Origin of the sequence: Emticicia aquatica, from assembly GCF_923079645.1 — a bacterium.
GTDB classification, from domain to species: Bacteria; Bacteroidota; Bacteroidia; order Cytophagales; family Spirosomataceae; genus Emticicia; species Emticicia aquatica.
Window position 1 is genome coordinate 1,779,042 of sequence record NZ_CAKLPY010000001.1, and the last position, 57,671, is coordinate 1,836,712.

53 protein-coding genes, 1 pseudogene and 1 riboswitch (1 of these 55 only partly in view) are annotated in these 57,671 nt (G+C 34.2%); of the genes and pseudogenes, 32 read left to right on the forward strand and 22 right to left on the reverse strand.

Going from position 1 to position 57,671, the window contains the following annotated elements; all coding sequences use genetic code 11:
* Positions 1-2,407, forward strand: the 3' portion of a protein-coding gene (locus MJQ71_RS07675; protein WP_238805985.1) for an alpha-amylase family glycosyl hydrolase. Its footprint begins 338 nt before the window's first position; the window shows 2,407 of its 2,745 coding nt (coding positions 339-2,745); its start codon lies beyond the left edge, outside the window; the stop codon is at positions 2,405-2,407.
* A 44-nt stretch (positions 2,408-2,451) separates the two neighbouring features.
* Positions 2,452-2,694 (forward strand): T9SS type A sorting domain-containing protein, encoded by a 243-nt coding sequence (locus tag MJQ71_RS07680; RefSeq protein ID WP_238805986.1) that lies wholly within the window; start codon positions 2,452-2,454, stop codon positions 2,692-2,694.
* 8 nt (positions 2,695-2,702) lie between these two features.
* On the opposite strand, the gene rho is transcribed toward MJQ71_RS07680, so the two are convergent.
* From rho to MJQ71_RS07710, 6 genes are all read right to left on the reverse strand, one after another.
* Positions 2,703-4,436: a transcription termination factor Rho gene (gene rho, locus MJQ71_RS07685; protein ID WP_238805987.1), complete on the reverse strand. Its 1,734-nt coding sequence runs from the start codon at positions 4,434-4,436 to the stop codon at positions 2,703-2,705.
* A gap of 313 nt (positions 4,437-4,749) precedes the next feature.
* The gene (locus MJQ71_RS07690) at positions 4,750-5,880 is read right to left on the reverse strand and encodes a mechanosensitive ion channel family protein (protein ID WP_238805988.1); all 1,131 of its coding nucleotides are present in this window, start codon (positions 5,878-5,880) and stop codon (positions 4,750-4,752) included.
* Complete coding sequence (locus tag MJQ71_RS07695) at positions 5,873-6,871, reverse strand: YheT family hydrolase (RefSeq protein ID WP_238805989.1); 999 nt, start codon at positions 6,869-6,871, stop codon at positions 5,873-5,875. Before MJQ71_RS07695 ends, MJQ71_RS07690 begins: the two co-directional genes overlap by 8 nt.
* Positions 6,872-7,435 (reverse strand): phosphoribosylglycinamide formyltransferase, encoded by a 564-nt coding sequence (gene purN / locus MJQ71_RS07700; RefSeq protein ID WP_238805990.1) that lies wholly within the window; start codon positions 7,433-7,435, stop codon positions 6,872-6,874. It abuts the gene before it with no gap.
* Positions 7,436-7,641: 206 nt separating this feature from the next.
* Positions 7,642-8,196, reverse strand: coding sequence for a helix-hairpin-helix domain-containing protein (locus tag MJQ71_RS07705; RefSeq protein WP_238805991.1), 555 nt, complete (start codon positions 8,194-8,196; stop codon positions 7,642-7,644).
* Positions 8,197-8,247: 51 nt separating this feature from the next.
* The gene (locus MJQ71_RS07710) at positions 8,248-8,787 is read right to left on the reverse strand and encodes an OmpA family protein (protein ID WP_238805992.1); all 540 of its coding nucleotides are present in this window, start codon (positions 8,785-8,787) and stop codon (positions 8,248-8,250) included.
* Between the two features lie 231 nt (positions 8,788-9,018).
* Here MJQ71_RS07710 and MJQ71_RS07715 point away from each other — a divergent pair, with 231 nt between their 5' ends.
* From MJQ71_RS07715 to MJQ71_RS07735, 5 genes are all read left to right on the forward strand, one after another.
* Positions 9,019-9,948 (forward strand): homoserine kinase, encoded by a 930-nt coding sequence (locus MJQ71_RS07715; protein WP_238805993.1) that lies wholly within the window; start codon positions 9,019-9,021, stop codon positions 9,946-9,948.
* An 84-nt stretch (positions 9,949-10,032) separates the two neighbouring features.
* Positions 10,033-10,785 carry an SDR family NAD(P)-dependent oxidoreductase gene (locus tag MJQ71_RS07720; RefSeq protein ID WP_238805994.1) on the forward strand — a complete coding sequence of 251 codons (753 nt, stop codon included), beginning with the start codon at positions 10,033-10,035 and terminating at the stop codon, positions 10,783-10,785.
* Between the two features lie 7 nt (positions 10,786-10,792).
* Positions 10,793-11,836, forward strand: a complete 1,044-nt coding sequence (locus MJQ71_RS07725) for a CHC2 zinc finger domain-containing protein (protein WP_238805995.1) — start codon at positions 10,793-10,795, stop codon at positions 11,834-11,836.
* Between the two features lie 129 nt (positions 11,837-11,965).
* Positions 11,966-12,083: riboswitch (SAM riboswitch) on the forward strand.
* A 42-nt stretch (positions 12,084-12,125) separates the two neighbouring features.
* Entirely contained in the window at positions 12,126-12,653 is a 528-nt protein-coding gene (locus MJQ71_RS07730) for a DUF1905 domain-containing protein (protein WP_238805996.1), read from the forward strand.
* A gap of 21 nt (positions 12,654-12,674) precedes the next feature.
* On the forward strand, positions 12,675-13,688 hold the full coding sequence (locus tag MJQ71_RS07735; RefSeq protein ID WP_238805997.1) for a homoserine O-acetyltransferase family protein: 1,014 nt from the start codon (positions 12,675-12,677) through the stop codon (positions 13,686-13,688).
* 32 nt (positions 13,689-13,720) lie between these two features.
* Here the strand turns inward: MJQ71_RS07735 and folP are convergent, their stop codons facing one another.
* Positions 13,721-14,584 (reverse strand): dihydropteroate synthase, encoded by an 864-nt coding sequence (gene folP / locus MJQ71_RS07740; RefSeq protein ID WP_238805998.1) that lies wholly within the window; start codon positions 14,582-14,584, stop codon positions 13,721-13,723.
* 89 nt (positions 14,585-14,673) lie between these two features.
* Here folP and MJQ71_RS07745 point away from each other — a divergent pair, with 89 nt between their 5' ends.
* The 3 genes from MJQ71_RS07745 (at position 14,674) to MJQ71_RS07755 (ending at position 17,017) form a co-directional block, all read left to right on the forward strand.
* A complete protein-coding gene (locus MJQ71_RS07745; RefSeq protein ID WP_238805999.1) occupies positions 14,674-15,225 on the forward strand; it encodes a DUF1599 domain-containing protein in 552 nt (183 codons plus the stop codon).
* A gap of 109 nt (positions 15,226-15,334) precedes the next feature.
* Positions 15,335-16,429, forward strand: a complete 1,095-nt coding sequence (locus MJQ71_RS07750; protein ID WP_238806000.1) for a BT_3928 family protein — start codon at positions 15,335-15,337, stop codon at positions 16,427-16,429.
* Between the two features lie 69 nt (positions 16,430-16,498).
* Positions 16,499-17,017 carry a shikimate kinase gene (locus tag MJQ71_RS07755; protein ID WP_238806001.1) on the forward strand — a complete coding sequence of 173 codons (519 nt, stop codon included), beginning with the start codon at positions 16,499-16,501 and terminating at the stop codon, positions 17,015-17,017.
* A gap of 75 nt (positions 17,018-17,092) precedes the next feature.
* On the opposite strand, the gene rlmB is transcribed toward MJQ71_RS07755, so the two are convergent.
* The 4 genes from rlmB to MJQ71_RS07775 form a co-directional block, all read right to left on the reverse strand.
* Positions 17,093-17,950: a 23S rRNA (guanosine(2251)-2'-O)-methyltransferase RlmB gene (gene rlmB, locus MJQ71_RS07760; protein ID WP_238806002.1), complete on the reverse strand. Its 858-nt coding sequence runs from the start codon at positions 17,948-17,950 to the stop codon at positions 17,093-17,095.
* Positions 17,923-19,203, reverse strand: a complete 1,281-nt coding sequence (locus MJQ71_RS07765; protein WP_238806003.1) for a GWxTD domain-containing protein — start codon at positions 19,201-19,203, stop codon at positions 17,923-17,925. Before MJQ71_RS07765 ends, rlmB begins: the two co-directional genes overlap by 28 nt.
* 94 nt (positions 19,204-19,297) lie before the next feature.
* The gene (locus tag MJQ71_RS07770) at positions 19,298-19,498 is read right to left on the reverse strand and encodes a helix-turn-helix transcriptional regulator (protein ID WP_253074098.1); all 201 of its coding nucleotides are present in this window, start codon (positions 19,496-19,498) and stop codon (positions 19,298-19,300) included.
* A 21-nt stretch (positions 19,499-19,519) separates the two neighbouring features.
* Positions 19,520-19,999, reverse strand: coding sequence for a hypothetical protein (locus tag MJQ71_RS07775; protein ID WP_238806004.1), 480 nt, complete (start codon positions 19,997-19,999; stop codon positions 19,520-19,522).
* A gap of 193 nt (positions 20,000-20,192) precedes the next feature.
* Here MJQ71_RS07775 and MJQ71_RS07780 point away from each other — a divergent pair, with 193 nt between their 5' ends.
* Positions 20,193-20,567, forward strand: coding sequence for a group III truncated hemoglobin (locus tag MJQ71_RS07780; RefSeq protein ID WP_238806005.1), 375 nt, complete (start codon positions 20,193-20,195; stop codon positions 20,565-20,567).
* On the opposite strand, the gene MJQ71_RS07785 is transcribed toward MJQ71_RS07780, so the two are convergent.
* Positions 20,564-21,367 (reverse strand): alpha/beta fold hydrolase, encoded by an 804-nt coding sequence (locus MJQ71_RS07785; protein ID WP_238806006.1) that lies wholly within the window; start codon positions 21,365-21,367, stop codon positions 20,564-20,566. The genes MJQ71_RS07780 and MJQ71_RS07785 overlap by 4 nt on opposite strands.
* A gap of 26 nt (positions 21,368-21,393) precedes the next feature.
* On the reverse strand, positions 21,394-22,836 hold the full coding sequence (gene dacB / locus MJQ71_RS07790; RefSeq protein WP_238806007.1) for a D-alanyl-D-alanine carboxypeptidase/D-alanyl-D-alanine endopeptidase: 1,443 nt from the start codon (positions 22,834-22,836) through the stop codon (positions 21,394-21,396).
* A 248-nt stretch (positions 22,837-23,084) separates the two neighbouring features.
* Between dacB and MJQ71_RS07795 the strand changes: the two genes are divergently transcribed.
* Together MJQ71_RS07795 and MJQ71_RS07800 are read left to right on the forward strand one after the other, a co-directional pair.
* On the forward strand, positions 23,085-24,506 hold the full coding sequence (locus MJQ71_RS07795; protein ID WP_238806008.1) for an MBL fold metallo-hydrolase RNA specificity domain-containing protein: 1,422 nt from the start codon (positions 23,085-23,087) through the stop codon (positions 24,504-24,506).
* 129 nt (positions 24,507-24,635) lie between these two features.
* Positions 24,636-25,592 (forward strand): acetyl-CoA carboxylase carboxyltransferase subunit alpha, encoded by a 957-nt coding sequence (locus MJQ71_RS07800; RefSeq protein ID WP_238806009.1) that lies wholly within the window; start codon positions 24,636-24,638, stop codon positions 25,590-25,592.
* A 74-nt stretch (positions 25,593-25,666) separates the two neighbouring features.
* On the opposite strand, the gene MJQ71_RS07805 is transcribed toward MJQ71_RS07800, so the two are convergent.
* Complete coding sequence (locus tag MJQ71_RS07805) at positions 25,667-26,086, reverse strand: FKBP-type peptidyl-prolyl cis-trans isomerase (RefSeq protein WP_238806010.1); 420 nt, start codon at positions 26,084-26,086, stop codon at positions 25,667-25,669.
* 59 nt (positions 26,087-26,145) lie between these two features.
* On the reverse strand, positions 26,146-27,621 hold the full coding sequence (proS, locus tag MJQ71_RS07810) for a proline--tRNA ligase (protein ID WP_238806011.1): 1,476 nt from the start codon (positions 27,619-27,621) through the stop codon (positions 26,146-26,148).
* A gap of 410 nt (positions 27,622-28,031) precedes the next feature.
* Here proS and MJQ71_RS07815 point away from each other — a divergent pair, with 410 nt between their 5' ends.
* Positions 28,032-29,306, forward strand: a complete 1,275-nt coding sequence (locus MJQ71_RS07815) for a hypothetical protein (protein ID WP_238806012.1) — start codon at positions 28,032-28,034, stop codon at positions 29,304-29,306.
* Between the two features lie 231 nt (positions 29,307-29,537).
* Positions 29,538-31,061 (forward strand): OmpP1/FadL family transporter, encoded by a 1,524-nt coding sequence (locus tag MJQ71_RS07820; protein WP_238806013.1) that lies wholly within the window; start codon positions 29,538-29,540, stop codon positions 31,059-31,061.
* 6 nt (positions 31,062-31,067) lie between these two features.
* Here MJQ71_RS07820 and MJQ71_RS07825 read toward each other — a convergent pair whose 3' ends face one another.
* Positions 31,068-31,376, reverse strand: a complete 309-nt coding sequence (locus MJQ71_RS07825; RefSeq protein WP_238806014.1) for a helix-turn-helix domain-containing protein — start codon at positions 31,374-31,376, stop codon at positions 31,068-31,070.
* A gap of 109 nt (positions 31,377-31,485) precedes the next feature.
* Positions 31,486-32,916 (reverse strand): leucine-rich repeat domain-containing protein, encoded by a 1,431-nt coding sequence (locus MJQ71_RS07830; RefSeq protein ID WP_238806015.1) that lies wholly within the window; start codon positions 32,914-32,916, stop codon positions 31,486-31,488.
* Positions 32,917-33,075: 159 nt separating this feature from the next.
* Here MJQ71_RS07830 and MJQ71_RS07835 point away from each other — a divergent pair, with 159 nt between their 5' ends.
* The 12 genes from MJQ71_RS07835 to rny all read left to right on the forward strand — a co-directional run bounded on the left by MJQ71_RS07835 (position 33,076) and on the right by rny (position 46,323).
* Positions 33,076-33,834 carry an enoyl-CoA hydratase/isomerase family protein gene (locus MJQ71_RS07835; RefSeq protein WP_238806016.1) on the forward strand — a complete coding sequence of 253 codons (759 nt, stop codon included), beginning with the start codon at positions 33,076-33,078 and terminating at the stop codon, positions 33,832-33,834.
* A gap of 129 nt (positions 33,835-33,963) precedes the next feature.
* Complete coding sequence (locus MJQ71_RS07840) at positions 33,964-34,863, forward strand: alpha/beta fold hydrolase (RefSeq protein WP_238806017.1); 900 nt, start codon at positions 33,964-33,966, stop codon at positions 34,861-34,863.
* A gap of 66 nt (positions 34,864-34,929) precedes the next feature.
* Positions 34,930-36,441, forward strand: coding sequence for a 4-hydroxyphenylacetate 3-hydroxylase family protein (locus tag MJQ71_RS07845; RefSeq protein WP_238806018.1), 1,512 nt, complete (start codon positions 34,930-34,932; stop codon positions 36,439-36,441).
* A 68-nt stretch (positions 36,442-36,509) separates the two neighbouring features.
* Positions 36,510-39,161 carry an alanine--tRNA ligase gene (gene alaS / locus MJQ71_RS07850; protein ID WP_238806019.1) on the forward strand — a complete coding sequence of 884 codons (2,652 nt, stop codon included), beginning with the start codon at positions 36,510-36,512 and terminating at the stop codon, positions 39,159-39,161.
* Between the two features lie 57 nt (positions 39,162-39,218).
* Positions 39,219-39,938 (forward strand): nitroreductase family protein, encoded by a 720-nt coding sequence (locus tag MJQ71_RS07855; protein ID WP_238806020.1) that lies wholly within the window; start codon positions 39,219-39,221, stop codon positions 39,936-39,938.
* A 106-nt stretch (positions 39,939-40,044) separates the two neighbouring features.
* Positions 40,045-40,665, forward strand: a complete 621-nt coding sequence (locus MJQ71_RS07860; protein ID WP_238806021.1) for an HAD family hydrolase — start codon at positions 40,045-40,047, stop codon at positions 40,663-40,665.
* A gap of 31 nt (positions 40,666-40,696) precedes the next feature.
* A complete protein-coding gene (locus tag MJQ71_RS07865) occupies positions 40,697-41,851 on the forward strand; it encodes a site-2 protease family protein (RefSeq protein WP_238806022.1) in 1,155 nt (384 codons plus the stop codon).
* 43 nt (positions 41,852-41,894) lie between these two features.
* Positions 41,895-42,461, forward strand: a complete 567-nt coding sequence (locus tag MJQ71_RS07870) for a 1-acyl-sn-glycerol-3-phosphate acyltransferase (RefSeq protein ID WP_238806023.1) — start codon at positions 41,895-41,897, stop codon at positions 42,459-42,461.
* A 51-nt stretch (positions 42,462-42,512) separates the two neighbouring features.
* Positions 42,513-43,688, forward strand: coding sequence for a trans-sulfuration enzyme family protein (locus MJQ71_RS07875; RefSeq protein WP_238806024.1), 1,176 nt, complete (start codon positions 42,513-42,515; stop codon positions 43,686-43,688).
* Between the two features lie 99 nt (positions 43,689-43,787).
* Positions 43,788-44,126 (forward strand): hypothetical protein, encoded by a 339-nt coding sequence (locus tag MJQ71_RS07880; RefSeq protein WP_238806025.1) that lies wholly within the window; start codon positions 43,788-43,790, stop codon positions 44,124-44,126.
* A gap of 127 nt (positions 44,127-44,253) precedes the next feature.
* Positions 44,254-44,550, forward strand: a complete 297-nt coding sequence (locus MJQ71_RS07885; RefSeq protein ID WP_238806026.1) for a cell division protein ZapA — start codon at positions 44,254-44,256, stop codon at positions 44,548-44,550.
* Positions 44,551-44,736: 186 nt separating this feature from the next.
* Positions 44,737-46,323, forward strand: a complete 1,587-nt coding sequence (gene rny, locus MJQ71_RS07890; RefSeq protein WP_238806027.1) for a ribonuclease Y — start codon at positions 44,737-44,739, stop codon at positions 46,321-46,323.
* A gap of 82 nt (positions 46,324-46,405) precedes the next feature.
* Here rny and MJQ71_RS07895 read toward each other — a convergent pair whose 3' ends face one another.
* The 5 genes from MJQ71_RS07895 to MJQ71_RS07915 all read right to left on the reverse strand — a co-directional run bounded on the left by MJQ71_RS07895 (position 46,406) and on the right by MJQ71_RS07915 (position 52,790).
* The gene (locus MJQ71_RS07895) at positions 46,406-46,864 is read right to left on the reverse strand and encodes a hypothetical protein (protein ID WP_238806028.1); all 459 of its coding nucleotides are present in this window, start codon (positions 46,862-46,864) and stop codon (positions 46,406-46,408) included.
* A 92-nt stretch (positions 46,865-46,956) separates the two neighbouring features.
* Positions 46,957-50,079, reverse strand: coding sequence for a translation initiation factor IF-2 (gene infB / locus MJQ71_RS07900; protein ID WP_310587523.1), 3,123 nt, complete (start codon positions 50,077-50,079; stop codon positions 46,957-46,959).
* A gap of 219 nt (positions 50,080-50,298) precedes the next feature.
* Entirely contained in the window at positions 50,299-51,543 is a 1,245-nt protein-coding gene (gene nusA, locus MJQ71_RS07905) for a transcription termination factor NusA (protein ID WP_238806030.1), read from the reverse strand.
* Between the two features lie 108 nt (positions 51,544-51,651).
* Positions 51,652-52,119 (reverse strand): ribosome maturation factor RimP, encoded by a 468-nt coding sequence (rimP, locus tag MJQ71_RS07910; RefSeq protein ID WP_238806031.1) that lies wholly within the window; start codon positions 52,117-52,119, stop codon positions 51,652-51,654.
* A gap of 215 nt (positions 52,120-52,334) precedes the next feature.
* The gene (locus MJQ71_RS07915; RefSeq protein ID WP_238806032.1) at positions 52,335-52,790 is read right to left on the reverse strand and encodes a hypothetical protein; all 456 of its coding nucleotides are present in this window, start codon (positions 52,788-52,790) and stop codon (positions 52,335-52,337) included.
* A 142-nt stretch (positions 52,791-52,932) separates the two neighbouring features.
* Between MJQ71_RS07915 and MJQ71_RS20995 the strand changes: the two are divergent.
* The 5 genes and pseudogenes from MJQ71_RS20995 to MJQ71_RS07935 all read left to right on the forward strand — a co-directional run.
* Positions 52,933-53,181: pseudogene (locus MJQ71_RS20995) on the forward strand (endonuclease/exonuclease/phosphatase family protein); the annotation flags it as partial.
* A gap of 63 nt (positions 53,182-53,244) precedes the next feature.
* Positions 53,245-54,048, forward strand: a complete 804-nt coding sequence (locus MJQ71_RS07920; protein WP_238806033.1) for an endonuclease/exonuclease/phosphatase family protein — start codon at positions 53,245-53,247, stop codon at positions 54,046-54,048.
* A gap of 66 nt (positions 54,049-54,114) precedes the next feature.
* Positions 54,115-55,218: a DNA-processing protein DprA gene (gene dprA / locus MJQ71_RS07925; RefSeq protein WP_238806034.1), complete on the forward strand. Its 1,104-nt coding sequence runs from the start codon at positions 54,115-54,117 to the stop codon at positions 55,216-55,218.
* Between the two features lie 168 nt (positions 55,219-55,386).
* The gene (locus tag MJQ71_RS07930) at positions 55,387-56,157 is read left to right on the forward strand and encodes an alpha/beta fold hydrolase (RefSeq protein ID WP_238806035.1); all 771 of its coding nucleotides are present in this window, start codon (positions 55,387-55,389) and stop codon (positions 56,155-56,157) included.
* 49 nt (positions 56,158-56,206) lie between these two features.
* Positions 56,207-57,628 (forward strand): amidohydrolase, encoded by a 1,422-nt coding sequence (locus MJQ71_RS07935; RefSeq protein ID WP_238806036.1) that lies wholly within the window; start codon positions 56,207-56,209, stop codon positions 57,626-57,628.
* The last annotated feature ends 43 nt before the right edge of the window (positions 57,629-57,671 follow it).

Sequence of the window (57,671 nt, forward strand, 5' to 3'; positions counted from 1 at the left end):
AAGTGATAAATTAATAAAAAAGCTTGGGTTATTACTTAAAAGTGGAGATGGAAAAGCCCAAACTGAAGATTTTATTTTGAATTTGTACGATGATAAGTTGTATTATAAACTCATAGAACCAGACGCAAATAAAGTTTTTGAGGAAAATGAAACTATCAATGTAAAAGTTAAAACCTCAAAAACAGTTGATAAAATCATTTTCAATAATGGACAAACAAAAGAATTTAATAATGTAGATTCTGCATCGGTAAGCACAACAGTCAGCAAAATGTTACTTACAATTATTAGCGGAAAAGACGTTATTTCAGATCAATTACAATTTATATTTAAACCAAAAATTTCAGTTTTGAATCTGCCTCCCAACATCAAAGACGGCATCAATTATATCAATGATAATACCGTTACACTTTCTTTTTTTATACCTCAGAAAAGTTTTGTTTACTTAATTGGTGATTTTAATAAATGGCAAATTGACTCAAAATATTTAATGAATCAAACACCAGATGGCAATCGCTATTGGCTCACTATCAATAACTTAGAAAAAGGAAAAGAATATGCATTTCAATATTTGATTGATGGAAAAATAGCCGTTGGTGACCCATTTTGTGAGAAAATTCTTGACCCAAAATTTGATAGCTCGATTTCTTCTAGTACTTATCCGAATTTAAAAAGCTATCCTTCAGAAAATTCTTTTGGCGGTACGGTATCTATTTTTCAAACTGGTCAAACCAATTATAATTGGAAAGTCACAAATTTTAAACGTCCAGCAAAAGAAAAATTGGTTATTTATGAATTATTAGTACGTGATTTTACTGCTTCCCGAAAGTACAGTGATGTGGCCGATTCAATGGCTTACTTCCAGAAACTTGGTATCAATTCAATCGAACTAATGCCGATTAATGAATTTACGGCCAACGAATCTTGGGGATATAATCCGACTTATTATACCGCTCCTGACAAAGCTTATGGTACAAAGGATGATTTAAAATATTTGATTGACAAATGCCATGAAAACGGTATTTCGGTGATTTTTGATGTGGTTTTCAATCATGCAGATTTTGAATTTCCTTATGTGAAAAGTTATTGGAATGGTTTTCAGCCTTCGGCAGATAGTCCATTTTTTAATCAAAATGCCACACATCCATTTTCGGTTTTTTATGATTTTAACCACGAAAGTACTACAACTCAAACTTATTTTGACAAAGTTTTAGAGTTTTGGCTAACGGAATATAAAATTGATGGTTATCGTTTTGATTTATCAAAAGGGTTTACACAAATAAAATCCGACCCAAATGTTGGTTTATGGGGGCAATACGACGCCAGTAGAATTAAAATTTTAAAACGTTTTTACGATAAAATTCGGGCTTATGACAAAGATTGTTATTTGATTTTGGAACATTTTGCTGATAATAGCGAAGAAGTTGAATTGGCAAATTATGGTTTTATGCTTTGGGGAAATGTCAATGGAAACATTAGAAATATCATTAAAGGCACAAATAATAGCTTAAATGGCTTGAATTACCAAAGTCGAGGTTGGCAAGAAGCAAACATGGTGAGTTACATGGAAAGCCATGATGAGGAAAGAATTGTTTATGATGCTCTAACAAATGGCAAAAATGAAGTTAAAAACCTAAATACCATTCTTGAGCGGTCAAAAGCTGCTGCAGCTTTATTTTTTGCTTATCCAGGACCAAAAATGTTGTGGCAATTTGGTGAATTTGGCTACGATATTAGTATTGATTTTAATGGTAGAACTGGAAATAAACCACAAAAATGGGAATATTTAAAAGACGAAAATCGACTAAAATTATTTAAAGTTTATTCAGAATTAATCAAGCTTAAAACGACACAAGCGGCTTTTAACACAAAAGATTTTAAAGAATCATCAAGCGGTTTGATTAAACAAGTGGCAATGAATCATAGTTCTATGAATGTTCGTATTATTGCTAATTTTGGTTTAAACGCTGAAATTGGCAATATCAACTTTGAATCGACAGGGAAATGGTTTGATTATTTTACTGGTCAAGAGATTATTGTCAGTGAAAACAATCCAGTAATTAGTTTGGCAGCGGGAGAATTTCATATCTATACTAATGTAAAATTGCCAGCTCCAGAAGAAAACCTTGTTCCATGGAAAGGATTTGCAACGATTACAGCCAACGAGATTTTGACCGATAATAAGAGTTTTCAAATTTATCCAAATCCAACTTCAGATAAAATTACGGTGAAACTTAACGGTGAAAAAACAAATATTGCTATCGAAGATTTGTGGAGACAAACAATGTTTTCAACACAAACGAAAGAGCAAGAGTTAACCATTGATTTAACCCATTTCCAAACAGGAATGTATTTTATTCAAATTATTCAAAAAGGTATTACGAGAACAACCAAAATAATTAAGAATTAAATAGGGATGAATTGTTTTTGTCTCAAAAGTAAAATTTAACAAGAATGACCAAAGACGAATTAGTTATTTATTATAACGAACCCGATGAGAAAGTTTATGTAAAAGTTCCACCAGGAATCGAAACTCAATATCAGCTTTCTAATTTATCTGGAAAAATCCTTCAAGAAGGAATACATGAAAAAGCCCTGCATGATTTTGATTTAGCAGGGCTTCCAGAAGGCATATATTTTGTCATCGTCAATCAAGATGATGTTATTCGTTCTAAGAAGATTATTAAGAACTCTTAATAGTCTTCTTATCTATTCATTGTCAACAAAAACTCTTCATTATTACGAGTTCCTTTCATTTTATCCAACAAAAACTCCATAGTTTCCATTGGATTCATATCAGCCATGTACTTACGCAATAACCAAACTTTTTGAAGCGTATCTTTATCCATCAATAAATCTTCTCGACGAGTTCCAGAAGCCAAAATATCAATGGCAGGATATACTCGTTTATTAGATAATTTACGGTCAAGTTGAAGCTCCATGTTACCTGTTCCTTTAAATTCCTCAAAAATAACTTCATCCATTTTTGAACCTGTATCAATCAATGCTGTAGCAATAATAGTCAATGAACCACCATTTTCCACATTACGAGCTGCACCAAAGAAACGTTTTGGTTTGTGCAGGGCATTGGCATCAACACCACCTGAAAGAATTTTACCTGAAGAAGGAATGACCGTATTATAAGCACGAGCCAAACGTGTAATCGAGTCAAGTAAAATTACAACGTCATGTCCACATTCTACTAAACGCTTTGCTTTTTCTAAAACAACACCAGAAACTTTTACATGACGGTCGGCTGTTTCATCAAAAGTAGAAGCAATAACCTCTGCACGCACACTACGCTGCATATCCGTTACTTCTTCTGGACGCTCATCAATTAACAAAATAATCAAATAAACTTCAGGATGATTACGAGTAATTGCATTGGCAATTTCTTTCAGCAAAACCGTTTTACCTGTTTTTGGTTGTGCCACAATCATTCCACGTTGACCTTTTCCGATTGGTGCAAATAAATCAAGTACTCGAGTAGAATAAATATCCGAACGGCTACTTAATTTGATTTGTTCTTCTGGAAAAAGAGGAGTTAAATATTCAAATGGAATACGGTCCCGAATTTCTTCAGTTGTTTTTCCATTGACAGAAAGTACTCTTAATAATGCAAAATATTTTTCACCTTCTTTCGGTGGTCGGATAGCTCCTTTAACTGTATCGCCTGTTTTTAGTCCAAAAAGTTTAATTTGAGAAGGAGAAACATAAATATCATCTGGACTAGCCAAATAATTATAATCTGCCGAACGCAAGAAACCGTATCCACCTTCTTGCATAATTTCGAGTACGCCTTCATTTTCAATAATACCATCAAATTCTTTGATTAAATTATTGAACTGCTTTTTAATATCTTTTGTGTAAGTATCAACGTAGCGTTTATCTTCTTTTGGCTCAGGAATTTCAGGAATGATTTCGTCAGTCAACCTTGCAAATTCGCTCATTTCAGCATCAATAGCTGCCAAATCAAAATCCGCTGGTTCTTCCAAATTCAAAACTGGTTCTTCATCACTTACATTCATATCTGTGAATGTTTCCTGACCTGAGTTTTGAGTTGGTTCTGATGACTGTTTATTTTCGTTTTTGGGGTGAACTTCATTTTTATGAGAACCTTTTTCTGAAGTTTGCACAGGCACAACTGTTGTAGTCGTTTCAATTACTTTATTTTCAACCGGTTTTTCATCAGTTTTGGGCAATCTTTTACGTCCCTTCAATGTTTTATCGTCATTGAAAAGTGGCTTTTGTGGAATAATTGGTTCAGCTATTGCCACTTCTTTTGGTTTATTGAATAGGGAATCATTGGGTTGATGCTCCAAAATCTTTTCAATTAACTCAGTTTTGGACGCAGTTCTGACATCTTTAATGCCTAACTCGATACAAATTTTCCTTAACTCCGAAAGAAGTTTAAGATTCAGTTCTTCTGATGTGTACATACGAGAGAATTAACAAAACGTTACTATGATAAGCGGTTAGATATTACTAGATGTATTACGGAAAAGACACTTCCAAGAATTCATAGAATTTATTCAAATACTCGGGGATTACTCGAAAAAAACTGGAAATTTTGTTGGATACAATTGGCTGATTCAAAGATGCTTGATTCTGAGAACAAGTGAGCCGATTGAAGTGTTTCGATGGATTTGAATGCAATAATATGACCTTTTATTTGTAAAAACAAATTTTTCAAGATTATTTCTATTAATTTTTATTAATCTTTATGAGATAAAATTGCGTTAAACGATAATATCAATAATCGCTATCAATATTTTTATCATCAGTAATTCCAAAAAGTGTTGTTGTCGGTGTTGCCAATTCAACAGAATTTTCTTTTAAAATATTACCAATTAGATAATTCATTTCCTCACGAATTGATTTACTTTCCCAATAATCGGGTGTTGAGGCAAAGAAAACAACTATTAAATTTACTGAATAATCTCCAATTTCGTCAAATTTAACGTGACCTTCGTGTTCGGTAGTAAGTGCATGATTATCAAGTAATTGTTGAATATCTTGAATAACTTTTTTTATTTTTTCGATTGGCGTTTCAAGTTTTAATCGAATAAAAAACTTATGCCTACGGTCTTTTCGCTCAGAAAGATTGTTTAACGTTTGTGAAACTAACATTTGATTGGGAACAATAATTAAACTCCCATCAACATGGCGAATACGAGTACTTCGAAAGCCTACTTTCTCCACTTTTCCAACCATCTTATCTAATTCAATATCATCGCCAACGATAAATGGTTGCTCTGTAAATAGCGTAAACGAAGCAAAAAGGTTTTCTAAAGTTGCCCGAGCCGCCAATGCCAATGCAACTCCACCAATTCCTAATCCTGTAATCAAACTTATTACATCTTGTCGAAAAACAAAGCCTAAAATCAAGAAAAAAGAGCAAAAAACAATCAGAGCAATAATAATATCTCGAAAAAAAGGCACTAAATGTTCGTCAGTTTTTGTCTCATTTTCTTCAGCTCTTTTCAGGAAAACCAAAGCAAAAAATTTCACTAAGCGAATAATAATCCATGTAATTGCAACAACAAATAACGTATCGAGCAATTTATCTGCAAATTCACTTACTCTCATTTTTCCGAAAGGGATAATTCTCCATTTCCGTGGAAAAGTGATTTCATCGACAGCAGAGTAAATAATAAGTAAAGTAATGATAAATTCAACTGGGCGTCTTAATAAATCAACAAAATTAGCTGCGGGCACATTTTGTGTTTCCTGCTTGATTAGTCGATAAGCTATTCTACTAACTAAAACAGAAAACATTCTTTTAAAAAACCAACCGATCAACAAAATTCCAAGAAACCAAAGCCAGTTTTCAAGTGAATTATTTAAAAATGTAGTTCTTAAAATTTTCTCAAATTTATTCATCTATCTTTATTGATTTTCGCTCATTTATAAATTCTATTACACGGCGTTCAACCCAAGTTTCATCAGAATTTGGCAACATAAAACCAACATGACCACCAAATTTAAGTAATTGCAAGTACACGTTTGGATTATTTTCTGCTTCTCCCAAATTTAGACATTCGGGCGATAAAAACGGGTCATTAATCGCCTGAATGATTAAAGTAGGAACAGTTATCGTATTTAAGAAAGGTTTTGCAGCCGCTTTTTGGTAAAAATCATGGGCATTTTGAAATCCAAACATTCGAGCGGTATAACGGTTATCAAACTGCTCAAAGTTTTTGATTTGTTTATATCCTTCATAACTAACTAAATTATTATTCGGGTGTTGAGCAGATTTTTCCTTAATTTTTTTTCCTAATTTATTGATAAATCGTTTCATGTAAAACCTTCGGCCTGGTTTGTATAATTCATAAACCGACGTATGTAAATCAAGAGGAACAGAAACCGCAACGCCAAATTTAACTTGGCTTGGTAAACTTTCAGGATGCTGCCCCAACAAGCGAACTGTCATACTCCCGCCCATACTAAAACCAACCAAAACGACTTCGTCGTACTGTTTTTTTTCGATGGCATAATTTACCACAAAGCGAATATCATCTACATCGCCATGATGATAAAATCTCGGCAATCGGTTCATTTCTCCACTACAACTTCTGCAATTCCAGCCCAAGCCGTCATATCCGTTGTCGTTGAACTTTTTTACCATGCCCGTAACATAGTGACGAGTTGAATCTCCTTCTAAACCATGCGTAACAATTAGTAATTTTTTGCTTCGCGTATGTCCAACAAACGACCAATCCAAATCTAAGAAATCACCATCTTGTAGTTCAACTCTTTCACGTTTGTAATTAACAGGTATTTTACGAAAAAGACTTGGATAAATTGTCTGAATATGGGCATTAAACTGCCATTTTGGTGGCAAATAATCTGAGTTTTTAGGCAAAACTGGCATTTATTGAATAACTTTTTGAATAACTTCTGGAAAATATTTATGTTCAAGGGCTTGTACTTTAAAAGCCACATCTTCAGGCGAATCGCTTGGAATAACATCACATTTTGCTTGAAAAATAACTTTTCCTTCATCATAATGTTCGTTTACATAATGAATCGTAATTCCCGATTCTTTTTCACCAGCCGCTACAACTGCTTCATGCACAAAATGCCCCCACATGCCTTTCCCTCCATATTTTGGCAATAAAGCAGGATGAATATTAATGATTTTATTTGGAAATGCTTTTACCAAGTTTTCTGGTATCAACCACAAAAAACCAGCCAAAATAATCAAATCTATTTGTTGTTTTTGTAGCAATTCAACAATTTTATCAGTTTTTGTAAATGTCTTTTTATCAAACAAAATAGTTGGAACTCCAAGCCTTCTTCCACGTTCAATCACTCCCGCTGTTGGATTGTTTGAAAGAAAAAACTCAATACTAACCGATTTATTCTCGGCAAAAAATGTAGTTAACCTTTCGGCATTACTTCCCGAACCAGAAGCAAAAATTGCAATTCGTGTCATTTATTAGGAATTCGGATATAAAATCATAAAAACTAATTTCATTTTCAATGATTCTAAATCCTATGATTAATTTGATGCGAATCACGTCATTTTTTTTCAAAAACCAAATTACGGACAATAAAAAAGTCTCTGAAATAAATCCAGAGACTTTTAAACGATGAAACTCTAATTCAGTACGATTTAATGATTTTTTTTGAAAATTTACATTAGGCTTTCCCTTTGTATAATTCATCTTGCCATTTTTTTAATTCATCCCATTTTCCATCACGAGCCAACGCCGCTTGGTCAGCCCAAGTTGCTGGATTATGAATCTGGAAACGTGGCCCTGCCGCATCAAGAATCTCTTTCATTCGAGCGGCAGTTGTGTTCGATAATTCTGCAAAAGTATAAATACCTGCTTTATTAAATAATTCTTCGATTTTAGGACCAATTCCTTCAACAATTTTCAAATCATCTTTTTTAGTAGGAGCCGCCGCAACTCCCAATCCGCTAGCCGCGATTCCACCAGCAACTACACCTGTTGCTACATTTGGTGAGTTTTCGACATTTGTTGCAACCGAAACTTTAGTTTTTCGGCAAGATTCTAGCTCGCCTTCCAAAAAGTTGATTCTATCTTGTAGTTCAAAATTATGCTCTTTTAAATTTTCAATCTGACGATTTAACCCCCACCAAAGCAATAAAGAAAGTAGCAACAATGGAAGAAACCAAAAAAGAAATATATCCCAAGGGAAGTTCGTAAATAAGCATTTTAAATTTTCCATGATACTTTATTTTTTAATGTTTTTAGACTTCTTAAAGTTAAATTTTTGCAACTATTTCAAACGAATTGTACTTCGACGATTCTTTGATTTGCCTTCTGGCGTATCGTTTGGAGCAAGGGGTTCATTTTCTCCTTTTCCTTCCGTTACAATTTGGGAAGCCTTGAAGCCTTCTTTCACTAAAAAAGATTGCGTTTGTTTCGCACGATTTTCAGAAAGTCGTTGGTTTAATTCTTCCGAACCATCACTATCGGTATGGCCTGTAATCAAGAGTTGTTTATCAGGGTATTTTTCAAAATATTTCTTTGCAATCGTTAAAAAAGAATCGACTTCGGCTGTTTTATCAATACCCGATTGGTTCACTGCAAAATAAACATCAAGTGGTTTAAAGACAATTTGTTCTTCGGGCGTAATTTTTTTTATGGTATCGGCCAATGTCGCTTCAGGAGTTGAGACTACCGTTGAGTTAGTTGAATCGGCGAGTGTTACTACTGCCAACTCTTCAGTGCAAAAAGGCTTGCGTTTACAATTCCAGAACCAACTGTATGCCAATGACCAAAGTAGAATCAGAAGGAATAATAATAATCTGTTCATTGTTTGACTTGTTTGAGGTTTGGGAAAATGAAAGTTTATAGCTTTCGATGCGAAAAGTAATAAAAAGTAACTAAAAAACAATTATTTTTTTAGTTTTCTATCATTAAATTACACAAAATTGAACAAACGATTTATAAAAAATATTATTTCAATGATTGCTTTTAATAAGTGTTCTAAAAAGCCTAAATTTGGGTTTATATTACCAAAGAAAACATACCCCTATTATTGTTAATGGAATCAATCAAAGTTTTTGCCCCCGCTACTGTAGCCAATGTTGCCTGTGGATTTGATATTTTCGGTTTTGCAGTTGATGCTCCAGGCGATGAAGTAATTGTTCGTAAACGCAATGACAATCAAATAATAATTACAAATATTACTGGCGAAGAAGGTAAATTAACCTACGACGTTTCAAAAAATGCAGTAACAGTTCCGATTATAAAATACCTTCAAAAACTCGGTGTAACTCAAGGTTTTGAAATAGAATTACATAAAAAAATGCCACTTGGAAGTGGTCTAGGAAGCAGTTCGGCTAGTTCAGTTGCTGGTGTTTTTGCAGCCAATGAATTATTGGGTAAACCATTAATTGCCAAAGAATTACTACCATTTTCGATGGAAGGCGAACGCATAGCATGTGGCTCGGCTCATGCAGATAATGTGGCTCCTGCTCTTTTAGGTGGTTTTGTGGTTGTAAGAAGTTATCAACCCTTAGATGTATTCAAAGTTACTACTCCTGACGAACTATACGTAACAATCGTTCACCCCGATATAGAAGTAAATACCAAAGATGCTCGCCATATTTTACGCAATGAGGTTTCTATGAAAAATACAATTGCTCAAATGGGCAATGTCGCAGGCATGATTGCTGGCTTAATGCAAGCCGATTATAACCTTATTGCCAGTTCAATGGTTGATTTTATTATCGAGCCTGTACGTGCAATTTTGATTCCCGAATTTTGGGAAGTAAAAAATGCAGCTTTAGAAGCTGGGGCTTTGGGTTGCAGTATTTCGGGAGCTGGCCCATCTATTTTTGCGTTTAGTAAAGGAAAAGAAACCGCTGAAAAAGTTGCCATCGCTATGAAAAATAGCTTTGAAAAAGTCGGCATTCACGGTGATGCTTACGTTTCAGGAATTAATCAACAAGGTCCAAAAGTTATCGGATAATAAATTGAAAAGTTCGAATGCAAATTTTATAGAAAATAATCGTAAGAATTTTTCATTAATACAATCACATTTTACAGCAAAGAAATGAGCAGAATCGCCCTTATTACAGGAGCAACATCAGGCATTGGAAAAGCAACAGCGGAAGCTTTTGCAAATAACGGAATTGATTTAATTTTGTGTGGTCGTCGTCAAGAAATTCTGAACGAATTAGAAGCTTATTTTTCATCAAAAGTAAAAGTAACAACATTGACTTTTGATGTTAGAAATAAAGCCAATGTTTTGGTAGCAATTGGCACTTTGACTGAAGAATGGAAAAATATTGATATTTTGGTCAATAATGCAGGTAATGCTCATGGTTTATCGCCAATTCAAGATGGTGAACTAGACGATTGGGATGCCATGATTGATGGAAACGTGAAAGGATTATTATACGTATCAAAAGCTGTAATGCCAATAATGGTAGAACGAAAAACTGGTCATATCATCAATTTAAGTTCGGTTGCTGGCAAACAAACTTATGCCAATGGTGCTGTATATTGTGCTTCAAAGTCGGCCGTAGAAGCAATCAGTGAAGGCATGAGGTATGACCTAACACAACACGGAATTAAAATCACTAATATAGCTCCTGGTGCAGTTGAAACCGACTTCTCAATGGTTCGTTTTAAAGGCGATGCCGAACGAGCAAAAAAGGTTTATGAAGGTTTTGAGCCAATTCAACCCGAAGACGTTGCCGATGCCATTTTATATGCAATAAATACTCCCGCAAGAGTTACAATTGCTGATATTGTGCTTTATGCAAAAGCCCAAGCGGCACCGACGGTAATTTTCCGTAAATAATATTTCAATGGATAATCTGCTTCAACGAGTAAAGGAAATTGATATTCGACAAGTTGCCCGTGATTTGGGTTTTGACATCGTTCAAAGTCGCCGAATGGTTTGTCCTTTTCACGTTGAAGATTCTCCTTCGATGGTCTTTTATCCTCCTCCACAAAATGAATTTCATTGTTTTGGCTGCGGAAAACACGGTGATGTCATTAATCTTTACGCTGATACTTGTCAAATAGATTTTAAAACGGCTCTTGAAGAATTAGGAACTCGCTACATTCCATCTTATGATGGCGTAAGGAATAAAAAAAATCGCAAAATTGATACCAAAAGTATTTATTCTCGTAAACCTCTTGAAGAGAAAACCTACGATTTTAAGCCAATTTACCATGAAATCTACGAAAATTTTCGACAATTTTGTTTGACCCAACCTCCAACCGAATCAGCAAGAAAAGCAGCCGAATATCTCCGAGGTCGAGGAATTGACGATTGGACGATTAGATATTTTAAGCTTTTTGTAATAAAAAATTATGGTTTGACTAATGATTTTTTAAAAACAAATTACTCAATCGAAGACCTTAAAGGTTGCGGTATTATGAACGAAAAAGGCAATTTAGTTTTCTTCGTGCATCCAATTATTATTCCTTATTATCAAGATGGTCGAATTAACTATTTGCAAGGTAGAAGTATAGGAAATCCACCTGAAGGAGCGAGCAAATATCAATTTCTTTCGGGTGTTCCTCGTTCAATTTTCAATATTGATTCCATCAAAAAACTTCGCCAAAGTACAGATATTTATTTGACAGAAGGAGCATTTGACTGCATGACTTTGGTAAAAAATGGCATGATGGCTGTCAGTTTAGGAAGTGCAAAGATATTCAAGAAAGAATGGATAAAATACTTCAAAAAATACAAAGTTTGGGTCAGTTTCGATAACGATTCAGCAGGCATGAAAGGAGCTGATGATTTGGTTGAAGAATTAATTAATGCAGGAATTCTTGCCGAAAAACGAGATTGGAATAAAGGTTTTAAAGATATTAATGAATATTTTGGGCAGATATAAGCATCAAAATTTTGAACCACTTCCGCTAAAAGCTTCTACAAATTCTTCCACAAAATCTTGTTTTCTAACAAATCGTGCTTCATCTTTGCATTATCAATTCAATTATCCTACTTCAGTAGCTGATTGGTTGATTTATACAGACGAGGGGAGAGAATAGGCTCTATGAACCTCGGGCAACCTGTCCCGCTGCTAGCGATAAGGTGCCAACACCTACCGAAATGGTCAATGCCATTCGGACTTATAAACCAATCATAAACAATCATTGGTTTTAATAGTATCAGGTTTCAAAATGCTTAAAGTACTGTGTATTTTATGTCATGTTTTTATTATTATGCCAAGCAAAATCATTCATTTCAAAGCAATAATTAAGAAAATGCCGCCAAATCCAATGGGTTCTTGGCATTATATTGATTTTCCTGAAAATGCTTTTGATATTTTTGGCAAACGTGGTTTTATCCGAATTAAAGGATTTATTAATAATAAACCCTTCAAAAGCAGCTTGTTTCCGAAAGGTAATCAGCTTCACGCTATGAGTATTTCGCTGAAATTACAAAAGCAAATAGGGATAAAACCCAATGATGAAATCACGCTTTCGATTGAAGAAGATTTTGAAGTACAAATTATTGAAATGCCCATTGAGTTACAAGAAGCTCTCGATTTTGATGAAGAAATGGCCGATTTATTTGGTAAACTTTCTCCATCTAATCAAAAATACTACAAAATATGGGTTAGTAGCGGAAAACATATTGACACTCGCATAAATAGAGTAGTCACTATTTTTGAAAGATTAAGAAAAAAGAAAGGGGTTTTACAATAAAACCTCAGCTAAATATAAGAAATGGAAAACAAAATATTTCATCACGACGAACCTTTTAAACTTGAATCAGGACAATGGCTTCCTGAATTTGATTTAGCTTATACGACTTACGGCAAACTCAACGAAAAAATGAACAATGTTGTGTGGGTTTGTCATGCTTTTACAGGCAACGCAAACCCATCAGACTGGTGGAATGGCTTGATTGGCGAAAAAAGATTGTACAATCCTAACGAACATTTTATTGTTTGTGCAAATATTTTGGGTTCTCATTATGGTTCTACAAATGCTTTGAGTAAAAACCCAATTTCAGGTGAACCATACTTTCACGATTTTCCTTTTCTGTCGATTCGTGATGTTGTGCGTGCCATTGATTTATTGCGTCAAAACTTGGGAATTGCTAAAATTAATACTTTACTTGGTGGTTCATTAGGAGGTCAACAAGCCATTGAATGGGCTATTTTACAGCCAGAATTAATTGAAAACTTAGTACTTTTCTCAACAAATGCAATTCATTCGCCATGGGGAATTGCCTTTAACGAGTCACAACGAATGGCTATTGAAGCAGACCCAACATGGATTGAACGTCACCCCAAAGCTGGCATGAACGGCATGAAAGTAGCTCGTTCGATTGCTCTTTTATCTTATCGAAATTATGCTACTTATGGACGCACGCAGTCAAGAGATGAAGGTCAAGTTGATTTTTTCAGGGCCAATACATACCAAAATTATCAAGGCGAGAAACTTGGCAAACGATTCAACGCTTTTTCTTATTGGACGCTTTCAAAAATGTTTGATTCGCACGATGTTGGTCGTGGACGAGGGAAAGTGGAAGATGCTCTAAAACTCATTAAATCAAAAACTTTGGTTATTGGTATTTCATCAGATGTACTTTTTCCGCCTGAAGAACAAGAATTTATTGCCAAACATATTCCTCATGCCAAATACGCCCTCATCGACTCAATGTATGGTCACGATGGCTTTCTGATTGAATTTGAAGCAATGACAGAGACTATAAAAGAATGGTTGTATAACTAAATGAAAAATAAAATGTAAATATTCACAAAACATTATTTCTCTAACTCCTCAAAAAGCCGTACAGTTTCAACGGCTTCTTTTACATCATGCACACGCAAGATTTTTGCTCCTTGCATGAGTGCAAACATATTGAGTGCAGTTGTGCCATTTAAGGCTTCATTTGCGGAAATATTGAGCGTTCGCCAAATCATTGATTTTCTTGAAATTCCGACCAAAAGTGGCAAATCCATCACTTTAAAGGCTTCTAAATTTCGCATCATTTCAAAACCTTGTTTAGCATTTTTGGCAAAACCAAATCCTGGGTCAATGATAATATCTTTTACAGACAAAGCTCTCAACTGAGACACTTTTTGTTGTAATTCTGTAATAACATCAAGCGTAATGTCTTGATAATCATTGAGTTTATTCATCGTTGTAGGATTACCTCGGCTGTGCATTAAAATGTAAGGTACCTGTAATTCTGCAACGGTATTAAACATCTCATTATCCAAATTTCCACCAGCAATATCATTGATTATTGCTGCACCAACTTTTACGGTTTCTCGTGCAACTTGACTTCGAAATGTGTCAATCGAAATAATCACTTCTGGAAAAACCTTTATAATTGCTTCGACGGCTGGAACAACTCTATCTATTTCTTCTGCAATACTTATATCAATCGCATTTGGTCGAGTCGAGTAGCCACCAATATCAATGAATGTTGCACCAGCTTGAAGCATTTCGCCAGTTTTATCAATTATTTGAGTGTTGCTAGCTTTGAATCTGCTTCCTTCAAAAAATGAATCTGGCGTAATATTTAGTATTCCCATCACCTTTGGAAAAGCTAAATCAAGTAGTTTTTTGCCACTTTTTGCCACTTGAGAAGGCATATTTGCTTGAATACTCAAAAATCTCATTTGTTTATAGACTCGAAGTTTTATAGTTTTGCAAGATACAAGTAAACAACATCTTTTTCAAGTTATTCCTCATTGAGGACAATTAGGGCATGAACCAAACAGAAATTGAGTATCGACATATAATTAAAATTTGCCAAGAGCTTTTTGAGAAAAAAAATAAAGATTATGGTACTTCTTGGAGAATTTTGCGTTTACCAAGTATAACCGACCAAATTTTCATCAAAGCACAACGCATCAGAACGCTGCAAGACAACGGTTTTAGTCGAGTTGACGAAGGCGTAATTCCTGAGTTTATTGGTATTATCAACTATTGTGTGATGGCATTGATTCAAGCCGAATTGATTGAAAATGCTGAAATGGAATTACCTTTTGAACAAGTACAAGCAATGTACAATAAGCAAGTTGTTGAAGTAATGGAGTTACTTTTCAACAAAAATCATGATTATGGCGAGGCTTGGCGAGATATGCGAGTGAGTTCGATGACCGATATTATATTAATGAAATTGTTTAGAATTAAGCAAATTGAAGATAATCAAGGCAAAACTTTGGTTTCAGAAGGTATTAAATCTGGTTATCAAGATATTATTAATTACGCAGTTTTTTGTATGATAAAACTCGGTCAGGCTCAAGGACAACAATAACGATTCGGATAACAAATAATGTTTAACAAAACATTAACTTTTTGCTCAAAATTCAGCAACTAACTTTGTACCATCATAATATTCAATTCACTCATTCAAATTTGGCTAAATGAAACTAATTTCACAGATTGCACGCATCATTGTTGGTGTGATTTTTATATTTTCTGGCTTTGTTAAAGTCGTTGACCCAGTTGGTACTGGCATAAAACTCGAAGAATATTTTGAGGTTTTTTCACAGGATTTACCTGCTTTACAAGGTTTTTTCATGTTTTTTGCTCACAATTCTTTAACTTTATCTCTTATTTTTTGTGCTTTAGAAGTCATTTTGGGGGTTGCTACTCTCCTATCCTACCGCATGAAAATCACTTCTTGGCTGCTTTTAGCAATCATCGTTTTCTTTACTTTTCTAACATTCTATTCAGCTTATTTCAATAAAGTAACAGACTGCGGTTGTTTCGGAGATTTCTTAAAACTCAAGCCGTGGACTTCATTCGAGAAAGATATTTTCTTGACAATTTTGATTTTGGTAATTTTTATTTTCAGAAATAAATATGCTGAATCATCTCAAAATATAGTCATGGCAATCGTTTCTGTCATTTCATTTGGCATTGGTATTTATGCGATACGTTATCTTCCACCTATCGATTTTTTACCTTATGCTATCGGCAAAAGTATTCCAGAACAAATGAAACCAACTGGTATAAAACCAGAAATGGAGTTTACTTTTTTAAATAAAAAAACCAACGAGGAAATTATTGCAAAAGAATTTTTGATGGATACGCTTACATATAAATATGTTTCGATGGTGACTTTGAATGAAGATAAATTGAAGCCAAAAATCACAGATTATTCAATTAGCGACCCACAAGGAAATAATTATACAGATTCTACATTTACTGGAAATAAACTTTTAGTGATAATAAAAAGCATTGAAAACATTGATAATGAGCAAATTAGCCAAATAAAGTCATTAATAAGCGATGCTGAAAAATCTGGAATCACGCCGATGATTTTGACCTCTGTTATTCAAAATGATTATCAGAAATTTAGTGAAGCTAATGCTATCAAAACTCCTTATTTTTCGGCTGACGCAACAGTTTTAAAAACAATGGCACGAACAAATCCGTGTTTGATTTTGTTACAAAATGGCATAGTTAAAGGAAAGTGGGGAAATCATAGTATTCCTAAAAAAATAGAATTATAATTTATGGACATTGATTTGTGTTAAATTGACCTGCACAAATCATTTAAAATTAGAAGCACAAATTTAAGAATGACCACAAATATTTTTTTAATTGGAATGCCTTCATCAGGCAAAAGTACACTTGGAAGGCAAATTGCCAAAAGTCTCGGATACGAATTTGTAGATTTAGACCTACGTATTGAAATCGCTGAAGGTAAAAAAGTTGCTGAAATTTTTAGTTTAAATGGCGAAGAATACTTCAGAAAAATTGAGAACCAACATTTAAAAAAAATACAAAAAGATAGTAAATTAGTCATTGCTACAGGTGGTGGAGCTCCGTGTTTTCATGATGGTTTGGAGTATATAAAAGAGAATGGAATTAGCATTTTCTTAGATGTAAAACCCGAAATGCTGGTTGAAAGAATGCGAGTTTCAAAGAAGAATGAACGTCCATTATTTGATTTGGAAAGTAAAACTTTGCTTGATACAGTTTCCACCAAATACAATGAACGTTTATCTACTTATCAAAAAGCTGATATTACTGTTGAAGGCGATACTGACCCTGAAAGTATTTTATGGATTATTGATGCTGAATTTTCAAGAAAATAATGCTTTAACAATTAGTACAAAAAAAGGATATTGAAAATTTCAATATCCTTTTTTTGTACACATAAAGTGCACTTGTTATTTATTTCTTTGCCTAACAGCTTCGTATAAAATTACACCAGTTGCTACTGAAACGTTAAGTGAGCCGATTTTTCCAACCATTGGAATTTTTGTTGAATAATCAGCTTGTTCTAATAAGTTTTCAGAAATACCATCTTCTTCAGAACCCATCAAAATAGCCGTTGGAATGCTAAAATCAATGTTGTATAATTCTTCAGTTGCTTTTTCAGTACAAGCAACAATTTGAATACCCGATTGTTGAAGTTCACTAATTACTTGCCAAAGGCTGTTTTCACGACAAACAGGTAGGTGATTTAAAGCTCCTGATGAAGTTTTCATCGCATCAGCATTGATTTGAGCCGCACCACGTGCAGCTACTACAATTGCATTGACGCCAGCACATTCGGCAGTTCGGGCAATCGCACCAAAATTTCTTACATCGGTAATTCTGTCCAAAACTAAAAGTAACGGAACTTCTCCTTTTTCAAAAACATCAGCGACAACATTTGAGATTTTAGCATAATTCACTGCTGATACAAATGCAATCACACCTTGATGTACTTTCATCGTAACACGATTCAATTTTTCCAGCGGAACTCTTTGAACTGGAATCCCTCGTTCAAAAGCTAATTTTTCAACTTCATTATGGCCAAAATCTCTTTGAAGTAATATTTTTTCAATTTCTTTTGTTCCTTTGAGCGTTTCTAAAACTGACTGTACACCAAAAACAATATCTGGTTTTGAGGCTTTCTCAAAACCAGGAGGTGTTGGTTTGGCAAAATATCTTTTTTTAGCTCCGCCTTGACTTCCGCCTTCAGGCTTTCTAAATCCACCTTCCGAACTGCGACCTAATCCACTACGTTTCCTGTTCTCCATGCTTCTACAAACGGATACCAATATGCCTGATATTCGGGATAACGAACCAGTTCATAATAGTTTTCCGTAAATTGGTTTGGTTTTCTATTAAATGTAAATATAATTTCTGAAAAATTAAGATTCTGCGAATACATCCAAACTTCACGGTCACGGCTTCGTTGTACTTTATTGGGTGGCCCCAAAACCGTATAAACCATTCCTTTATCTGTTTTCCAACCTTCTTTATAAGTAGTAAAAAGGCGATTCGCTTCTTCAATTCTATGGTAATAATTTTTGATGATTTTCTTAGAAATCATCTGATTTCCGCCTGTAACACCCAAAAAGAATTTATCTAAGGCTTGCTTAGCATTTTCGTTTTCATTGACAGCTCGCATTTCTTGGCTCGTACTCATATAAACCAAAGGTTTAACTAAATTTTCAGGTCGAGTCAACCGAGGGAATCGGTCATCAACAACCAAAATTCCGAAACCATTTTTAGTGTTTGTAGTGTCTTCAACAGCCAAATATAATCCTTCTGTTTTCAAGTTTATATTTGTATTTGAATTAACTTTAATTATTTCTTCCGGTTCTAAACCACGGTCAATTCCATTTCTAACAGAAGTTGCCATCGGCGATTGTGCAGGTGTAAAATCATTTTTGTATCGAAGTAAAAACAATTCACGTGGATGATTTTCTACACTTTTAAGCTGAAATGAGTCTTTTTTATTAATATAATTTCTAAAAACTGGAATTGAAAAATTACCTACAAAAACACCAAATCTATCATTTAATCGAGTTCCGTTGAAATCAATCACCAAATCATTATTAGATTTTTTACTATCTTCCAATTGGAAAACTTCGGTCAAAAGTAATGCTTTTGGAATATTTTTTGGCCTCGGTATTTCAAAACTTAACAAAAGTTTCCCATCTTTTAACCAAGTATTTTGATTGGTGATGTCTATTTTCCCAGAAGCAATTCTGTCACGAACGCCATAATCCGATTGAACAAGAAAATTAAATCTAAAATTATCATTCAGTTGTTCAATAAACTTGTCTTTTTTCAAATTTTCAATATCCAACTCCATAAAAACTTTAACATTTGAGGAGTCTTTCAATAAATACCGACTTTTGATGGCAACCACAAGCGGTTTTTGAACAACAGTTTGCTGAACAACCGTAGTTTTATTTATTTCTTTCTGAGCTTTTTGAATTTTCTTATTTGATGTGCAAGCAACGAATACTACCAAAAAGCTGTAAATAAGGGCTTTTTTCATTAATTTTTAGTTCTTAGATTCAAATTTAGGTAAATAAGCTACAATTCAAAATAAAAATTATTAGAATCCTATTAATACTAACGTAGAGAAAGCTTTAATCGTTTTCATCTAGCTCAAATATTTCTTCTACAGGTTTACCAAATAGCTTGGCAATTTTTAGTGCTAAAACCGTTGATGGCACATATTTGTTGCTCTCAATGGCATTGATTGTCTGGCGACTTACATTGATACGTTCTGCCAAATCGGCTTGTGTAATATCTAATATTGCTCGTTCTATTCTGATGCGATTTTTCATTATGATTCTAATTTTTATGATTTATTTTTCATCAAAACGAGGCTTTACCAATAGAATATAGTAAAATCTAACAATAAAAAATATAAGTGGTGTGAAAATATTATAGATAACAACATTGAAATAGGTCATCCCATGAATAAAAATTGTAGCTAAAATTAAGGCTACAAAATTAAAATAAATAGCCCATTGAAGGGATTCTAAACGAATTTTTGAAACGTATTCATCTTCTAATTTTAGTTTTGAAAAAGCAATGAATAAGAGTCCGACGATTGTGCCGATTGTTGCAATTTCGTCAGTAAAATTAAAAACAGAAAACGTATTACCTTTGTCATTTGATGACAAAAACTCATCAGCAAATAAATATTTAAAGGGAATTTTAAAGGTCAAAAAATCAAAATGTAAGTCGTCAAATAATACAAATAATCCTAAAATTATAGATGGAATAGCGAGTATCCAACCAATCAATTTAAAACGATGAGGAAATAAGAATCTTGGTTCCATGATAAAAAAGCTTTAGTTTATGTAAATTATAACGAACCAAATGTAAAGCATATTTTACAATAAATCAAATTAATTTTACATATATTTTTTATATGACAAATATCATCTGTTTTAAATTGTAAGAAAAATGTACTTTTGTGAATCAATAAGTAAGTTATCTAGCTGAATCAACAATTTAATATTTAATTAAAAAATGGACGATATTCAAAACCGTGAAGATATAGAATTACTGGTAAATAATTTTTATGAAAGAGTTCATAATGAGCCAAATTTAGCTCCTGTTTTTGATATGCCTCAAGAACATTGGCACACACATTTGACTAGAGTTGTAAATTTTTGGGAGAATTGGTTATTTCAAACAGGCAGTTATAATGGCGGAATGATGTGGGTTCATTTACAAACAAACGAAAAACATCGACTAACCACCGAACGATTTGAACAATGGTTAGCCTTATGGTTTCTAACGACGGATTCGCTTTTTGCAGGAAAAAACGCTGACTTTGTGAAAAATAAAGCCCTCGAAATCGGTCAAATTATGAATGCAAAAATGAATCATGCAAACAATTAATCTTTTGCAGTAAGAAATTTTTCAATTTCAGTATTATAAATTTCGGGTTCTTCGATGGAAGAAGTATGTCCACCACCTTCAAAAATAATTAGTTTTGAATTGGCAATTAATGAATGAATCTTCTTTGCTTTCTCTGGAACAGTTGCCACGTCTTGGTCTCCAACCATAATTAGCGTTGGGCAAATGATTTTATGAATTTCATCTGCAATTCCTTTTCGATAAATTACTCCATCAACTGCTCTAGTGATTCCCTTTCGATTCCCAAGTTTTAATTGATTTTTCCAATATTTTTTCTCTTCACTACGTTTGGTATCGTTTAAAAACTTTTGGCCGAACATAATTTTCATCACACTATTGACAACTGGAAAATATCCAATATACTTAACGATGGCATTTAAAGTTTTATATTTCCCATGATTTTCGATTGGTTCGGGGTCGGCGGTTGTTTCGAGTAAAATAAGTTTTCTTATTAAATCTGGTCGGCGAGCAGCTAACCTCATTCCAACAAAGCCACCCATTGAAAGTCCAGCAAAAATTACAGGTTTGCCAACTAATTTTTCAATCAATTGGGCAGCATCTTCGTAGAGCGTATCCATGTCATAACCATCGGTCGTAACTTCTGTTTTTCCTTGTCCACGGTGGTCATAAATGATTATGCGATAACGGTTTTTGAAATAGTCAACTTGTTTATAAAACATGTGTCCACTCCATAGCAAACCGTGTGAAAAAACAATGGTTTCATCGCCCGAACCATATTCTTCGTAATAATAATTAACGTTGTTGAGTTGAATGTAAGGCATTTTATAGATTAAGGGTTTTATTGCTATTAAATTTCTACCATTAATTTTATCATTTCTTCTAGATATTTTCTCACTTTTCTATCAGCACCATCTGCATAACGATTAATGATATAAGTAAACGACATTAATTCGCCATTTGAAGCTGTAAAATATCCTGCAAAAGCTCTTGTATTACTAATTGAACCACTTTTTGCCCTAACATTACCAGTTGCTTTTGAACCTTTTCCTAAATTTTGAACAGTTCCGTTGATTCCTACAATTGGAATTGACGCATAGAAATCATTAAAAGCAGAATCTTTTTTCATAGAATAAAGAATATCCGTTAAATTATTAGCAGTCAAAACTCCAGAAGGAGAAAGCCCGCTCCCATCTCGAATCATAAAACCTTGTAAATCAACGCCTTTTTGTGACCAAAACTGTTTTTGAGTATTAATGGCCGATTCGAAACTACCATCTTTTGAGATTGTATAACCAACAGATTTCAAGAAAGCATCGGCATACAGATTAATGCTATTAAAATTACATTCTTTTGCTAAAATCGAAATTGGCGGTGAATCGTAAACAAATAATTGAAGCCGGTTTTTGGGATAATATCCAGCTTGTTTTTTATAGTTTTGAAATGGAATAGTTTGATTGGCAACAATTCCACCATTTTCAAGAAAACATTTTTCAATTTGATATGCAAAAAAATAGGCTGGGTCAGGAATTGACCCTTTCACCGCAAAATCACTATTTCCTGCTGGAATTGTACCTTGTGAAAGAATCGTATTGCTAAAAGGCGTTCCATAAATATTGACATTATCACCCGTTCCTCGCTCCGCTACTGTAACTTTATTAATAGTTATAGCATTTGGAATTTCTGGAACAAATTTAATTATTGGAGCAAAATCACCAACAGTATTGCTTTGTTTGAAATAGACTTGATACAGATTTTCGTTGATATTTAAACCATTCACACCAGCCCCATAATAGTTTCCAATGTCACCCCAAACCCAAGAATCAGCAAGCGAATTTTCAGGAAAAACAGTTCCATCACCTAAAATAAATCCATTGATTTTCTTGATGCCATTACCTCTAATTTTCTGAACAAAAAGATTAGTTAGGTCTTTCAAATTCATTCCAACACGTGAGGAACCCAACGATGGATCACCTGTTCCTCTGATATAAATATTTCCTTGTAAAACGCTATCAACGATGTTCCCATCATATTCAAGAAATGTTTGAAAACGATAGTTTGGACTTAAAACCGATAATGCCGAAGCCGTAGAAACAAGCTTGAGCGTAGAAGCAGAATTGACTGATTTATGGGCATTAAATTGCAATTTATAGTCGCCAGTTTGGGTCGAACGAATTGAAGCTGCCACAACACCATTTTTAATTTCGGTATCATTCTGAATACTATCAACTAATTTTTGAAGGCGTTCGAGTGGAGATGCAATCTGTAAAATAAAAAATATAAGTACTTTCATAGGTAAATTGGGGATATTAAAACTTGACTATTGTCGATTTTTACAAGATAGATAAAAATCTGATTATCAACAAATTATCAATGATTGGGCAAACTTATCACACAAATCAAACGCTTGTTTTTTCGGAAATCTATACAATTTTAAAAAAAATGCTTAGTTAAAAAAAGAAATCTTTACGTAATTTGTGTTACGAATATTATGCAAACATGTTTTATGCTTTAATATTCTTAATAATTTGATAAAATTATATGAAATTAACATTCTGGGGAGCAACAAGGCAAGTATCGGGTAGTATGTTCTTACTCGAATTTGACGATGAATACAGAGTTTTGATAGATTGTGGTACTGATTTGGAGCGTGAAAATAGTCAAGATACTCCCAAATTAGAATATGGCATTTTTCCTTTCGACCCATCACTCATAAATCTAGTAATACTCACACACGCACACATTGACCATTCTGGACAAATACCAAATTTATATAAAGAAGGTTTTGAAGGACAAGTTCTCTGCACAAAAGCAACAATGGAATTGAGCGAAATCTTACTTTTAGATTCGGCTTCGCTTAATCAACGAAAATTTAAAGCAATCCACGACAGTAAAAAACGCTCTAAAAAAAGAAAAGATGTTGATTCGAGAGAATTATTCTTAGAAAGACAAGTTAAGGAAGCTCTTGAAAATTTTGTACCGATTCCATTCGACCAAAAATTTAAGTTTAAAGATGATGGTTTTGTAACATTTATTCCTGCGGGACATTTGCTGGGGGCAGCTCATCTTTACATAGAGTTTTCTGAAAATAACGAAAAGAAAACTATTTGTTTCTCGGGTGATGTAGGTCGTAAAAACTATCCGCTATTGGTTGACCCACAACCTGTACCTCAAGTTGATTATTTGGTCACAGAAACCACCTACGGTGACCGCCATCATACGAGTGAAAATAAGCCCGAAGAAATTCTTGGAGAAATTATTAAACGAGCTTGTATTGATATTCCAGGGCGACTAATTATTCCATCGTTTAGCGTTGGTCGCACGCAGGCCATGCTTTATACACTCAATAAACTTTACACCGATAAAGGATTCTCTCCAATAAAAGTTTTTACTGATAGTCCTTTGGCAAAAGCAAGCACTAGGATATACGAAAGAAATGTTCGATTACTCAACAAACAAGCAAGAGAATTTAATGAAGAAAATGATTCGCTGTTTGATTTTGAAAATTTAGTATATTTGGAGTCGAATCAGGCAAGTAAAGCGGTTTCTAATCATTCTGAGCCTTGTATCATCATTTCTGCTTCTGGAATGGTTACTGGTGGACGAATTGAACACCACATTCAAGCGAATATCAGTAATCCTTACGCAACGATTTTGATGGTTGGCTATGCTAGCGAAAATACGCTCGGTTGGAAACTATTAAATGGTGAAAGAAAAGATTTAACTATCAATGGCCAAAAATTACCTGTCAATGCTGCAATCGAAAAAGTTGATGTTTTTTCGGGTCATGGTGATTTAGATGATTTAATTGATTTTGTAAAAACTCAAAATAAAGAAAAAACTAAAAAGATTTTTTTAGTTCACGGCGAACTCCATACAATGCAAAATTTTAAAAATACCCTTGCAGATGTGGGTTATAACCAAGTAGAAATTCCAGAAAAAGGACAAGTTTTCGAGATTTGAAATGCGAGATTTGAGCTTTGACATTTTGTAAAATATTTGATTTACGTTACACTTTCTAATCAAATTAGTAACCATTCAATTAAAACAAAATTCATATTTCAATCTTTTATTTCTATCTCATAAAAGATTATGAGAACACTTTTAGATTTTGAAAAACCAATTGCCGAGCTTGAATCTAAGCTTGAAGACATGAAGAGGTTGGCCTCTGAAAATAATGTCGATGTTAGTGGTGCTGTACGTACCCTTTCTGACAATATCGAGCAATTGAAGAAAGAAACCTTTGCAAATCTCACTCGTTGGCAAAGAGTTCAGCTCTCTCGCCACGCCGATAGACCTTATACTTTGGATTATATCGAGCGAATTTGTCAAGAATTCCATGAACTTCACGGCGACCGTACCGTTAGAGACGACCCTGCTGTTGTTGGCGGTTTTGCCACAATTGATGGACAATCTGTTATGATAATTGGTCAACAAAAAGGCCGTAAAACCAAAGAACGCCAATATCGTAATTTTGGAATGCCCAACCCTGAAGGTTATAGAAAAGCCCTTAGATTGATGAAATTGGCCGAAAAGTTCAATCGACCAATTGTAACTTTGATTGATACACCAGGTGCTTTTCCAGGACTTGAAGCAGAGGAACGTGGACAAGGCGAAGCTATTGCTCGTAATCTCAAAGAGATGATGCTATTGAAAGTTCCAGTTATTTGTATCATTATTGGTGAAGGTGCATCAGGCGGAGCATTAGGAATAGCTATTGGTGACAGAGTTTTGATGCTCGAGAACACTTGGTATTCGGTTATTTCTCCAGAATCTTGCTCATCAATTTTATGGAGAAGTTGGGATTATAAGGAACAAGCAGCCGAAGCCTTAAAATTAACAGCTCCTGATATGCTTCAAAATAAATTAATTGACGGTATTATTGAAGAGCCTCTTGGTGGAGCTCAACTTGATTGGGATGACATGTCTAATCGTTTGAAAAAAAGAATTTTGAACGAAATAAAAACATTAGACACAATGACTCCACAAGAAAGAATTGACGCTAGAATTGAAAAATTCTGTCAAATGGGAGAATTTGAGGAGATATAATTATTAAATATAAAGTTGTAAAAAAAGCAATTCTGAAAAATCAGAATTGCTTTTTTGCTAGAAAAATAAAACAATTAATTAATTGCTACAAGTTCTATTTCAAAAATCAAATCTTGTCCAGCTAATGGATGATTTCCATCAAGTACTACCGTTGTAGCCGAAACTTCACGAACAATAACTGGCATTGCTTGCTGGCCGTTATGCATATTTAATGTACCACCAACATCCAATGGAATATCATCTGGAATATCCAAACGGTTAAACGTAAAAATCATTTCTTCTGAAGCTGGGCCATAAGCATCTTCAACTGGAATATGTACTGTCTTTTTCTCGCCAATAGCCATACCAGTTACACCAGAATCAAACCCTGCGATAACCATCCCACTACCAACCTGAAACTCTAAAGGCTCACGCCCCTCTGAACTGTCGAACACCGTACCATCGGTTAGCGTTCCTTTATAATGTACCGCTACATTATCGCCTAATTTTACCATTTTTTAAATAAATTATGAATTATAAATGTTTGAATGACAATAAAAAGTCTCTTGGATTTCTAATAAGCTCTCGCAAAAACCACTCTTTTGTTTGATGGTTTGCCAGAATATACACAAGTTCCTGTTTCCTCAACAGCATCTAAAGGAATACAACGAATTGTTGCTTTCGTTAATTCCTTGATTTTTTCTTCTGTTTCAGAAGTTCCATCCCAGTGACAAAGCAAGAAACCACCTTTCTCGATTTGCTCTTCAAATGCAGCCCAAGAATCAACTTTAAACATATTTTCTTGACGGAAATTGAATGCTTTTTGGTAAATTGCTTTTTGTATTTCGTCTAATAAATCTTTAATATAAGTAACAATTCCTTCGAGTGGACGAGTTTCTTTGGTCAAAGTATCACGACGTGCCACTTCAACTTGTCCGCTCTGTAAATCTCGCATACCAATCGCCATACGAACCGGAACACCCTTTAATTCGTATTCAGCAAATTTCCAACCAGGGCGATAAGCATCATTATCATCGAATTTTACTGTAATTCCATACGATTTCAATTCTTTAATAATTGGCATAATCACTGCTTTGATTGCTTCCAAATCTTCATCGCCTTTATAAATTGGTACAATTACAACATGAATTGGAGCTAATTTTGGAGGAAGCACCAAACCATTATCATCTGAGTGAGCCATAATCAATGCACCCATTAAACGTGTACTTACGCCCCAAGAAGTACCCCAAACGTGTTCGAGTTTTCCTTCTTTGTTTTGAAATTTAACATCAAACGCTTTTGCAAAATTTTGCCCTAAAAAATGTGATGTTCCCGCTTGAAGAGCCTTTCCATCTTGCATCATTGCCTCGATACACAATGTTTCATCGGCACCTGCAAAACGCTCATTAGCAGATTTAAAACCTTTTATCACAGGTACAGACATCCATTCTTCAACAAAAGTGGCATACACATCCAACATCTGTTTAGTTTCATCCATTGCTTCATTTTCAGTTGCATGTGCAGTATGTCCTTCTTGCCACAAAAATTCTGCAGTACGCAAAAACATACGTGTACGCATCTCCCAACGTACAACATTTGCCCATTGATTAATCAAAATCGGCAAATCACGGTGCGACTGAATCCAGTTTTTATAAGTACTCCAAATAATGGCTTCACTGGTAGGTCTAACCACTAATTCTTCTTCCAATTTAGCTTCGGGGTCAACCATTAATTTACCTGGGTTGTTTGGGTCTGATTTCAAACGATAATGTGTAACAACCGCACATTCCTTAGCAAAACCTTCAGCATTTTTTTCTTCAGCTTCAAAAAGGCTCTTAGGCACAAAAAGAGGAAAATAAGCATTTGTATGACCTGTTTCTTTAAACATATCGTCCAATGCTCTTTGCATTTTTTCCCAAATAGAATATCCATAAGGCTTAATTACCATACATCCACGTACAGCAGAATTTTCAGCTAAATCAGCACGTTTTACCAGCTCGTTGTACCACTCCGAGTAGTTTTCACTACGTTTTGGAAGACCTTTACTCATTTTTAAATTTTAAATTATGAATTGTTAATATGGGATTTTATTCTCAATAAATTTTAAATTTGACAAAAAAATATTTGTATCAAAAATCTATTAATATATCTAATTTTCAATGAATTTTACACTAACAGTTTTCGTTATATTCTTAGAAAAAACCTATTTGACATAACTTTTGTCAAATTCTAATGGCTTTTTAATACCCAAAATAGATTGCAAAGATAGGTTTTTATATTAAGTTTGTAAAAATAATGTTATTATTCAAACACGTATTGTGTAATAATCGTTTTAAAATAGAATAGCTTGGTTAGGAAATGGAAAATTTAAAAAATATTTTTATTATTCGTACAACCATTTCATAATCACTCGCATCATATACATAGAAATGTTTAAACCCACATTTAATAATTAATACAATGAACACTTTCAAATCAATAAAATATCTATCGGTAGCTGTTCTCTTGAGTGCTTGGGGTTGTAGCCAAAAACAAGTTGCTACCAAAGGAGAATATGATGATACTTATGGTTCATCAAAGGATGCTCCTCAGATTGTATATACGCCAAGACAAAATCCTGATTATGTTGAAAATCAACGTTATCAACCAGAAGAAACTCAACAGAGCCAAACAACTGAAGGAAGTGACGAATATTATGATGAAAATTATGTAAATTCTCGTAAAGTATATCGTAACAATAGCAGCGGCACTGGTTATACTTCTGGATTTGCAAATGGTTACCAATCAGGTTGGAATGATTATGCTTGGAGTCAACCAACTGGTTGGGCTAGCCCTTACAACAGATATGGTTATTATAGCCCATTTGGGTCAAGTTTATGGGGAAATAGTTGGGGAAGTTATGGCTATGGCTGGGGTTCAAGTTTTAGTCTAGGTTATGGACTAGGTAGTATGTATGGCTATAATTCTTTTTACAGTCCTTTCAACTCTTGGTATAGCCCATACAGTTCTTGGTACAGCCCTTATAGTTCATGGTATAACCCTTATGGTTATTCTTCTTATGGCTATTACGACCCTTATCGTTATGGCTATGGCAACTCTTATTACAGCAATAATTATTACAACAATGTAACTTCTGGTGTTAATGGTACAGCAAAAGCCAATCGTACTTATGGTCCACGTGACGGAGGAACTGGTTCTAGTACTTACAATAGAGGATTTACCAATTCTTCAGTAAACAATGGTAACTCTGCCGATGGACGTCGTAATTCTTACGGAAATACCAGCACAACTCGAAGTAGCAATGGTAATTCTGATTATTACGCTACACCAAGAAGAAACGGTAGTTGGAACGGTAGTTCTGCTAGTGACACTTATAACAGTGGAAACAGTAGAAGCTATGGTGGAAGTACTAATGGTTCTAGTAGTTCAAATGATTCATATTATGCTCGTCCTCGCAGAAATGGAAGTATGGAAAGTAGTTCTTCTTCAAATAGTAATTCTGGCGGTTACAATTATTCACGTCCAACCCAAAGTACAAGCCGTTCATCAGATAGTTGGTCGAGTGGTAGCGGGAATCAATCAAATAGTAGTTGGTCAAGAGGTTCTTCCTCATCTTCTAGCTCTTCTTCTTCAAGCTGGAATAGTGGTAGCTCATCATCTTCTTCAAGTGGTGGAGCATCAAGAAGCTCAAGCGGCAGCAGCAGTGGCGGTGGAAGTAGCCGTGGACCGAGATAAGTAGTTTTTGAATCATTCATACTCAATTTTGAGATATTGTATAGTAAATTCGAAAACCTCGCTGAATCATAGCGTTTGGCGAGGTTTTCCATTAATAAAACAACGGTGTTTTTTAGAATTAATCTTGAAAATTTATTAATCTTTCAACCTCACACAAAACGCTTATGAAGTAACTCAACTAAAGATTTTATTGAATCTGGTTTATTTTTCTTCAATTACTATTTTAATAAAATGAAAATTACACGAATTTTTATAGCCTCAGCTTTGATTCTTGGAGGAATTAAAGCACAAGCACAATTAAGTTTAGGTGGGCATTTTTACGGTGAAGATGCATTCAAATATTCACAGTCAAAAATCATTGGTTCTGCTCGTATGCAAGCAATGGGTGGTAGTTACGCCGCTCTTGGTGCAGATGCTAGCAATGCGTATTCAAATCCTGCAGGATTAGGGTTTTATAATCGTTCGGAATTAAGTATTACCCCAGTATTTAATTCACTCAATACGTCTTCGCTATATACAGGTTCAACAAGTAACTCAAGTACTTCTAATGCTAATATTGGGCAATTAGGACTTATAATGAGTAGTAATGGTCAAGGAACTCGCAAAAAGCGTTCATCATTTGCAATAACCTATTCCAAACAAACAAATTTGTTAACTGACTTTAGCTATGCAGGACAAAATAAACGTAGCTCAATGATGGATTATTTTGCCGAAAAAGCTACCCGTCGAGGTGTTGATTCGGGAACTTTAGATGGCGAATTTAATACAAGTACAGGAACCGCCTCTACTTCTACAGGAATGTATTATCAAGCCTTCATGATTGACCCTGTTAGTGGAAGTGGAGCTCCCTACACGAAGATTGAAAAAAGTTTGCCAGTAAACCAAACAGGTAAAAACTCTAGTACTGGTTCTCAAAGTCAATGGAATGTTGCTTATGGCGTAAATCTTGATGATAAAACTTATATTGGATTTTCAGTTGGTTTTGTTAGACTTAATTATGAATACTTGGGCAGCCATAATGAGCAGTTTCCTCAAGGAAAAGTCTTTAATGGTTTTGCTTATACCGATGACTTAAATGCACGTGGAGGTGGAATTAACCTTGGAGTAGGTACAATTGTTAAGGTTTCTGAAAATATTAGTTTAGGTGCTAATATTACTTCTCCTTCTTGGATAAGTGTTACAGAACTATATAATTCTAGCATTACTATTGACGTAAAACCTAACACAATTGTTACTGATTACAAAACTGTTAGTACTGACGAAAATGAATATACTTATAACCTAAAAACACCTTTAAAAGCAAGCGGTGGTGCTACTTTCTTTTTTCCAGGAAAAAAAGGTTTTATTACGGCTGATGCAGAATATGTAGGTTATAGTCAAATGGGAATTTCTGACCCACAAGACAATACTTGGAGTGCAGAACAAAAGCGTGCAATTAAGAATTTTTATAAAGACGCAGTAAACTTGAAAGTTGGAGCGGAATATCGTATTGAAAATATCAGATTGAGAGTTGGAGCCAAATTTATGCCCGACCCTTACAAACAAAAAGTCGATAATTTAGACCGTTCGCAAATGATTTTGACAGGTGGCGTTGGTTATCGTTCTTCAAAATTCTTTGTTGATATTGCAGGTGTTTTCAATAAATTCACAACCGCATATACACCCTATGAATTGGCTAATACACAAAATTATGGTTCAGTTAACCTCAATAATAGTCAAAAAAGTTTTGTGATTTCAGTAGGTACTTTCTTTTGATTTTCCCTACAACTCATGTAATGTTTCGATTAAAAATGCCCTAATTGTCAATAACTTTTCTTTTAGGGCATTTTTATTTTTATTGACGGTTGTTTTATTGTTTAATTTCCTGTGTGTTCCTTTAAGCGTTAAATTGCCTTTGTCTTTTTCCTCGATTATTTTCTGTAAACGCTCTATATCCTCTTTTGTGATTTTTCTGTCCCGCCCCGAACGTGCAAAGTTCAGCTTGAATTCTTTTTCATAAAAACGAACTTTTGAATCATTAATGCCCAATTTTTCGGCAACTTCTGAAGTATTATAATAAAGTTTTGCCATGAAATTTCATCCTTAAATGATTAATTTACCTCAACAAATATAATAATAAGGATTCAATTTTAACAAATAAATTAAGTACCTCCGCTGAAATCAAAAAGTACTTATTTTCTCATCTCACTAAAACTTGACGCTCTTCTAGTTCTGCAACTATTTTTAATAACTCTTTACTTTTTTCATTAGATTTCATAAATTCATTACCATGAAAATATACTTTTTGAAGATTCTTCAACGCTAATAGCTTATCAGGAATGTCTTTGATTTGATTATTTGTGATATCAAATTCTTCCAAATTTTTCAACTCATAAACCTGTTCTGGAAAAACTTTAAAGAGATTATATCCAACATCAAGCAATTTTAAATTGGGTAAATTTGGCAAAGTATTTAGTCGATTATGATGAGCATAAATCGTTTGTAGTTTTGTCATTTGGTTAATTTCTTTCGGTAAATCCCAAAGTTGATTATTTGCAACAGCCAAAGTTTTAAGATTATTCAAACGGCAAATTTCACTTGGTAAGTTCTTCAACTCATTGTGATACAAATCTAATTCTTCCAGGCTTTTCAACTTTCCGATTGATTTTGGTAAAAAAAACATTTTAAGGTTATATAAATTTAAGACTTTTAATCTTTTCAAACGCTTAAAATCGCCGTTTTTCATTACAATCCGATTATTTCCTAGAAACAAAATTTCGAGTTTCTTATTTCTTTTTAGTGATTTTGGCAGTTTTTCCATGCCAGTAAATTGCAAATTCAGGTCTTTCAAATGTTTATTTCTTTTAAAAGAAAAAGATTCAAAATCAATTTGGTTTCCGCTTAAACTCAAAAATTTCAAATGCTTCAAATCCCAAATTTTATTAGAAATTTCTTCAATATAATTATCTGAAATGTCTAATTCTTCCAAATTTTTAAATCGAAAAACTACTTCTGGAAAACTTTCGAGATACAACTTGTTCAACATTAATGATTTGACAGTATCAGGTTGGTCACATTTTTCAGCCAGTTCAATAGTAGAAATACTTTTTTTACTCGCTTTTCTTGGCTCTTTACCAAAATTCAAACCCAAATTGATACTAAATTTTTCATTAACTCCTTTTGGTTTGAATTTGTAATTCTTACAAAAGTCTTCAGACAAATCAATAAATATTTTATTTTCCTCAACATTCAAGCTATCGCTAATAAATTTTCTATTATTAAAAACAACCTTCCCATAACCGTAAACAAAATAGTCAATTTCACCTTTTTCGTTAAAAAAAAGTTCAAAAGGAAGATATAAGGTTTTACTAAAATCAGTAAATCTAATATTTTGTTGACGAGCAAATTTCAAATAATCATACATTATTTTCTTAGATTCTACATCATAACTTTTAAAATCATTGGTTTTGCCGCCAGATAAAATTGAAACTAAAGGTGGATATTCTTTCACATAAACTTTCCCCTTATGAATTGACATTATTTTAATATCAAATATTTCTTTTTTAAAAACTTTTTGTTGTCCAAAAGAATCAATAAAGCATAGACTGAATACAAATAGTAGCTTTTTCATGTGTTTGTTAGATTTAGATTAATACAATACAAATATAACTAACTGTTTAGTTGATTAAATTATTAGTTAAATAATTTTTGTTTTAAATAAAAAACTTTGGGTAGTATGCACGCATAATATTTTTGGCTATTTTTGTTTATTCTATTAAACCTTATAAAAATGACTTACCAAGACATCATTGTTGAGCGACAAGCTGCAATAGCTATCATATCTCTTAACCGTCCTGCTACTCTCAACGCTCTTAGCCCAAATATGATAAGAGAATTAAAAACTGCCCTTCAAATAATTTCGGGCGATGAATCATGTAAAGTTTTACTTGTAAAAGGGGCTGGAAGAGCATTTTCGGCTGGTGTTGATTTGAAAGCAATGAACGAATCGCTTGTGGGAGGACAGTTTACTGCAGACGAAATATTGCAAGATGGCAACCAAATTGCTCGAATTTTACGTACGATGCCTCAACCAGCCATCGCACTCGTACATGGTCATTGCTACACAGGAGCAACTGAGTTGATGATGTTTTTTGATTTAATTATTGCTGCTGAAGATGCAAAAATTGGCGATACGCATGCAAAATGGGGAATTTTACCCAAATGGGGAATGTCACAAAGATTACCTAGATTAGTTGGAGTTCTGAAAGCCAAAGAAATGTCATTTACTTGTAAACCAATTTCAGGAAAAGAAGCTGAAAGAATTGGCTTAGTCAATAAATCTGTTCCATTAGAAGAATTGGAAAAAACTGGTATCGAAATGGCGAATGATATTTTACAAAATTCAGCCCAAACAATTGCAGCAATCAAACATCTTTATAATGAAGGAATGGACGTAAGTCTAGTAGAGGGCTTAAAAATCGAAAGTAATTACATCACTCAAATTACAGATAGAACTGAGTTTTTAAGGGCATTTGAAAAAAATAAATAGCAAAGATAATTCTTATTTTACTGGATAAACTTCATTAAATAAGATTGACATTAGTGAATACAATTAATCTTGTTGAAAACTAACACTTTCGAATCAAAAAAATCTGTAACCAAATTAATCGCTTAAATCGTGTCTGATTTTTCTTATACAAAAGCTGGAAAAGCCCCTGTCAATGGCATTGAAATATATTACGAAACCTTTGGCAGCCCAGAAAACCCAGCAATATTATTAATCATGGGGCTTGATGCTCAATCGGTTATGTTTGGTGAAGGATTTATAAAACCTTTGGTTGAAGCAGGTTTTTATGTAATCAGATTTGATAATCGAGATATTGGGCTTTCAACTTGGATGAATGAAAATTGGCGAAGGAATAAGCCATATACGCTCGAAGATATGGCGAAAGATAGTGTTGAATTATTAGATTTTCTTCAAATTTCAAAAGCCAATATCCTTGGTGTTTCAATGGGCGGAATGATTGCCCAAAATATAGCCATTCATTACCCTGAAAAAGTATTAACATTGACTTCGATTATGTCATCGGGTTATACTTTGAATCCTAAAATTGCAAAAAATATCAAATTACGTCTGGCACTTTTGGCATTACCTTTTCTCATAAAAAGATTTTACGTAAAAAATAAATATACCGAACACAAAGTTACCGTAGGAAGTTACCTAGCCACCTATCGAATGTTACGTGGTAATCGCTTTCCATTTGACGAACAGTATTTTAGGAATATTTTCACACATAGTATCGAAGTTAGAAAAGGGCAAAATCCGAGAGCTAGATATCAGCAGTTTTGTGCTATTGTTGCTTCTGGCTCAAGACTTAAAAAATTGCATCAGATAAAAGCTCCTACGCTCGTTATTCATGGAAATGCAGACCCGCTTGTTAGTCATAAACATGCAGAAATTTATGCTCCACTCATTCCCAATTCAGAATTAATAATTATTGAAGGCATGGGCCATGAACTTCCAAAACCAGTTTTAGAAGTTGTTTTACCAAAAATCATTTCTCATTTAAAACGATAAAAAAGGGGGTTAGAAAAACATTTCAACGCAAATCAATCAACCTTTTTTGGTTAAAGAATTATATCTATGAATAAAATTATAACTGGGGAAGATTATATCAACAGCCTCAAAAATAGAAAATTAAAAGTTTATTTATTAGGTGAATTAATTGAAAATATTGTCGAACATCCGATGATACGTCCTTCGATAAATGCAGTTGCCGAAACTTTCGATTTGGCTTTACAAGAACCTGCATTAGCAACGGCTATTTCTCCATTTACCGAAACTCGTATCAATCGTTTTTTGCACATTGCACAAACACGTGACGATGTAGTTTTACAAAATAAAATGCAACGTCGTTTGGGGCAGTTAACAGGCACATGCTTTCAGAGATGTGTTGGAATGGATGCTTTCAATGCTCTTTATTCAACTACTTTTGAAATTGACAAAAAATATAATACAGATTATCACCAAAAATTTAAGGCTTTTATTGCCAATATGCAAAGCCAAAATTTTGTTATTGGTGGAGCAATGACCGACGTCAAGGGCGACCGCAGCCTTGCTCCTCACCAACAAGTTGACCCAGATTTATTTGTTCATATTACCAAAAGAACCCACGAAGGTGTTTATATAACTGGAGCAAAAGCACATCAAACAGGCTGTTTAAATTCACATTGGCTGCTTGTGATGCCTACTATTCGTTTGACTGAAAATGATAAAGACTATGCGATTGTTGGTGCAATTCCAGTTGATGCAGAAGGAATTACTTATATTTATGGTCGGCAGTCTTGCGATACTCGCAGCATGGAAGGCGGAAATATTGATGTTGGAAACGCACAATTTGGTGGTCAAGAAGCAATGGTAATTTTGGATAATGTATTTATTCCAAATGAATTGATTTTTATGAATGGCGAATACGAATTTGCTTCCATGCTTGTTGAGCGATTTACTTGTTATCACCGCAGAAGTTACGTTTGTAAAAGTGGTGTGGGTGATGTACTTATTGGTGCAGCAGCAACGATTGCCGATTTTAACGGAGCCGAAAAAGCAAGCCATATCAAAGATAAATTGATTGAAATGACTCACCTCAATGAAACTATTTTTGCGACAGGCATTGCGGCTTCTTATCAATCAAAACCAACACTTTCAGGAGCATTCATGCCAGATGACATGCTGGCAAATGTCTGTAAACATCATGTAACTAAAATGCCTTATGAAATTAGTCGATTGGCACAAGATTTAGCTGGCGGAATTGTAGTTACATTACCTTCCGAAAAAGATTTTAAAAGCGAAACTGTTGGTCATTTACTGGAAAAATACCTCAAAGGAAAAGCAGAAGTTCCAACTGAACATCGCATCAGAATTTTGCGTTTAATTGAAAATATGACAATGGGACGGAACGCCGTTGGCTATTTAACCGAATCAATGCACGGAGCTGGAAGTCCACAAGCACAACGCATTCAGATTGCCCGTCAAATGCAAATTGACTTCAAAAAACAACTCGCCAAAGCCTTGGCAGGAATTGAAAAAGACAAAAAGAAAATCCTTGTGAGTGAAATAAGTGATTATTTCGGGAGAGTTTTTGATGTGAATGTATAAATAAAGTCCAATTTTTAAGCTAATTTTGCACCTCGAAATTGAATATTGATAATTAATACATTGTACCAATGACTTCGCACGAAATTCGTAAGGCTTTTTTAGATTTTTTCAAAAGTAAAGGACATTTAATCGTTCCCTCTGCACCACTTGTGGCCAAAAATGACCCAACTTTGATGTTCAATAATTCAGGAATGGCACAATTCAAGGATTTTTTCTTGGGTAATGGCAATCCTCCATCAAAGCGTATTGCAGATACACAAAAATGCCTTCGAGTAAGTGGAAAACACAACGATTTGGAAGATGTAGGTTTTGATACTTACCATCATACCATGTTTGAAATGCTCGGAAACTGGTCATTTGGTGATTATTTCAAGAAAGAAGCACTCGAATGGTCATGGGAGTTATTAACCGAAGTTTATAAATTACCAAAAGATAGAATTTATGTATCGGTTTTTGAAGGAAGCGAAGAAGATGGCGTACCGTTCGACCAAGAGGCTTTTGATATTTGGAAAGGCCTAATCGGTGATGAAAATCGTATTATTTTAGGCAATAAAAAAGACAATTTCTGGGAAATGGGCGATACTGGCCCTTGTGGACCTTGCTCTGAAATCCATATTGATTTACGTGACCAAGAAGAAATTGATAAAATTGGCGGTAAAGAATTAGTCAATAACGACCACCCACAAGTTATCGAAATTTGGAACAACGTATTTATGCAATTTGAGCGTAAAGCTGATAAATCGTTGGTTTCGCTTCCTGCTAAACACGTCGATACAGGAATGGGTTTTGAACGTCTTTGTATGGCGATTCAAGGTAAAAAATCTAATTATGATACTGACGTTTTCCAAAATACGATTCAAGTAATTGAGCAAATGTCGGGCAAAAAATATGGCGAAAATGGCACACTTTCATCAAATAGTTATGTTGATGTAGCGATGCGAGTAATTGCCGACCATATCCGTGCGGTGGCATTTACAATTGCCGATGGTCAACTTCCTTCTAATGCCAAAGCTGGTTATGTCATTCGTCGAATCTTGCGTCGTGCTGTTCGTTATGGCTATTCGTATTTAGGTTTTAACGAACCATTCTTGGTAAAATTAGTACCTGTTTTGGCCGAACAGTTTGCTGATGTTTTCCCTGAATTGAAAGCTCAACTAGATTTTGTGGCAAGAGTGATTGAAGAAGAAGAAAAATCGTTTTTGAGAACTTTAGAAACAGGTTTGAGAAAATTAGATGATATTTTTGAACAAGCAAAAACAGCTAATTCTACCACTATTTCAGGAGAAATTGTTTTTGAATTATCCGATACTTTTGGATTTCCATCTGATTTGACTGCTTTAATAGCTCGTGAAAAAGGATTAAGAATAGACGAAGAAGGTTTTCAAAAAGCATTGCAAGAACAAAAAGCCCGCTCAAGAAAAGATTCGGCCAAAGAAGCAACTGATTGGGTTGAGTTGAATGAGGGCAACGATTTTGAGTTTGTTGGTTACGATGAAGTTTCTTGTGAAGCACAAATTTTGAAATATCGTAAAGTGAAAACAAAAGCGGGCGAAGAATATCATATTGTACTTGACCGCACACCTTTTTACGCCGAAATGGGTGGCCAGGTGGGTGATACTGGACATTTATCAATTGGCAATCATTCGATAAATATCAAAGACACCAAGAAAGAAAACGACCTTTTCATTCATATTTCGACTGATAAAAATTTAGACGAAATTTTGCAAGATGCCAATACTGTTGTAGCACATATAAATGAAGAACGCCGTGATAAAATCAGAACTAATCACACCGTTACGCACTTAATGTTGGCGGCAATGCGTAAGGTTTTAGGCACTCATATTGTTCAGAAAGGTTCTTTTCAAGATGATGCCGTTACTCGTTTTGACTTCTCGCATTTTGCCAAAGTTACTGATGAAGAATTAGGTAAAATCGAAGACATTGTAAATGAGAAAATTCGTGAAAATATTGCCTTAGAAACCAAAGTAAACATTCCGATTGCCGATGCGATTGCGATGGGTGCAACAGCAACGTTTGGAGAAAAATATGGCGACTTCGTTCGTGTTGTAATTTTTGACCCTAAATTTTCGGTAGAACTTTGTGGTGGAACACACGCTTCTTCAACTGGTAAAATTGGTCTGTTTAAGTTTATTTCTGAAGGCTCAGTTGCTGCTGGTGTACGCCGTGTAGAAGCCATGACTGGCGAAAAGGCTATTTCGGTTATCAATGAGCAATTATCAATAAATAATCAATTGAAAGAATTGCTTCGTGGACAAGATTTAATCAAATCAGTTGAAACATTGCTTGCAGAAAAGGCAAATTTGCAGAAAAAAGTGGAGGCTTTAGAAAACGAAAAGCTTCAAGAACTCAAAAATGAGTTAGCAAGAACTACCGAAAGTATCAACGGAATTAACGTAATTACAGCAAAAGTTAACGTTCCTTCGGCAGATGCTTTAAAACAACTTTGTTTTGATTTGAAAAACAAAGTTGGTAATTTCTACGGAGTTTTAGGAGCTGAAATTAGCGGAAAGCCACAAATTGCAGTAATTATTGATGAAAATGTGATGAAAGAAAAGAATCTTCATGCAGGAAATATTGTAAAAGAACTCGCCAAAGAAATGAAAGGTGGCGGAGGTGGTCAGCCATATTTCGCAACTGCTGGAGGTAGTGATGTTGGTGGACTTGAACGAGCGATTGAAAAAGGAAAAAGTTTTATTTAATATTGTAGGGCGAACAAATAGTTCGCCCTTTTTTATGTTTAATCAAACCCTAAACCTATGACATTCGACCAAATCTTGAACACTCGCCGTTCAGTAAGAATCTATGATGAAAACGCAGCTTATGATAGCCAAATTGTTAGTAAAAGTCTCGAAAGAGCGGTTCTTTCTGCAAATAGTTCAAATATGCAGCTTTGGGAGTTTTATCAAGTTTCGAGCGAGGAAAAGAAAAAAGCAATTGTAAAAGCTTGCATGCATCAATCAGCCGCTCGAACTGCTTCCGAATTAGTTATTTTTGTTACACGTCAAGACAAATGGAAACAGCGTGCCGCATGGAATTTAGCAAACATGAAAAAGCAATTTGAAGGCAAAGAATTGAAAGGAAAAGGTAAAAGAGCATTGAGTTATTACGAAAAACTCATGCCACTATTTTATACAAATGATTTTCTCGGAATAGCTACTTTAATAAGGTTCAGCATTGTTGTATATCATTCAATTATAAATAAACCCATTATTCATCTAGTTTCTCACGCCGACCAACGAGTTTCATTACATAAATCATGTGCTTTGGCTGCTCAAACTTTCATGTTAAGTATGAAATCTGAAGGTTATGATACTTGTCCGATGGAAGGTTTTGATGAAAAAATGATTAAGAAATCATTGAACTTGCCATCAAAAGCAGAAATTTGTATGGTTATGGCTTGTGGAATTGGTAAACCCGAAGGTATTTATACAGAACGAACCCGTGTTGATAATTCTGAAGTGATATTTAAAGTGTAGAAAATATTTTATTTTGCTCCTCACCAAGTAAAATATAAAACAAGTATCAGACGTTTATTTAGAACTTGTCTGATACTTATTTTATAATCAACCCCTACTAATTTATATGAAATTCAAAGCCGTAATTTTCGACTTCGGAAATGTAATTATCAATATCGAGTTTCAAAGAATTTATCAAACATTTGCAAAATTTACTGCTAAATCACCTGAATATATTGAAAAGAAAATTACTGAAAATCAAATTTTCAAACGCTATGAAACTGGCCAGTTTTCCGACGAAGAATTCAGAGAAGTAATTCGACAAACGCTTGGCTTTCCATTAAGTGATTTTGAAGTTGATACCGCTTGGAATGCTATTTTACTCGACATTCCTGCTGAAAGAATAGAATTAATAAAAAAAATTCGACAAAAATATCCTGTTTATCTGCTCAGTAATACCAACAATATTCATATTCAAGCATCTAATACTTACCTCAAAAAAGCTCACGGAATTAGTAATCTTGACGTTCTTTTTGATAATCTTTTTCTTTCCTACGAAATGGCAATGTGGAAACCAGATGTAGAAATCTATCATTCGGTGCTTAAAAAAATCAATTTGCAGCCCAATGAAGTTATTTTTTTTGATGATAATTTACACAATATTGAGTCTGCAAAAAAAATCGGTATGCAAACAATTTTGGTCGAACCCCCTACTTCCATCTTAGAATATTGTAAAAACATATTTTAAGTCGTTACTTTGTGGTTTACAACAAACAATCATGAATCAACAACGGACGCTTTTAATACAAATCATATTATTCGTAGTAACATTAGCCACAACTACCGTCACAGGTGCAGAATGGATTTATGGACGACCATTTTTCTTTGGTGAAAATCCTTTAGGTTGGGCTGAATTCTTTGAAGGTTTCAAATATTCAATTCCATTTCTTGGTGTCCTCACAATACACGAATTTGGGCATTATTTTATAGCAAAAAAACATAATACGAATGTTACTTTACCGTATTATATTCCTCTTTGGATTGGCGGACTTTCATCAACCTTCGGAACTTTAGGAGCTTTTATTAGAATCAAAGAACGAATAACTTCTCGTATTAAATATTTTGATATTGGTATCTCAGGACCTTTGGCAGGGTTTGTCGCTGCACTTTTTGTACTTTGGTATGGATTTACACATTTGCCACCCCTCGATTACGTATTTGAACTTTTCCCTATTTTCAAGCAATTTGGTAATGAATACGGAAAATTTCTTGAAACTAGCCCTGATTATATTTCTATAAAGCTAGGAGATAGTTTATTATTTAATTTTTTTGAAGAGTATATCGCAATTGGCGAACTACCTCACCCTTATTTATATACCAATTATCCAATCATTTTTGCTGGATATTTATCACTTTTTTTTACGGCATTGAATCTTTTCCCGGTTGGTCAACTCGATGGAGGTCATATACTTTACGGCTTAATCGGCGATAAAGCATTCAATATTGTTTCACCAATTTTATTTGGCATTTTTGTTTTTTATGCTGGTTTAGGCTTTTTCAATGCTCATGAATTTATGACTACTGATACTAGCTTATTTCTTGAATTAATTGCAAAATTTGGTGCTTTCATTTTCTTTAATTATTTATGTTTTTCTCGAATTACAGAAAATATTTTAACTAATTGGCTCATTACGCTTTCAGTTATTGCGATTCAGTTATTAATATCTTACTTTTATCCTAGCATTGAAGGGTATTCTGGATTTTTAGCTTTCGGATTAATGATTGGGCGTTTTTTAGGCGTTTATCATCCTACAACAAACGATACTCAGCCATTAACTCTCGAACGAAAAGTGCTTGGATGGCTCGCTCTCTTAATTTTTATCGTTTGTTTCAGTCCAAAACCGTTTGTTATTATTCAGCATTTAGCAAACTAAAAAAATATCCTTTAACCTATAAAAATTAAAACCTGTTATAAGCATGTTAAACTGGCTGTTTAAAACTATTTTTCAATTATTGGGATGGAAAGTTATCAATGCACCAAATGTTCCTAAAGGGTTATTTGTTGTTGCTCCGCATAGTTTTACTTCCGATTTTTTTATTGGATTATGTACTCGCCCAATGGTCAATTTGAACATTAAATATTTGGGGAAAGCCGAGCTTTTTCGTCCACCATTTGGCTGGATTTTCAGAAAATTAGGTGGTACTCCTGTTCACCGTACAAAAAGTACAAATTTTGTACAGCAAGTAGCTGAAACATTCAAAAAACACGAAAAACTTTTGGTTGCTATTGCACCAGAAGGTACACGAAAAAACGTAAGTAAATTGAGAACTGGGTTTTATTATATGGCACATGCGGCAAACGTTCCGATTATTATGTCGGGCTTTGATTACCCTCGTAAATCAGTTATTTTTGCAGAACCATTTATTACAAGTGGTGATTTTGAAGCTGATATGAAAAAATACTTTGTTCCTTTCTTTAAATCTATTCACGGTGTTCAGAAAGATTGGTTAAAAAACTACGAAGAAGGCAAATTTAATGTATAAATTTAGCTCAATCCACTTAAAATTTTATAAATATTTAGTAGCAATTTTACAATGAAAAAACAGACCAAAGCGATAAGAATCCAAACCAAACGCTCACAATATAGAGAACATTCTACGCCATTATTTTTAACTAGTAGCTTTTGCTTTGAAGATGCCGAACAAGGAAAAGCTCTTTTTGATGAAACTCTCGAAGGAAATATTTATACCCGATTCTCAAACCCATCTGTACAAGAATTTGTGGATAAGGTTTGTATGTTAGAAAATTGTGAAGAAGGTATCGCCACAGCGACTGGAATGGCGGCGGTTTTTGCAGGATTTGCAGCTCATTTAAAAGCTGGCGACCATGTTGTAGCCTCAAGGGCTTTGTTTGGCTCTGCACACCAAATATTGACGCAAATTTTAGCTAAATGGGGAATCACCCACACTTATCTTGATGCCACCGCACCAGAAAGTGACTGGGAAGCAGCCGTTCAAGAAAACACCAAGATGATTTATCTTGAAACTCCTTCAAACCCAGGTTTAGAATTAGTCGATATGGCAATGGTAGGACGAATAGCAAAAAAACATAATTTAATTTATTACGTTGATAATTGCTTCGCAACGCCAATTATACATACACCAACAGATTTTGGAGCAAACTTGATTGTTCACTCAGCTACAAAATTTATGGATGGGCAAGGACGTGTTTTAGGGGGTATTATTACAGGGACAAAAGAGTTAATTGCTCCAATTCGCTTTTTTTGTCGCCATACAGGCCCTTCAATGTCTCCATTTAATGCTTGGGTTCTATCCAAAAGTTTGGAAACACTAGAAATCAGAATGCAACGTCATTGTGAAAATGCCTTAAAACTGGCTAAAGCTTTAGAAAAAATGGATGGTGTGAAAAACGTAAAATACCCACATTTACCTACTCATCCACAATATGCTTTAGCCAAAAAACAAATGGCGGCTGGTGGTGCAATGGTTACTTTTGAATTAGAAGGTGGCTTTGAAAGAGTCAATAGATTTACTCAATTACTCAAAATTGCTTCAAACTCATCAAATTTGGGCGATTCCCGAACAATTATAACTAATCCAAACACCACAACTCATTCTAAATTACCTAAAGAGGATAAAATAAAACTTGGAATCACCGAAGGCTTAATCAGAACATCAGTTGGTTTAGAATACATTTCAGACTTAATTGCTGATTTCAAACAAGCAGCCAAAAAATCATTGCAAGCTTAGTCCATCACAACATGACTTTTAATAGATTCTAACTCAAACGCCCATAAATTATTTATCAAAATGACTACGACCGTTGAGCAAAAATACATTGAAATAATCATGAAAGAAGAGAATGCCTTAGAATTCTCTCGCTTAAATCGACTAGCAAATAATTTATTTTTTGAAAAAGACAAAGCTATTGAAGATGTCTTGGCACTAAAATCGCAGATAAGAAATTTAGAAAAAACTATATCCGAACACAAAAATGAAATAGCCAAACTCCATGAAAGACTAAAAAAACAAGAATTTCTTGAAAAAAGTAAAGAAATTCAAAAAGAAAGTGTTAAAATTGTGGCGAATAAAGCTAAGAAGTCAACAGACAACGTAGAAATAAAGAAAACAATCGCTGACTTAGTACAAGAGATTGACGCGTGTATTGCTTTGTTAAACGAAGATTAGTAATTAGAAGTCTGATATGAACCTTAAATATGAGATGAATATTTTTTTGAATAACTCGTTCCTATCAAAAATTTATTGTGCCTCAATATTTTTATTTAATTATGACTAATATTAAGATTGATTACAAATGGTTGAATTAGAGAAAATAGAAATAGGGTTGAAAGTGCTGAGTAGAGTAGTCACCTTAAAAATTCAACCTGAAATGGAGCCATATTTTAGAAAAGCGGCTCTTTTAGTTAATCATCGTCTTGATTCGTTTACCAAAAGACACAGTGGCGGAGAAATGGATTCTTGGGATTTTTTAATAACTATTGCTATTGAAGGCATGGTTGAATCTCAAAAAAACCAAGATAAATATAAACTTTTGCAACAATCGCTCAAAACAAGACTTGATGAAATCGATCAACGTCTTTCTCTTAGTTGAGGGTAAATTAAATGAAAAACATTAGATTATGCTGTGTAATCTATCACTATTAATTTCATTCATTACTCTCTTCCCTTCGTCTTGCTTGCATCATTCCTACCTTGACTTCATGTTCAAGAAAATCGTTATGCCCAACATTTCCTTTATTCCCTAATTATTTATAAATTTTTAAACAAAACTATCAACATGTCTAATATTTTAATGATGCTCCTCACCGACCTAATTGCCCTAGCAATTGGTTTCTTAGTGGGTAGAGCATTGCTCAAAAAAACATTCCAAAGTAAAGAGGCAGATGCAGAGATTAGAGCTAACGAAATGCTAAAAAATGCACAACAAACAGCTGAAAATATCAAAAAAGATAAAATGTTGGAGGCAAAAGAGCATTATTTGAAACTTAAAACTGAATTTGAAGAAGATTCTAACAAACGAAAAAATATTATTTTACAAAATGAGCAACGTGTTAAGCAAATGCAGCAACAAGCAGCTCAAATGGTTGAACAGAATAAACGCCGTGAAAACGAGTTAGAATCTTTACAAACAAAGCTTACTGAACAAACCGAACACGCAATTAAACAAACTGAAGCAGCAGCCAAACGCAAAGAAGAAGCTGAAAAAATGCTTAGTCAACAAGTAGAACAATTAGAAAAAATTGCAAATCTAACAGCCGACCAAGCAAAACAACAGTTAATTGATGCCATAAAAGGTGAAGCTGAAACAAGAGCATCTGGCTTTATCAAACAAACCATCGAGGAAGCCAAATTAACGGCAACCAAAGAATCCAAAAAGATTATCATTGAAACGATTCAACGAACTGCTGCTGAACAAGCAATTGAAAACTGTGTATCGGTATTTAATATTGAAGGTGATGAAATTAAAGGAAAAGTTATTGGGCGTGAAGGTAGAAATATTCGTGCATTAGAAGCCGCTACGGGTGTTGAAGTAATCGTTGATGATACGCCTGAAGCAATTGTAATTTCTAGTTTTGACCCTGTTCGACGTGAAATTGCCCGTCTTTCATTGCACCGTTTAGTACAAGATGGTCGTATTCACCCTGCTAGAATTGAAGAGGTTGTGGCCAAAACGAAAAAAGATATTGAGAACGAAATTAATGAAATTGGTGAACGAACTGTAATTGATTTAGGTGTTCATGGTTTACATCCTGAATTAATTAGAATGATTGGCAGAATGCGTTTCCGTTCATCTTACGGTCAGAACTTACTTCAACACTCAAGAGAGGTTGCTAAGATGTGTGCTACAATGGCCTCAGAACTTGGTTTAAATGCAAAATTAGCGAAGCGTGCTGGACTTCTACACGATATTGGTAAAGTATGGCATGAAGAGCAAGAATTGCCCCATGCATTATTAGGGATGGAGTTGGCGAAAAAATACAAAGAACACCCTGAGGTTATTAATGCAATTGGAGCTCACCATGATGAAATAGAAATGACATCGATGATTTCTCCAATCATTCAAATTTGTGACTCTATTTCTGGTTCTCGTCCAGGAGCAAGACGTGAAATGATGGAATCTTACGTTCAACGTCTACGTGATTTGGAAGAACTTGCTTTAGCATTTAATGGAGTTGAAAAATGTTATGCGATTCAAGCAGGTCGAGAACTTCGTGTAATTGTTGATTCTGAAAATGTTACTGATGAAATTGCTAGTAAATTATCTTTCGATATTTCGCAGAAAATTGAGAAAGAAATGCAATATCCAGGACAGATCAAAGTAACCGTAATTAGAGAAATGAGAAGTGTTGCTTATGCAAAATAAGCCAAACTTTTAAAATAAATTATAAAAAAGTCGATGCTTTGGCATCGACTTTTTTGTTAAAAATCATCAAAATTCTATCAAATTAAAGAGATTTAGGCTTTAATCGTTTGTATTTTTCAATAATCGTACGCTCAATCCCTAGTTTTTCAATTTTTTCAATACCTTTTTGAATTAAAGTATCTTCTTTAATTGTAACCACAAATTGAAATTTATTATTTTCCCATTTTCTATCAACGAAATACTCCAAATTCTCAGTATAAATGCTATCAACTAACGTATACTGACCACCTCCAGCAGTAAATTCACTATTTGTTGAGTCATTATCAAGATGTAATTTATGATTTAAAAAAGTAAAATAGGAATCATTAATAATCTTTATCATTTTATGACTTGGGTCAAAAGTCGAAAAAGAGGTATCCTTTTCAATTGTTGTTGCAGAAAAAAGCTCCCAAGTTCCAACAATATTTGGTGCTTGTTTTTTTTCAGATTTACAACAATAGAATGACATACCCACTGCAAAAAAAATAAATCGTATTTTCATATTTCGTAGTTTTTTTTGTCAAATATAAGTTAAATTATACAAAAAAGACCTTTCAATAATGAAAGGTCTTTTTTAAGCAATTAATATATTGATTACAACTTACGTTTAACCTCTTTTATTTCAAAGCTTTCTAATATATCACCTACCTCAATATCATTGAAGCCTTTCAAGCTCATACCACATTCAAAACCATATTTAACTTCGTTAACATCGTCTTTGAAACGTTTCAATTGTTGAATTTCACCTTCATGAACCACAATTCCTTCACGAATCAATCTAACTTTATTATTACGTTTGAATGAGCCATCAGTAACATAACAGCCAGCAATTGTACCTACTTTACTAATTTTGAAAACTTCACGAATTTCAATTGTACCAACAATAGTTTCTTCTTCTTTCGGTGCTAACAAGCCTTCCATTGCATCACGAATTTCGTTGATTGCATCATAGATGATTGAGTACAAACGAATTTCGATTTCTTCTTGGTCTGCAATCTTACGAGCATTAGTTGAAGGTCTCACTTGGAAACCTATCACAATTGCATCAGCAGTAGATGCAAGCAAGACGTCTGATTCAGAAATTTGTCCTACACCTTTATGAATAATTGCTACCTGAACTTCTTCAGTAGAAAGTTTCAATAGTGAGTCTGAAAGTGCTTCAACCGAACCATCCACATCACCTTTAACAATTACATTCAACTGATGGAATGCACCAATTGCTTTTCTACGACCAATTTCTTCAAGTGTAATATGTTTTTTGGCACGAATACTTTGCTCACGATGAATTTGTTCACGTTTGTTTGCAATATCACGAGCTTCACGCTCAGTATCCATTACATTAAATCTGTCACCTGCTTGAGGAGCTCCAGGCAAACCAAGTACTTGGACAGGTGTAGAAGGGCCAGCTTGTTTAATCCTGTTTCCAGTTGCATCAACCATTGCTTTCACACGGCCAAAATATTGACCAGCTAGAATCACGTCACCAACTTTTAATGTGCCATTTTGAACAAGAACAGTAGTAACATAACCACGTCCTTTATCAAGTGATGCTTCAACAACAGTCCCCACTGAAGTTCGATTTGGATTAGCTTTTAAGTCTAATAATTCGGCTTCTAAAAGTACTTTGTCTAGCAATTCATTAATACCAATTCCTTTTTTAGCCGAAACTTCTTGTTCTTGATACTTTCCACCCCAACTTTCAACTAAGATGTTTTCTTTAGATAAATCTTCACGAATTTTAGCTGGATTTGCTCCTACTTTATCAATTTTATTGATTGCAAATACAATCGGAACGCCTGCATTCTGAGCATGGTTGATTGCTTCACGCGTTTGAGGCATCACACTATCATCAGCTGCAACTACCACAATCACAATATCAGTTACTTTTGCTCCCCTTGCACGCATTGCCGTAAAGGCTTCGTGACCTGGTGTATCTAAGAATGCTATTTTCTTCCCTTTATTTGGTCCTTCATTAATTTCAACTGAATATGCCCCAATATGTTGAGTAATACCACCTGCTTCACCCGAAGCAACTTTAGTACGACGAATATAATCCAATAATGAAGTTTTACCGTGGTCAACGTGACCCATAATCGTTACAATTGGAGCTCTTGGTAATAAGTCGCTATCAGCGTCTTCTTTCTCAATAGTATCAACTTTAACCTCTTCTTCAGCAGAAATAAATTGAACATCAAAGTCAAAATCAAGTGCTAACATTTGGATTGCTTCTGCATCAAGACGTTGATTAATGGATACAAACATACCCATTTTCATTGCCGCAGAAATAACCTCAGTCACCGAAACATCCATTAATGAAGCCAATTCAGCCGCAGAAATAAATTCAGTAACTTTTAAAATTGCACTATCTTCTTGCTCTTGTAAAACTCTTTGCTCCTCTTGGTCAGCACGAGACTTACGCTTATCTTTTCTATATTTAGCTCCAAAATCAGGCCCTTTGGTCTGCATTCGAGCCATCGTTTGCTTGATTTGCTCTTTTACTTGAACCTGAGAAACTTCTTCTTTACGTTCTTTTTTCTTCTTAGGATCAGGCTTTTTATTTGTGCCTCCACCTGCTGAAGTTGTAGTAGTTGTAGAACTTGTATTTGGTTGAACAACTTTAGGTTTTGGTGTTACCGTTTCAGCACCAGAACTGTTTACTTTCTCTCCACGTTTTACACGTTTACGTTTACGTTTGCGTTTATCTCTATCTTCTGCAACACTTGCTTTCCTTTCAGTTGGTAATTCAATTTTGCCAAGAACCTTTAAACCCTGCAACTTTTCTCCTCTTGCTTGAATCAATTCTGGCTCAATCAAATCATCTAAAATAATTGGAATTATTTCTTTTTTAACTGGTTCAACTTGAACTGGGCGTTGTTCAGCCTTGTGAGGAGGACGTTGGTCTGCTCTATGAGGTGGACGTTGGTCTGTTCTAGATTGAGGTTGTCCTTGTTGTTTTGGTTGAAATTCTTGTCTATTTTGATTTTGAGGCCTTTGCTCTTGTTTTGGCGGCTCAGGTTTCTTAACATCAACTTTCGGCGTTTCAACAACTGGCGTTGTAACAATCACAGGTGTTTCTATGACTGGTTTTAATGGTTCTTGTTCAACAATAACCTTTGGAACATCTACAATAGTTGGCGTTGGAGCAGCAACTTGAGCCACTTCAATAGTTGGTTTGACTGTTTCTACAACAGCCTCAACTTTAACTTCTTTCGGAGCTTCCACAGGAATCTCAACAACTTTTGGTTTTATAACCGCTTCTTCTACTTTTGGTTGAGGAATGACAACTGTCTCTTTAACAGGCTCAACAACCACTGTAGGAGTTGGTGTTGGAGTAGAAGGTTTTCTATCCAAATCAATTTTACCCAAAATAGTCACTCCTTGGATTTTGCTTTCAGCACGAATCACTTCGGGCTCAGCTGGCTTAGATGCCTCTTTTTCAATTACTGTTTCAACTTTTTTCTCCTCTACTTTAGATTGTTGGCGGAAATAAAGAATATCAGAATTGCCAGCAGAAGGTTTACTTTCTTCAACTGGTTTGGGCGTTCCGCCATCTTCAAATAAAGAATTGTTATTATATTCTTTAGAAAGAATACTTAATAATTCAAAATTGAGTTTGGCATTAGGATTATTTTCAATACGATGTCCTTTCACAGCAAGCTTTTCAACGATAGTTACAATACCAACGTTGAGTTTCTTCGCCGCAAGGCTGAGTCGCATTTCTTTTTGTTCTGTCATAAAATGATTAAAAAAATCTGTTTTTATTATCCATTTCTGGATTCTTGCCTACTACATTTCCAACGTAAAAAATTGTGGAAAGGTTTACTGAGGAATGAGCTAAAATTGAAAAACACAAATGTAATCTGTAAAATCCTTATTATCAAGAATATACGGTTTATAGTTGATTATTTCATTTTATTTCACTCTATTATATTTGATTTATTCAAATTCTCTACTGAGAATTCCTAAAACTTCGTCAATTGTCTCCTCTTCTAGTTCAGTCCGACGAGCAATATCTTCTTTAGAAATTGCCAACACTGATTTAGCTGTATCAAGACCAATTTTACGGAATTCATCAAGTACCCAATCTTCGATTTCATCAGAAAACTCTGACAAATCTACATCTTCTTCATCTTCTTCACCTTCAATATCACGGAATACATCAAGCTCCATTGAAACTAGTTTTCCAGCCAACTTGATATTCATACCGCCTTTACCAATAGCCAATGAAACTTGGTCTGGTTTTAAATAGACGGCCACACGTTTACGTTCATTATCAACCTGAATATTGCTAATTTTTGCTGGGCTTAAAGCTCTCGATATTAACAAGTTAAGGTTGTCAGTCCATTGAATTACGTCAATGTTTTCATTTTCAAGTTCTCTTACAATTGTATGAATTCTTGAACCTTTCATACCAACACAAGCACCAACTGGGTCGATGCGATCATCATAAGATTCGACGGCAACTTTTGCTCTTTCGCCGGGCTCACGAACAATTTTGCGAACAGAAATCAAACCATCTAGAATTTCAGGAATTTCTTGCTCAAACAAACGTTCCAAGAAAACTGGAGAAGTTCGTGAAAGAGTGATTCTAGGTGTACCATTATTCATTTCAACTTTATGAACAACTGCTTTAATACTTGTCCCTTTGCGTGGTCTATCTTTAGGGATTTGTTCGATTTTAGGCAAAACTAACTCATTACTTTCGCTATCCAAACAAACCAATTCTTTACCTAAAATTTGATAAACTTCCACAATAATTAACTCTCCAACTAAATCTTTGTATTTAATGTAGAGCATTTCTTTCTCTAAATCTTTGATTTTTTGAATCAAAGTTTGGCGAGCAGTTTGAACCACACGGCGACCAAAATCTTCTAATTTTACTTCATCAGCAACTTCTTCACCGATTTCAAAATCAGGTTGAATTTTTTGAGCTTCTGAAAGCATAATTTTATCAGTATCCCAAATATCTTCCGAATTATCGTCAACGATTTCTCTGGTACGCCACATCTCTAAGTCGCCACTATCAGCATTAATGATGACGTCAAAGTTATGGTCTGAACCAAATTTCTTACGAATCATTGTCCGAAATACATCTTCCAAAACCTTAATCATGGTTGGTCGATCAATATTTTTTTCACGGGCAAATTCCGAAAATGATGCTATTAATTCTCCACTGTGCATAGCTTGTAAAATAGTTCTGAGTGATGAGTTCTGAATAATGAGTGATACTACACTTTTGTAATAACTAGCTCAAATTTGAATAATATAAACCCAAAAACTCTATTTTATTTATTTAAATGATATAATTACTTGCGATTCTTTAATATTTACAAAAGGAATTGACATCGGAACTATCTCTTCTTTTTTCTTTCTTTTTTTATCTTCGATGATAATAATTTCTTCACTACCAACGGATTCCAAAACACCTTTTAATTCGCTTCCGTCTTTAAGTGTAATTTTCAAACTTCTTCCGACATTCTTTCGGTACATTCGGTCTGATTTTAAAGGTATGTCAACCCCTGGCGATGATACTTCTAAAGTGTATTTTTCAGGCATCATTTCGTCAATATCTACACCTAATTTACGACTAATAGCGGTGCATTCATCAATTTTAATGCCTTCATCGGAGTCTAACAAAATCGTAACTTTACTATGAACTTTTGATAAAGAAACCTTAATATCAACTACAAAAAATTTATCATTTTCGAGTAGAGGTTCTAGTAATTGTTCGATTTTTTGCTTGACTTCTGTATTCATATTTTAGAAAACGACGACGATTTCGTCATAAATTTACAAGAAAAAAAGGAGGGCTTCGCACCTCCTTTTTCACAATTCTATCGCAAATATAGATATTTATTTCTGTTTTAGCAAATATTTACTAACATTATAATGATTTATTAGATTAACTGATTGTATATTACCAATTATCAATAAGAAACCTCTTGTTAGACAATGATTCGACTTCTGGTTTCTCAATTGAAACTCCTTAATTTCTTTTTGGAATACTCGTAAGAAATAATTGCTGGCACATAAAAAGTAATATCAGCTACAACTTTTGCCAATATTATTCCTAGCCAAATATCATCGACCCAAATCGGGAAATAATACATTAAAGTTGGTCGAATTAAAAAGCTATCAAACAATTCTGAAAAACCAAATTCAACAACTAAAGCCCTTATATTCTGCATAAAGGTCTTGATTGAATATTGAATGTTTTTTTGAGCTAACCTTTTTTGTGTATCAAATATATCTTTACCTAGCATATAGCCAAAGTAAACTATGTTTCCAACCCAAGTGCCGACCAAAGCGGAGGTAAGGTGATTTAGCGTTATTTTATAAGTAAAAACAGATGATAAAATAGTTGCTGTACTCGATATTATTCCTGCGGGCATATATCTTTTTGCCCATTCAACCCATTTTTTTTTCATAATTGTGGCATAAACTTAATCTGGATTTAGGTGTAAAGGTAGGCTTTTTAAAAGATTCTATCGGGTATATTTCGTAATTTTGAATTTAGGAACTAATTTTAGGCTTAGATGTTGATTATTTAGAAGCTTCAAATTCTAAGGAATGGTATTATTGATTAGACAAATTTTAAAACGTTTTTTATTCTTTCTGAACTTTTTGCTGATACTTTATACTTTATTGGTGTATCAGTTAAGTTATTCGGTAAGCGTAAAACATTGGCTAGCAGGCTTTTTGATGCTTTCAATGCCTTTTGTACTAATCCTTAATTTTTTGTTTGTTCTAATTTGGATTTTTCGTAAATCATATCGTTCATTACTCTCTTTTATTATTCTAATTATCGGTTTTCCCTTTATACTTCGCACTTTCACTTGGCATAATATTGATTTAAGAGATACGCGTAAAGGGTTCACCATAATGAGTTATAACCTTATGTGGTGCGATGCTTTTACTTACGTTCACCAACATGATACTACAAATGCCATTCAATTAATAAAGAAAGCTGTTGATTTAGATGCTGATATAAAGTGTTTACAAGAACTTTACAATTGGGATGGTTTTCCAGACTTCCGAACAATAAAAAAATTAAGAGGGACACATAAATACTATACTTATGTGCATTCTACTCCAGGAAATGACCGTGGACAAGGAAGCATAGGTTTGGCAATTTTTTCAAAATATCCGATTATAGCAAAGCAAGAAAAACATTGGTCGATTAACCATAATGGATTACTTTCAGCCGATGTTGTAATTAAAAAAGATACGATTAGAGTTATCAATGTTCAACTTCGTTCGATGGGAATTCGTGTTCAGCGAGTAATTGAAGCAAAGAATGAAGAAAACGAAGAAAAAGCTAAAAAAGAAGCAAAAACGATTTATCATCAATTGAAAGATGGTTTTGAAGACCGAGCTATTCAAGTTAAAGAATTAGAACATTGGATTCAAGAAAGCCCTTTTCCAGTCATTCTTTGCGGCGATTTTAACGAATTGCCTTATGGATTTGCTTATGGGAAAGTTCGTTCTTATTTGCACAATGGATTTGAGGATGGTGGACGTGGTTTTGGTTTCACTTATCATAAAAAGCCTGGGTTTTTGAGAATTGATAATCAATTTTATGACAAGAAAAAATTTGAAATAAAACGTTTTAAAACTTTCTCAGAAACAGCTAATTCTGACCATTATCCAATTTGGGGAGAGTATCTTTTCAGAAATAAAAATTAAAAGAGCTAGAAACAGCTCATAATTAAATAAATCCCACATTAAAATTATAAATCCACAGCTTTTAGAATGGAAAAACTTTATCAAATTGCATTGACAAATGTCGATGGCGTAGGAAGTGTATTTTTTAGACAACTGATTAGTTATTGCGGCTCAGCAGAAAATGTTTTTAAAGCAAAAACTGAAAAACTCATAAAAATTCCTGGAATTGGCAAAACTGTCATCGAAAGTTTGAAAAAAAAAGACTTGCTGATTAATGCCGAAAAAATTTGGCATGAAGCCGAAAAACAACAAATAACTCTTTATTTTTCTACCGACAAAAATTATCCTTCTCGATTAAAACAGCTTTATGACGCCCCTTCGGTACTTTACTATAAAGGCAATGCTGATTTAAGCCATTTCAGGACCATTGGGATTGTTGGCACTCGACAAGCAACAGATTATGGCAAAAAAACAACTGAACAATTAATTGAACAAGTAAAACCTTATAATCCATTAATTATAAGTGGTTTAGCTTATGGAATTGACATTGCTGCTCATAAAGCTGCTCTAGAAAATCAATTACCAACGATTGCGGTTTTAGCAAGTGGTTTGGATATAATCTATCCTTCTCAACACCAGAAATATATTGACCAAATACTTGAAAATGGCGGAATTCTTTCAGAAAATCCACTTGGAATGCAACCAATGAGGAATTTATTCATTGCCAGAAATAGAATAATTGCAGGGTTGAGCGACGCAGTTTTGGTAATTGAATCGGCTGCAAAAGGTGGAGCGATGGTAACCGCCGAATTTGCTAATAATTATCATAGAGAGGTTTTTGCTGTTCCAGGAACTTTAGCAAACAAATTTTCGGAAGGCTGCAACAAACTTATCAAGCAAAATAAAGCCACTATTTATACCAAAACCGAGGATTTAATCGAAATTATGAATTGGGATACTGATGGAAATAATTCAACAGATTTGTACAAAAAAAATGTATTGGATTTAAGTTTATTTACCAATGAAGAAAGTCAAGTAATTTCACATTTACGAACTTACGGAGAATTACAAATTGATGAATTAAGTTGGCAAACACAAATAGCTATTAATCGGTTGGCTTCATTGCTATTAAATCTTGAATTTCAAGGAATAATTAAAGCTATGCCCGGAAAGAAATTTGGTTTAAAATGACATTAAATTTCATTTTAAACCAAACGATTTATCATAAAAAGGCGTTTATAGCAATAAAAAATTAGTATTTGGTATAAAATTAAATCTAAGGTGAAAACAAATTTTAAATTATTTTCGGTATTTTTTTTATTAAGTGTATTGTTAGTTTCATGTTTTGGAAAGTGGATAATGACCGAAAAAGAATTGAAATTACATTATCAAAATCGGCTTTCAAAACCACTTTTTCATATCGTAGAAAATGATTCAATAAAACTTCATTACGTAACTTTAGGGGCTGATACTGCACAACCTGTACTCTTTATTCATGGTGCTCCTGGTTCTTGGGACGGTTATATGAACTTGCTTGATGATAGTTTGTTACAACATAATTTTCATCTTATTTCGGTGGATAGACCAGGCTATGGGAAATCGCAAAAATTTCCCAAAAAAAGAACTTACACATTAGAAGAACAAGCTAAATCTATCATTTTGGCCTTGAAAAGTAATCATTCAAATAAAAAAGTAATCATTATTGGTCGCTCTTATGGAGCACCTGTTGCGGCGAAAATTGCAGCTTTATATCCCGAAAAAATTGAAAAAATTGTACTTCTTTCTCCAGCCATCGACCCAGATACTGAAAAATTTTGGTGGTTTTCAAAGTTTGGAAAAGTCTTTTTAGTAAGGTGGTTTTTACCCGAAAGAATGAACACCGCAACTGACGAAAAATTTGCCCACATAAAAGAGTTAAAAATACTCAAAAATGATTGGAAAAAGATAAATTCGGCCGTAACAGTGATGGCAGGTGGACAAGATTGGATTGTAGATACAACAAATTTTTCTTTCGCAAAAAAGATGCTTATCGGAAAAAATGCTAAATTTATATTTATTCCAGAATCAGGTCATTTGATTTCACATTCAAGACCAGATTTAGTCAAAAAAGAGCTTTTTATGACTAGATAAAGATTAAATAATTTATCACCTAAACTAAAAAACAAATTTCCTGTACAAGATGAAACATCTATTTTTACTACTCTCCTTGGTCAGTATGAGTATTATTGCCCAAACCCCAAAAGACAAGATGCTTGAAAGTATCAGCAAAAAAGAAATGTATTACGGCGGAATTGCCAAACAAATTTGGAATTATGCAGAGGTAGGCTATCAAGAAACCAAAAGTTCTACATTATTACAAGAAACACTCAGTAAAGAAGGATTTAAAATAGAAAAAGGGGTTGCGGGTATTCCAACTGCTTTTACTGCAACATTTGGAGAAGGAAAACCAGTTATTGGGATTCTTGGAGAATTTGATGCACTCCCTGGTTTATCACAAGACTCAACTACTGACCAAAAATCAGTTGGAGGAATTGCTGGCCATGCCTGTGGGCACCATTTATTTGGAACTGCTTCGGCAGCGGCAGCTATTGCAGTAAAAGAATATATGAAGACTAATAATATAAAAGGAACACTCCGCTTCTACGGCACACCTGCTGAAGAAGGTGGTTCTGGCAAAGTTTATATGGTGCGTGATGGTTTATTTAATGACGTTGATGTAGTTGTGCATTGGCATCCTGGTTCTTCAAATAGTGCTAGTTTCGGTACTTCTCTTGCAAATAAGTCGGGTAAATTTCGCTTTTATGGCGTTTCAGCTCACGCTGCAGCTTCTCCTGAAAAAGGCCGTTCGGCTTTAGACGGTGTTGAAGCTATGGACAATATGGTAAATATGTTACGAGAACATGTTCCGTCTGATACACGTATTCATTATGTAATAACCAATGGAGGAAAAGCACCAAATGTTGTTCCAGATTTTGCTGAGGTTTATTATTATGCACGTAGCCCTCGTAGAACAGATGTGATGGATGTTTGGTCTAGAATAGAAAAAGCAGCAAAAGGTGCAGCAATGGGAACTGATACTCGTGTAGATTGGGAATTAACAGGTGGCACATACGAATTATTAGCTAATGAAACACTTGCTAAAGTAATGCACGCCAACCTAACGAAAGTAGGCGGTATTAATTATACGGCTGAAGAAAAAGCATTTGCTGAAAAAATTTCTAAGACTTTGGGTGTTGAAAATGTCAAATATGAAGATGCTACGGGAATAAAACCGTTAGCCGCAGAAAGAGGTGCTGGTGGCTCTACTGATGTAGGTGATGTAAGTTGGACCGTTCCAACAGTTGGTCTAACAACAGCCACTTGGGTGCCAGGTACTCCTGCACATAGTTGGCAAGCAGTTGCAGCTGGCGGTATGAGTATTGGTAGAAAAGGAATGCTTGTGGCAGCTAAAACATTAGCATTAACTGCTGCTGAACTTTTTGAAAATGAACAATTGAGAAAAGATGCAAGGATTGAATTTGAAAAAGCTCGTGGAAGCAAAGAGTTTAAATATCAAGCTTTGGTTGGAGATAGAAAACCAGCGTTAGATTATCGAAAGTAAATTTTGAATTGAATAATTTACTGAATTACATAAAAAAGCATCA

Coding starts and splice junctions, on each gene's coding strand:
- MJQ71_RS07815 (WP_238806012.1), top strand. CDS start 28,032: ATGAACACTTTCAAATCAATAAAATATCTATCGGTAGCTGTTCTCTTG.
- MJQ71_RS07735 (WP_238805997.1), top strand. CDS start 12,675: ATGGAAAACAAAATATTTCATCACGACGAACCTTTTAAACTTGAATCA.
- MJQ71_RS07885 (WP_238806026.1), top strand. CDS start 44,254: ATGGTTGAATTAGAGAAAATAGAAATAGGGTTGAAAGTGCTGAGTAGA.
- MJQ71_RS07745 (WP_238805999.1), top strand. CDS start 14,674: ATGAACCAAACAGAAATTGAGTATCGACATATAATTAAAATTTGCCAA.
- rho (WP_238805987.1), bottom strand. CDS start 4,436: ATGTACACATCAGAAGAACTGAATCTTAAACTTCTTTCGGAGTTAAGG.
- MJQ71_RS07765 (WP_238806003.1), bottom strand. CDS start 19,203: ATGAAAAAAGCCCTTATTTACAGCTTTTTGGTAGTATTCGTTGCTTGC.
- MJQ71_RS07780 (WP_238806005.1), top strand. CDS start 20,193: ATGGACGATATTCAAAACCGTGAAGATATAGAATTACTGGTAAATAAT.
- proS (WP_238806011.1), bottom strand. CDS start 27,621: ATGAGTAAAGGTCTTCCAAAACGTAGTGAAAACTACTCGGAGTGGTAC.
- MJQ71_RS07755 (WP_238806001.1), top strand. CDS start 16,499: ATGACCACAAATATTTTTTTAATTGGAATGCCTTCATCAGGCAAAAGT.
- MJQ71_RS07935 (WP_238806036.1), top strand. CDS start 56,207: ATGAAACATCTATTTTTACTACTCTCCTTGGTCAGTATGAGTATTATT.
- MJQ71_RS07860 (WP_238806021.1), top strand. CDS start 40,045: ATGAAATTCAAAGCCGTAATTTTCGACTTCGGAAATGTAATTATCAAT.
- MJQ71_RS07715 (WP_238805993.1), top strand. CDS start 9,019: ATGGAATCAATCAAAGTTTTTGCCCCCGCTACTGTAGCCAATGTTGCC.
- MJQ71_RS07855 (WP_238806020.1), top strand. CDS start 39,219: ATGACATTCGACCAAATCTTGAACACTCGCCGTTCAGTAAGAATCTAT.
- MJQ71_RS07705 (WP_238805991.1), bottom strand. CDS start 8,196: ATGGAAAATTTAAAATGCTTATTTACGAACTTCCCTTGGGATATATTT.
- MJQ71_RS07920 (WP_238806033.1), top strand. CDS start 53,245: ATGAGTTATAACCTTATGTGGTGCGATGCTTTTACTTACGTTCACCAA.
- MJQ71_RS07875 (WP_238806024.1), top strand. CDS start 42,513: ATGAAAAAACAGACCAAAGCGATAAGAATCCAAACCAAACGCTCACAA.
- MJQ71_RS07805 (WP_238806010.1), bottom strand. CDS start 26,086: ATGGTAAAATTAGGCGATAATGTAGCGGTACATTATAAAGGAACGCTA.
- MJQ71_RS07880 (WP_238806025.1), top strand. CDS start 43,788: ATGAAAGAAGAGAATGCCTTAGAATTCTCTCGCTTAAATCGACTAGCA.
- MJQ71_RS07775 (WP_238806004.1), bottom strand. CDS start 19,999: ATGGAACCAAGATTCTTATTTCCTCATCGTTTTAAATTGATTGGTTGG.
- MJQ71_RS07680 (WP_238805986.1), top strand. CDS start 2,452: ATGACCAAAGACGAATTAGTTATTTATTATAACGAACCCGATGAGAAA.
- nusA (WP_238806030.1), bottom strand. CDS start 51,543: ATGCACAGTGGAGAATTAATAGCATCATTTTCGGAATTTGCCCGTGAA.
- MJQ71_RS07830 (WP_238806015.1), bottom strand. CDS start 32,916: ATGAAAAAGCTACTATTTGTATTCAGTCTATGCTTTATTGATTCTTTT.
- dacB (WP_238806007.1), bottom strand. CDS start 22,836: ATGAAAGTACTTATATTTTTTATTTTACAGATTGCATCTCCACTCGAA.
- MJQ71_RS07770 (WP_253074098.1), bottom strand. CDS start 19,498: ATGAAAAATCGCATCAGAATAGAACGAGCAATATTAGATATTACACAA.
- MJQ71_RS07710 (WP_238805992.1), bottom strand. CDS start 8,787: ATGAACAGATTATTATTATTCCTTCTGATTCTACTTTGGTCATTGGCA.
- dprA (WP_238806034.1), top strand. CDS start 54,115: ATGGAAAAACTTTATCAAATTGCATTGACAAATGTCGATGGCGTAGGA.
- MJQ71_RS07730 (WP_238805996.1), top strand. CDS start 12,126: ATGCTTAAAGTACTGTGTATTTTATGTCATGTTTTTATTATTATGCCA.
- MJQ71_RS07895 (WP_238806028.1), bottom strand. CDS start 46,864: ATGAAAATACGATTTATTTTTTTTGCAGTGGGTATGTCATTCTATTGT.
- MJQ71_RS07845 (WP_238806018.1), top strand. CDS start 34,930: ATGAATAAAATTATAACTGGGGAAGATTATATCAACAGCCTCAAAAAT.
- rimP (WP_238806031.1), bottom strand. CDS start 52,119: ATGAATACAGAAGTCAAGCAAAAAATCGAACAATTACTAGAACCTCTA.
- MJQ71_RS07870 (WP_238806023.1), top strand. CDS start 41,895: ATGTTAAACTGGCTGTTTAAAACTATTTTTCAATTATTGGGATGGAAA.
- folP (WP_238805998.1), bottom strand. CDS start 14,584: ATGAGATTTTTGAGTATTCAAGCAAATATGCCTTCTCAAGTGGCAAAA.
- rlmB (WP_238806002.1), bottom strand. CDS start 17,950: ATGGAGAACAGGAAACGTAGTGGATTAGGTCGCAGTTCGGAAGGTGGA.
- MJQ71_RS07785 (WP_238806006.1), bottom strand. CDS start 21,367: ATGCCTTACATTCAACTCAACAACGTTAATTATTATTACGAAGAATAT.
- MJQ71_RS07865 (WP_238806022.1), top strand. CDS start 40,697: ATGAATCAACAACGGACGCTTTTAATACAAATCATATTATTCGTAGTA.
- MJQ71_RS07820 (WP_238806013.1), top strand. CDS start 29,538: ATGAAAATTACACGAATTTTTATAGCCTCAGCTTTGATTCTTGGAGGA.
- MJQ71_RS07750 (WP_238806000.1), top strand. CDS start 15,335: ATGAAACTAATTTCACAGATTGCACGCATCATTGTTGGTGTGATTTTT.
- MJQ71_RS07835 (WP_238806016.1), top strand. CDS start 33,076: ATGACTTACCAAGACATCATTGTTGAGCGACAAGCTGCAATAGCTATC.
- MJQ71_RS07825 (WP_238806014.1), bottom strand. CDS start 31,376: ATGGCAAAACTTTATTATAATACTTCAGAAGTTGCCGAAAAATTGGGC.
- MJQ71_RS07800 (WP_238806009.1), top strand. CDS start 24,636: ATGAGAACACTTTTAGATTTTGAAAAACCAATTGCCGAGCTTGAATCT.
- MJQ71_RS07695 (WP_238805989.1), bottom strand. CDS start 6,871: ATGCCAGTTTTGCCTAAAAACTCAGATTATTTGCCACCAAAATGGCAG.
- MJQ71_RS07720 (WP_238805994.1), top strand. CDS start 10,033: ATGAGCAGAATCGCCCTTATTACAGGAGCAACATCAGGCATTGGAAAA.
- MJQ71_RS07795 (WP_238806008.1), top strand. CDS start 23,085: ATGAAATTAACATTCTGGGGAGCAACAAGGCAAGTATCGGGTAGTATG.
- MJQ71_RS07725 (WP_238805995.1), top strand. CDS start 10,793: ATGGATAATCTGCTTCAACGAGTAAAGGAAATTGATATTCGACAAGTT.
- infB (WP_310587523.1), bottom strand. CDS start 50,079: ATGCGACTCAGCCTTGCGGCGAAGAAACTCAACGTTGGTATTGTAACT.
- MJQ71_RS07690 (WP_238805988.1), bottom strand. CDS start 5,880: ATGAATAAATTTGAGAAAATTTTAAGAACTACATTTTTAAATAATTCA.
- rny (WP_238806027.1), top strand. CDS start 44,737: ATGTCTAATATTTTAATGATGCTCCTCACCGACCTAATTGCCCTAGCA.
- MJQ71_RS07915 (WP_238806032.1), bottom strand. CDS start 52,790: ATGAAAAAAAAATGGGTTGAATGGGCAAAAAGATATATGCCCGCAGGA.
- alaS (WP_238806019.1), top strand. CDS start 36,510: ATGACTTCGCACGAAATTCGTAAGGCTTTTTTAGATTTTTTCAAAAGT.
- purN (WP_238805990.1), bottom strand. CDS start 7,435: ATGACACGAATTGCAATTTTTGCTTCTGGTTCGGGAAGTAATGCCGAA.
- MJQ71_RS07930 (WP_238806035.1), top strand. CDS start 55,387: ATGACCGAAAAAGAATTGAAATTACATTATCAAAATCGGCTTTCAAAA.